This window comes from Streptomyces sp. NPDC005728 (assembly GCF_040630895.1).
GTDB lineage: Bacteria > Actinomycetota > Actinomycetes > Streptomycetales > Streptomycetaceae > Streptomyces.
This window is the reverse complement of the sequence record NZ_JBEXYL010000069.1, coordinates 1-47,705: the sequence shown is the minus strand read 5'-3', so window position 1 is coordinate 47,705 and position 47,705 is coordinate 1. Positions and strand designations below refer to the sequence as shown.

At 70.1% G+C, this 47,705-nt stretch carries 45 protein-coding genes and 4 pseudogenes; 27 read left to right on the top strand and 22 right to left on the bottom strand.

What is annotated here, in order from left to right; genetic code table 11:
• Positions 1-146: 146 nt before the first annotated feature.
• Together ABZ471_RS34220 and ABZ471_RS34215 are read right to left on the bottom strand one after the other, a co-directional pair.
• Positions 147-1,223, bottom strand: a complete 1,077-nt coding sequence (locus ABZ471_RS34220) for an enoyl-CoA hydratase/isomerase family protein (RefSeq protein ID WP_359071990.1) — start codon at positions 1,221-1,223, stop codon at positions 147-149.
• Between the two features lie 209 nt (positions 1,224-1,432).
• Positions 1,433-1,699 (bottom strand): hypothetical protein, encoded by a 267-nt coding sequence (locus ABZ471_RS34215; RefSeq protein ID WP_359071994.1) that lies wholly within the window; start codon positions 1,697-1,699, stop codon positions 1,433-1,435.
• A gap of 108 nt (positions 1,700-1,807) precedes the next feature.
• Between ABZ471_RS34215 and ABZ471_RS34210 the strand changes: the two genes are divergently transcribed.
• Positions 1,808-1,984 carry a hypothetical protein gene (locus tag ABZ471_RS34210; RefSeq protein WP_359071995.1) on the top strand — a complete coding sequence of 59 codons (177 nt, stop codon included), beginning with the start codon at positions 1,808-1,810 and terminating at the stop codon, positions 1,982-1,984.
• Positions 1,985-2,316: 332 nt separating this feature from the next.
• Positions 2,317-2,847: a GNAT family protein gene (locus ABZ471_RS34205; protein WP_359071989.1), complete on the top strand. Its 531-nt coding sequence runs from the start codon at positions 2,317-2,319 to the stop codon at positions 2,845-2,847.
• 362 nt (positions 2,848-3,209) lie between these two features.
• Here the strand turns inward: ABZ471_RS34205 and ABZ471_RS34200 are convergent, their stop codons facing one another.
• Entirely contained in the window at positions 3,210-3,455 is a 246-nt protein-coding gene (locus ABZ471_RS34200; protein WP_359071987.1) for a hypothetical protein, read from the bottom strand.
• A gap of 22 nt (positions 3,456-3,477) precedes the next feature.
• Between ABZ471_RS34200 and ABZ471_RS34195 the strand changes: the two genes are divergently transcribed.
• The 6 genes and pseudogenes from ABZ471_RS34195 (at position 3,478) to ABZ471_RS34170 (ending at position 8,795) form a co-directional block, all read left to right on the top strand.
• Complete coding sequence (locus ABZ471_RS34195; RefSeq protein ID WP_359071986.1) at positions 3,478-3,672, top strand: hypothetical protein; 195 nt, start codon at positions 3,478-3,480, stop codon at positions 3,670-3,672.
• Positions 3,673-3,676: 4 nt separating this feature from the next.
• Positions 3,677-5,212, top strand: a complete 1,536-nt coding sequence (locus ABZ471_RS34190) for a serine/threonine-protein kinase (protein WP_359071984.1) — start codon at positions 3,677-3,679, stop codon at positions 5,210-5,212.
• Between the two features lie 379 nt (positions 5,213-5,591).
• A pseudogene (locus tag ABZ471_RS34185) lies at positions 5,592-6,324 on the top strand (aldo/keto reductase).
• 377 nt (positions 6,325-6,701) lie between these two features.
• Positions 6,702-7,145, top strand: a complete 444-nt coding sequence (locus ABZ471_RS34180; protein WP_359071982.1) for a VOC family protein — start codon at positions 6,702-6,704, stop codon at positions 7,143-7,145.
• A 181-nt stretch (positions 7,146-7,326) separates the two neighbouring features.
• A complete protein-coding gene (locus ABZ471_RS34175) occupies positions 7,327-7,833 on the top strand; it encodes a carboxymuconolactone decarboxylase family protein (RefSeq protein ID WP_359071980.1) in 507 nt (168 codons plus the stop codon).
• A 221-nt stretch (positions 7,834-8,054) separates the two neighbouring features.
• A complete protein-coding gene (locus ABZ471_RS34170) occupies positions 8,055-8,795 on the top strand; it encodes an SDR family oxidoreductase (protein WP_359071977.1) in 741 nt (246 codons plus the stop codon).
• A 45-nt stretch (positions 8,796-8,840) separates the two neighbouring features.
• Here ABZ471_RS34170 and ABZ471_RS34165 read toward each other — a convergent pair whose 3' ends face one another.
• Positions 8,841-9,686, bottom strand: coding sequence for an MBL fold metallo-hydrolase (locus ABZ471_RS34165; RefSeq protein WP_359071975.1), 846 nt, complete (start codon positions 9,684-9,686; stop codon positions 8,841-8,843).
• 350 nt (positions 9,687-10,036) lie between these two features.
• Here ABZ471_RS34165 and ABZ471_RS34160 point away from each other — a divergent pair, with 350 nt between their 5' ends.
• Positions 10,037-10,927, top strand: coding sequence for a glycoside hydrolase family 19 protein (locus tag ABZ471_RS34160; protein ID WP_359071973.1), 891 nt, complete (start codon positions 10,037-10,039; stop codon positions 10,925-10,927).
• A gap of 220 nt (positions 10,928-11,147) precedes the next feature.
• Complete coding sequence (locus ABZ471_RS34155) at positions 11,148-11,672, top strand: hypothetical protein (protein WP_359071971.1); 525 nt, start codon at positions 11,148-11,150, stop codon at positions 11,670-11,672.
• Positions 11,673-11,726: 54 nt separating this feature from the next.
• On the opposite strand, the gene ABZ471_RS34150 is transcribed toward ABZ471_RS34155, so the two are convergent.
• Entirely contained in the window at positions 11,727-12,107 is a 381-nt protein-coding gene (locus ABZ471_RS34150; protein ID WP_359071969.1) for a helix-turn-helix domain-containing protein, read from the bottom strand.
• A gap of 141 nt (positions 12,108-12,248) precedes the next feature.
• Between ABZ471_RS34150 and ABZ471_RS34145 the strand changes: the two genes are divergently transcribed.
• On the top strand, positions 12,249-12,656 hold the full coding sequence (locus tag ABZ471_RS34145) for a RidA family protein (RefSeq protein WP_359071967.1): 408 nt from the start codon (positions 12,249-12,251) through the stop codon (positions 12,654-12,656).
• 87 nt (positions 12,657-12,743) lie between these two features.
• Here ABZ471_RS34145 and ABZ471_RS34140 read toward each other — a convergent pair whose 3' ends face one another.
• Positions 12,744-13,697 carry a LysR family transcriptional regulator gene (locus ABZ471_RS34140; protein WP_359071965.1) on the bottom strand — a complete coding sequence of 318 codons (954 nt, stop codon included), beginning with the start codon at positions 13,695-13,697 and terminating at the stop codon, positions 12,744-12,746.
• A gap of 104 nt (positions 13,698-13,801) precedes the next feature.
• On the opposite strand from ABZ471_RS34140, the gene ABZ471_RS34135 reads away from it, so the two are divergent.
• Positions 13,802-14,440: a LysE family translocator gene (locus ABZ471_RS34135; protein ID WP_359071964.1), complete on the top strand. Its 639-nt coding sequence runs from the start codon at positions 13,802-13,804 to the stop codon at positions 14,438-14,440.
• Positions 14,441-14,521: 81 nt separating this feature from the next.
• Here ABZ471_RS34135 and ABZ471_RS34130 read toward each other — a convergent pair whose 3' ends face one another.
• From ABZ471_RS34130 to ABZ471_RS34115, 4 genes are all read right to left on the bottom strand, one after another.
• The gene (locus tag ABZ471_RS34130; protein WP_359071963.1) at positions 14,522-15,106 is read right to left on the bottom strand and encodes a PadR family transcriptional regulator; all 585 of its coding nucleotides are present in this window, start codon (positions 15,104-15,106) and stop codon (positions 14,522-14,524) included.
• 73 nt (positions 15,107-15,179) lie between these two features.
• Positions 15,180-16,574, bottom strand: coding sequence for a DUF3533 domain-containing protein (locus ABZ471_RS34125; RefSeq protein WP_359071962.1), 1,395 nt, complete (start codon positions 16,572-16,574; stop codon positions 15,180-15,182).
• A gap of 172 nt (positions 16,575-16,746) precedes the next feature.
• Positions 16,747-20,904, bottom strand: coding sequence for a bifunctional nitrate reductase/sulfite reductase flavoprotein subunit alpha (locus tag ABZ471_RS34120; protein ID WP_359071961.1), 4,158 nt, complete (start codon positions 20,902-20,904; stop codon positions 16,747-16,749).
• A gap of 234 nt (positions 20,905-21,138) precedes the next feature.
• Positions 21,139-21,882 (bottom strand): metallophosphoesterase, encoded by a 744-nt coding sequence (locus ABZ471_RS34115; protein WP_359071960.1) that lies wholly within the window; start codon positions 21,880-21,882, stop codon positions 21,139-21,141.
• 165 nt (positions 21,883-22,047) lie between these two features.
• Here ABZ471_RS34115 and ABZ471_RS34110 point away from each other — a divergent pair, with 165 nt between their 5' ends.
• The 6 genes from ABZ471_RS34110 to ABZ471_RS34085 all read left to right on the top strand — a co-directional run bounded on the left by ABZ471_RS34110 (position 22,048) and on the right by ABZ471_RS34085 (position 27,678).
• On the top strand, positions 22,048-22,665 hold the full coding sequence (locus ABZ471_RS34110) for a CGNR zinc finger domain-containing protein (protein ID WP_359071958.1): 618 nt from the start codon (positions 22,048-22,050) through the stop codon (positions 22,663-22,665).
• Between the two features lie 224 nt (positions 22,666-22,889).
• Positions 22,890-23,834 carry an MBL fold metallo-hydrolase gene (locus tag ABZ471_RS34105; protein WP_359071957.1) on the top strand — a complete coding sequence of 315 codons (945 nt, stop codon included), beginning with the start codon at positions 22,890-22,892 and terminating at the stop codon, positions 23,832-23,834.
• 263 nt (positions 23,835-24,097) lie between these two features.
• Positions 24,098-24,397, top strand: coding sequence for a hypothetical protein (locus ABZ471_RS34100; RefSeq protein WP_359071955.1), 300 nt, complete (start codon positions 24,098-24,100; stop codon positions 24,395-24,397).
• 186 nt (positions 24,398-24,583) lie between these two features.
• On the top strand, positions 24,584-24,943 hold the full coding sequence (locus tag ABZ471_RS34095; protein ID WP_359071993.1) for an HAD-IA family hydrolase: 360 nt from the start codon (positions 24,584-24,586) through the stop codon (positions 24,941-24,943).
• A 251-nt stretch (positions 24,944-25,194) separates the two neighbouring features.
• The gene (locus tag ABZ471_RS34090; RefSeq protein ID WP_359071954.1) at positions 25,195-25,980 is read left to right on the top strand and encodes a GNAT family N-acetyltransferase; all 786 of its coding nucleotides are present in this window, start codon (positions 25,195-25,197) and stop codon (positions 25,978-25,980) included.
• 318 nt (positions 25,981-26,298) lie between these two features.
• Positions 26,299-27,678 (top strand): MFS transporter, encoded by a 1,380-nt coding sequence (locus tag ABZ471_RS34085; RefSeq protein WP_359071952.1) that lies wholly within the window; start codon positions 26,299-26,301, stop codon positions 27,676-27,678.
• 26 nt (positions 27,679-27,704) lie between these two features.
• Here ABZ471_RS34085 and ABZ471_RS34080 read toward each other — a convergent pair whose 3' ends face one another.
• Positions 27,705-28,973 (bottom strand): RNA-guided endonuclease TnpB family protein, encoded by a 1,269-nt coding sequence (locus ABZ471_RS34080; RefSeq protein WP_359071950.1) that lies wholly within the window; start codon positions 28,971-28,973, stop codon positions 27,705-27,707.
• Between the two features lie 27 nt (positions 28,974-29,000).
• Here ABZ471_RS34080 and tnpA point away from each other — a divergent pair.
• From tnpA to ABZ471_RS34065, 3 genes and pseudogenes are all read left to right on the top strand, one after another.
• Positions 29,001-29,422, top strand: a pseudogene (tnpA, locus tag ABZ471_RS34075) (IS200/IS605 family transposase).
• 109 nt (positions 29,423-29,531) lie between these two features.
• Positions 29,532-30,227 carry a response regulator transcription factor gene (locus tag ABZ471_RS34070; protein ID WP_359071949.1) on the top strand — a complete coding sequence of 232 codons (696 nt, stop codon included), beginning with the start codon at positions 29,532-29,534 and terminating at the stop codon, positions 30,225-30,227.
• Positions 30,224-31,591 (top strand): HAMP domain-containing sensor histidine kinase, encoded by a 1,368-nt coding sequence (locus tag ABZ471_RS34065; protein WP_359071947.1) that lies wholly within the window; start codon positions 30,224-30,226, stop codon positions 31,589-31,591. The genes ABZ471_RS34070 and ABZ471_RS34065 overlap by 4 nt, the downstream gene beginning before the upstream one ends.
• Before the next feature lie 4 nt (positions 31,592-31,595).
• On the opposite strand, the gene ABZ471_RS34060 is transcribed toward ABZ471_RS34065, so the two are convergent.
• Positions 31,596-32,567: a TAXI family TRAP transporter solute-binding subunit gene (locus tag ABZ471_RS34060; protein ID WP_359071946.1), complete on the bottom strand. Its 972-nt coding sequence runs from the start codon at positions 32,565-32,567 to the stop codon at positions 31,596-31,598.
• 121 nt (positions 32,568-32,688) lie between these two features.
• On the opposite strand from ABZ471_RS34060, the gene ABZ471_RS34055 reads away from it, so the two are divergent.
• Positions 32,689-33,459: an isoprenyl transferase gene (locus ABZ471_RS34055; protein WP_359071991.1), complete on the top strand. Its 771-nt coding sequence runs from the start codon at positions 32,689-32,691 to the stop codon at positions 33,457-33,459.
• Here the strand turns inward: ABZ471_RS34055 and ABZ471_RS34050 are convergent.
• Positions 33,447-33,722 (bottom strand): annotated as a pseudogene (locus ABZ471_RS34050) (hypothetical protein). The gene ABZ471_RS34055 and the pseudogene ABZ471_RS34050 sit on opposite strands and share 13 nt — an antisense overlap.
• A gap of 209 nt (positions 33,723-33,931) precedes the next feature.
• Complete coding sequence (locus ABZ471_RS34045) at positions 33,932-34,108, bottom strand: hypothetical protein (protein WP_359071945.1); 177 nt, start codon at positions 34,106-34,108, stop codon at positions 33,932-33,934.
• 163 nt (positions 34,109-34,271) lie between these two features.
• On the opposite strand from ABZ471_RS34045, the gene ABZ471_RS34040 reads away from it, so the two are divergent.
• Positions 34,272-34,424 (top strand): hypothetical protein, encoded by a 153-nt coding sequence (locus ABZ471_RS34040; RefSeq protein WP_359071944.1) that lies wholly within the window; start codon positions 34,272-34,274, stop codon positions 34,422-34,424.
• A gap of 56 nt (positions 34,425-34,480) precedes the next feature.
• Complete coding sequence (locus ABZ471_RS34035) at positions 34,481-35,776, top strand: phospholipase D-like domain-containing protein (RefSeq protein ID WP_359071942.1); 1,296 nt, start codon at positions 34,481-34,483, stop codon at positions 35,774-35,776.
• 24 nt (positions 35,777-35,800) lie between these two features.
• On the opposite strand, the pseudogene ABZ471_RS34030 reads toward ABZ471_RS34035, so the two are convergent.
• The 3 genes and pseudogenes from ABZ471_RS34030 to ABZ471_RS34020 form a co-directional block, all read right to left on the bottom strand.
• Positions 35,801-36,676, bottom strand: a pseudogene (locus ABZ471_RS34030) (alpha/beta fold hydrolase); the annotation flags it as partial.
• Complete coding sequence (locus ABZ471_RS34025) at positions 36,672-37,913, bottom strand: glucuronyl hydrolase (protein ID WP_359071940.1); 1,242 nt, start codon at positions 37,911-37,913, stop codon at positions 36,672-36,674. The pseudogene ABZ471_RS34030 and the gene ABZ471_RS34025, both read right to left, overlap by 5 nt.
• 132 nt (positions 37,914-38,045) lie before the next feature.
• Complete coding sequence (locus ABZ471_RS34020; RefSeq protein ID WP_359071938.1) at positions 38,046-38,990, bottom strand: hypothetical protein; 945 nt, start codon at positions 38,988-38,990, stop codon at positions 38,046-38,048.
• Between the two features lie 386 nt (positions 38,991-39,376).
• Between ABZ471_RS34020 and ABZ471_RS34015 the strand changes: the two genes are divergently transcribed.
• Positions 39,377-40,138: a polysaccharide deacetylase family protein gene (locus ABZ471_RS34015; RefSeq protein WP_359071937.1), complete on the top strand. Its 762-nt coding sequence runs from the start codon at positions 39,377-39,379 to the stop codon at positions 40,136-40,138.
• 26 nt (positions 40,139-40,164) lie between these two features.
• Here ABZ471_RS34015 and ABZ471_RS34010 read toward each other — a convergent pair whose 3' ends face one another.
• Positions 40,165-40,551, bottom strand: a complete 387-nt coding sequence (locus ABZ471_RS34010; RefSeq protein WP_359071936.1) for a hypothetical protein — start codon at positions 40,549-40,551, stop codon at positions 40,165-40,167.
• A 252-nt stretch (positions 40,552-40,803) separates the two neighbouring features.
• Between ABZ471_RS34010 and ABZ471_RS34005 the strand changes: the two genes are divergently transcribed.
• Positions 40,804-42,096: a ThuA domain-containing protein gene (locus tag ABZ471_RS34005; protein WP_359071934.1), complete on the top strand. Its 1,293-nt coding sequence runs from the start codon at positions 40,804-40,806 to the stop codon at positions 42,094-42,096.
• 65 nt (positions 42,097-42,161) lie between these two features.
• On the opposite strand, the gene ABZ471_RS34000 is transcribed toward ABZ471_RS34005, so the two are convergent.
• Positions 42,162-45,203: an FG-GAP-like repeat-containing protein gene (locus ABZ471_RS34000; RefSeq protein WP_359071933.1), complete on the bottom strand. Its 3,042-nt coding sequence runs from the start codon at positions 45,201-45,203 to the stop codon at positions 42,162-42,164.
• Between the two features lie 151 nt (positions 45,204-45,354).
• On the opposite strand from ABZ471_RS34000, the gene ABZ471_RS33995 reads away from it, so the two are divergent.
• Entirely contained in the window at positions 45,355-46,362 is a 1,008-nt protein-coding gene (locus tag ABZ471_RS33995) for a phosphotransferase (protein WP_359071931.1), read from the top strand.
• Between the two features lie 51 nt (positions 46,363-46,413).
• Here the strand turns inward: ABZ471_RS33995 and ABZ471_RS33990 are convergent, their stop codons facing one another.
• The 3 genes from ABZ471_RS33990 to ABZ471_RS33980 form a co-directional block, all read right to left on the bottom strand.
• On the bottom strand, positions 46,414-46,614 hold the full coding sequence (locus ABZ471_RS33990) for a hypothetical protein (protein ID WP_359071929.1): 201 nt from the start codon (positions 46,612-46,614) through the stop codon (positions 46,414-46,416).
• A 125-nt stretch (positions 46,615-46,739) separates the two neighbouring features.
• A complete protein-coding gene (locus ABZ471_RS33985; protein WP_359071928.1) occupies positions 46,740-47,336 on the bottom strand; it encodes a hypothetical protein in 597 nt (198 codons plus the stop codon).
• 31 nt (positions 47,337-47,367) lie between these two features.
• Positions 47,368-47,529, bottom strand: a complete 162-nt coding sequence (locus ABZ471_RS33980; protein ID WP_359071926.1) for a hypothetical protein — start codon at positions 47,527-47,529, stop codon at positions 47,368-47,370.
• Positions 47,530-47,705: the final 176 nt, after the last annotated feature.

The window sequence follows — 47,705 nt, the reverse complement described above, 5'->3', positions numbered from 1 at the left end:
CGGCTTCCGTCTCGCCGTCGTCGATACCGGACAGACCGTACCGCGTGACACGTGCACGGCCAAGACCACCCCCACCAGCCGTGATCTTCCTCTCGGACGGCGGGCAGCGTGGTGATGTCCGAGTCAGGTGGACGCGACGGTCCGCCTCAACCGGCCGCCCCCGCGCTGGAGTCGGGGCCGGCGAGCCCGAGTTCGCGGTCGCCGAGCGGGGTGAAGCAGCGTTCGACGTCGGCGTCGGTCACCTCGGCCAGGGTGGCCGGGGACCAGCTCGGGTTGCGGTCCTTGTCGATGATCTGCGCGCGGATGCCCTCCACCAGGTCGGGGGCGGAAAGGAAGGCGCAGGAGACGCGGTACTCCTGCTCCAGGACACGTTCCAGCGGACCGAGCCGACGGGCGCGGCGCAGGGCGGCCAGGGTGACCTTGAGGGCGGTGGGCGATCTGGTGACCAGGGTCTCCGCCGCTTCCTTGGCGGCCGGGTCGCCGTGGCGGAGCAGCCGGTCGAGGATCTCCTCGACCGCGTCGGCGGAGTAGCAGGCGTCGATCCACTTGCGCTGTGCGGCGAGTTGCCCCGAAGGCGCCGGCTGCACGTGCCGGGCGAGTGCCTCGGTCACGGGCAGGTCGGCGAGGTCGTCGGCGAAGTCCCGGAGCGAGTCGGACGGCATGTAGTGGTCGGCGAGTCCGCACAGCAGGGCGTCGCCGGCGCCGATCTTCGCGCCGGTCAGGGCAAGATGGGTGCCCAGCTCGCCCGGAGCGAGGGCGAGCAGGTAGGTGCCGCCGACGTCGGGTACGAAGCCGATACCGGTCTCCGGCATGGCGATCTGCGACCGCTCGGTGACGACCCGGACGCTGCCGTGCGCCGAAAGGCCGACACCACCGCCCATGACGATGCCGTCCATGAGGGCGACGTACGGCTTGGGACAGCGGGCGATACGGGCGTTGAGACGGTACTCGTCGCGCCAGAACGCGGCCGCGGCGGTGCCGTCGCCGTCGCGGGCGTCGTCGTGGACGGCACGGATGTCGCCGCCCGCACACAGGCCGCGCTCCCCCGCACCGGTGATGACCACGCTCTCCACGGCCGGATCGTGGGCCCAGGCGGTGAGTGCCTCGTCGATGCGCCGCACCATCACGTGGTTGAGGGCGTTGAGGGCCTTGGGGCGGTTGAGAGTGATGCGGGCCGCCCGTCCGGTGAGGTGGAACAGGACGGCTTCCTCGCTGCCGGTCATCCGAACGCCTCCGTCAGGCCGCGGGCCACGATGACCCACATGATCTCGTTGGTTGCTCGCAACTATATAGTTGGACGTCCTACTAAACCCAAGGGTCCATGCCCTGGACGCGACGCCTCCCCGCCGAGGACGGAAGGCGCGCCCACCTGGCGCAGGTCGGACATCTGCTGCCGGGACCGACCGTCCCCTGCAGGACCTCGAAGAGCCTGCTATGGCTTCGTGCCCCGCCCCGTCGACCAGCACCGGCGCCTGCCGGGTCTCGGCGAGCCGGGTGCGCAGCCGGGCGGCGTTCTGACCGGGAGGCAGCCCATAGGCGCGGCGGTACTCGCGGTTGAACTGGGTGGCGCTGACGTATCCGACCGCCTGGGTGACCTGAGCCGCCGTGGCGCCTCCTGCAGCCGCAGGTGCTTCTGGATCCTCAGCGGGCTCATCCCGGTGGTCGCCCTGAAGCGGCGGTGCAGCGTGGCCGGGCTCATACGGGCCACCTGGGCGATCTCGTCGATGCCGAGCGGTTCGACGGAGTGGTCGCAGATCCGGCGGGCCGCCTTGCGGCTCCGGGAGGCGGCGGAGTCGGCCGCCGACCAGTGGCGCAGCACGCCGCGGTGCGCTTGGTGCCGTCGGCGATGAAGCAGACCATCGGCTCGTGCTTCACGTCGATCGACCTCCCCCACCGCACGCTCGGCACCCAGGATCTGGAAGTCGGCGCCGTCGGCCTGGGAAGTGTTGCTGTGCGGGAGCGGCCTCACTTGACGAACGTGTGACCAGACGGCTCGGCCGCGCATGATGCCCTCAAGGTCGTCGGACGGGAACATCACCAGGTACAGCCCCGGTTCGACAGTACGAACGCTTGATCGCGCGTGAGCCTGATGGTGATCGCTTCATCGTCCACGATCTCAACCTAGCCGCCTCGACTGGTGGTGTCGCCGGCCCAAGCGTCAGCGGCGACCCACACGCTTTCCAACCGTGGTGGTGCAGTGTCGGGGTACGTGCGAGGACGTTCACTTGGGTGCATGGGCGGCCGGCCCCTGTCGTGCCCCAGGTGCGGACTGGTCTGGAACCACGGCACGATGGGCGGATGGAGCAACCTCTTGACGTGCCTGAACTGGCCGCTGGTGGTGGATTCACGCTTCGGCCGTGGCGCCTTTCGGACCTTCCCCTGGTCGATGAGGCGTCGGAAGACGACTACATCCCGTTGATCACGACGGTGCCGTCGCCCTATACCGAGCCGGCGGGCGTCGCGTTCATCGAGCGGCAGTGGAGCCGGGCGACCACAAGGGCTGGGTATACGTTCGTCATTGTGACCTCTGACGATCGCCCTGTCGGACAGGTGGGGTTGTGGCTGCGGGACCTGGAACAGGGCCGTGCCTCGCTGGGTTACTGGGTCGTCAAGTCGGCGCGTGGTCAGGGTGCGGCCGTGGCTGCCGTCGACGCAGTGGCCGGCTGGGCCTTGCGTGATTTGCGGATCCCGCGACTTGAACTGTGGGTGGAGCCGTGGAACACAGCCTCCGTGCGCACTGCCGAGCGTGCTGGCTTCCGACGGGAGGGGCTGCTGCGGGGGTGGCAGCAGGTGGGGGACGAACGCCGGGACATGTTCATGTATGCGCTGCTGAATGACGAGCTGTGACGTCGTTGGTCCTGCTGCCGGGCCAGTAGGACCAACGCACCGGCAGCATGGTCAACCGGCCCTGGCCGGGGCTTCGGCGTGATCCCGGGTGCGCCGGCGGGGCGAGTTCGTCGTCGGCCTGACGGGGGTCGGCGAACGCGGGGCGAGAGCGCGCAGGACCTGGTTGTGTGCGTCTTCGTCGGCTTTGGCGTGCAGTTCGGCTTCGAGGCGCCCGGCCAGGTACGCCTCGGCCGCGCGCTGTGCTCTCCCTGCGTCCAGTACAGGTCACCGAGGACGCGCCGGTGGCGGCCCTCTCACCCGAGGGTTCGTGCGGCGGCGAGCGTGGCCGGGAAGTCGCCGGCCGGGCGGGCGGCCTGCGCCAGTCAGCGGCGGGCGGCCTGCGCCAGGCGGCTCCCGCCGTCGACCACCTGCTGGTACCCGCGGCATGAGTCCTCGGTGCGTCCGATGTCGCGGAGCGCTTCGGCCCGGTAGTAGACCGGCTTCTCCTGCAGCTCGGCGCGCAGCAGGGCGGAGGCGATGACGGCGGTGAGCCGCTCGACGGTGCGGGCACGGTGTTCGCGCTGGCGGCGCCCCGGCTTGCTCAGGCCGCACCCCTTCCGCAGACACATGACGCCTCGTCAAACTAGCTTCATGACCGAGGCGTTGTCGATCACCCGCGCGCAGCCGATCCTGGGCGACCTCGCCCGCCAGGTCGCCGCCACCCGCGTGCCTGTCATCCTCACCGACCACGGACAGGCGATCGCCACCCTCATGCCGCTACCCCCGGGGCAACCGGTAGAGGACGGCGACGGCCCCGACGAGCACCTGCGCACGGAACGGAACTGACTGGATGCCCGGCACGCAACGGCTGATCGCGGGCCGCTACCGACTCCAACACCCCCTCGCCGACGGCGGCTTCGGCCGGGTCTGGCACGCCCACGACGAGCGCCTGGACGCCGACGTGGTCGTCAAGGAAGTCCTCCTTCCCCCCGCTGCCAACCGCGACGAGCACGCCAGACGCCTCAAGTACGCCGAGCGGGAGGCCCGCAACGCCGCCAAGCTGCGCCACCACCCCAACATCGTCCCCGTCTACGACGTTGCCATCGAGGACGACAGGCCCTGGATCGTGATGGAACTGATCGACGGCGGCTCCCTGGAGAACCGGCTCGACAAGGGCCCACTGGCGCCGAACGAGGCCGCCGAGCTGGCCGAGGCCCTGCTGAAGGCGCTGGAGGCAGCGCATCGGGCCGGCATCGTCCACCGCGACGTGAAGCCCGCGAACATCATGCTGTCCACTGACGGCCGGATCCTGCTGACCGACTTCGGCATTGCCTCCCATCAGGCCGATGCCCGCCTCACCGTGACCGGCGAGATCATCGGCACCTTGGAGTACCTCGCCCCCGAACGCCTGGGCGGCGCCGGCGTCACACCGGCGAGCGACCTGTTCGCCCTCGGCGTGACCCTGTTCCGTGCCGTCGAGGACGCCTCACCCTTCCTGCGCGACTCCCAGGCCGCCACCCTGGCCGCCCTCGCCATGGACGAGCCCCCGCCGCTCCAGCGCGCCGGGCAGTTCGCACCGCTGATCCTCGGCCTGCTGGCCAAGGACCCCGACGCCCGCCTCACCGTCGCCGACGCGCTCGTCCTTCTGCGCAACCGGCACCTGACGGCCACAACTGTCTCCCAGCCGCAACCGGCCGCCAACGATGGCCCGTTCGAAGCCGCCTGGACGGGCAAAGAGCCCCTGGACAGCTACACCGAGAAGGTCCCCACGCGCTCCTGGCAGTCATACGCGGGATGGGCAGTTGCCACGGCGGCGGTGACGGTCCCGCTCGTCGCTGTCGTGGCAGCACTGGGCCCCGGCTTCCACGCGGGCGACCAGACCGGAGGCTGGATCACTTTCCTGATCATTTGCGCGCTGACCCTCATCCTCCCTGTCTGTCTCGCTGTAGAGGCCCGCAGAACAAAGAAGTTTGCGCACGTGCCCGACGTGATTCCGGGGTGGGCCTTGCACGTCGGCCCGAACTACATCATGACCACCGGCGCCGCCGGACGCCGTGAGTTCACCTGGGACAGGATCAACTACGTCACCATCAGGGAGTTCCGATACCGGGGTCCCTACCAGTTCACCACGCTCTCCCTGGAGTTCACGCCTGCCTCCGCCTCTGCCCCGCCGGCGCCGGCGGGCTGGCCCTACCCGCAGCTGCCGGCCCGTCCCGCCTCCAGCAACCCGAGTCCGACCCCGGTCTGTGTCCTGGGCCCCATGGCGCATGAGCAGCGGACCGAATTGTCCGAGGCCCTCGCCCGATACGGCGGGTGGCGCTGGAAGCCCCTGAAACGTGCTGCGACGCTGATCAGCGGAGTCATTCGTCGTCGATCAGTACGGTGACAGCGGCCTGGAACCGGTGACGTATGCCGCGGGGCCCACGCAGCTACTCTCACGAACGACCCTTTGCCCGAGCAAGATCAAGAATGGGTGCCTGAAAATGTCCGTAGTGGTGGACGCTACGAGGAGGCTTCCGGATGGTGGATGGGACGGTGACCGAGCGTGGGGTGCTGACCGCGCCTGACGCAGTCGGGGATAGGGCGGTCCGGCAGGCCAAGGCGATTGGGCCGCTCGCCGGGAAGCCGTTGGCGGCCCTGCACGACCTATGAAGTCGTGGAGTCGACCGCCCCAGCCGTAAGTGTCCCCCGTTCCATGGCCTTGACGGCGAGCCTGCCTGCCCGATCCGCCTGGCCAGAGGACGGCCGCAGAACCACGAGGCACGATGGGCATGACCATGGCCTACGGCACCGCGGACGAGCGGGCCGGTATCGCCACCATCCACCGCGCCTACGAACTCGGTGTCACCCTCTTCGACACGGCCGAGATGTACGGCATGCGCACGGGCAGCAACGAGCAGCTCCTCGACCGGGCCGTGCGGAGCTTCCGCGAACGCTCGGCGAACAGATCACCGAAGGCAAGGTCCGCTGCTTCGGTCTGAGCGAGGCAGGCCCCGACGTCATCCGCCGCGCGCACGCCGTGCACCCGGTGTCCATGCTGCAGACCGAGTGCTCGGCGTTCGAGTGGGCCGTGGAGGCCGAGGCCCTGCCGGTGGTGCGTGTGCTGGGCATCGGCTTCGTGCCGTACTCGCCGCTCGGCCGCGGCTTCCTCACCGGTGCAGTGAAGCCCGCCGCCGACTGTCCCGCGGACGGCATGCACAGCTTCGACGACGCTGGCAGCCGGGGAACTACGAGAAGAACCTGGCCGCCGTCCGGGCGCTGACCGAACTGGCGCGGGCCAAGGGCGTCGCGGTCACGCAACTGGCCCCCGCCTGGTTGCTGGCCCGAGGCGACGGCATCGTGCCCGTATTCGGCACCCGCAGCCCCGGCCGCCTCTCGGAGAACGTCGCGACCGCGCAGGTCACCCTTGACGCCGGGGACCTCGCCCGGATCGAGGAGATCCTCCCCCACGGCGCAGCCGGCGCTCGTTACCCCGGCTCCAGGATGCCGACCGGGTAGCAGCCGAACCGTACGCCGAGCACACCGCACCATGTCGAAGGCAACACCTCTGCACGGTGCGGCAGTTCACACGGTCGGGAGCAGCCTCTCGACGGCGGCGGCCGCGTATTCGGGACGCGCGCCACGGTCGATCAGGATCCGCAGCGTTGCGGACTCATCCGGTGCGCAGCCCCCGAGGTCAGGGAAAGCTGAACCGGATGACGTTTCCCGGCATGGGTCCGTGCGCCCGGGGGAATCCCGCCGACGCGCCGAGGACCACCCGGGGCCCGGGCCCGGGTGTGGGACAGGGTGTCGACCGGGGCGCTCACGGGCGCGAGACGAGACGTCCGGGGCGGCCCCTGAGGACATGCCAATCCTGTGCGAGAGGAGCAACGGTCGTGGACTACAAGCTTGAGGTGCTGGTGATTCCGGTCGGTGACGTGGACCGGGCCAAGGCCTTCTACAAGGGGCTGGGCTGGCGCGAGGACGCCGACTTCGCCACCGGTGAGGAGTTCCGGGTGGTGCAGATGACGCCACCGGGCTCGCCGGCCGCGGTCATCTTCGGCAAGGGCATCACCTCGGCCGTACCCGGATCGGCCCAGGGCATGATGCTGGTCGTCGACGACATCGAGGCGGCGCGGGCCGACCTGGCCGGCCATGGCGTGCCGGTGAGCGGGGTGTTCCACGACGCCGGCGGGGTCTTCCACCATGCCGGAACGGAGGCACGGGTCGACGGCCCGGCCCCGGACCGCCAGAGCTACGGCTCGTTCCTCTCCTTCGAGGACCCGGACGGCAACGCCTGGTTCGTCCAGGAGGTCACCACCCGACTGCCCGGACGCTGACCGGGACCACACCGCACACCTCCCGGCCCGGCGCTCGGGGGCGGGCCGGGGGCTGGCTGAACGATCCGTCCGCCGGCGACGCACAGACCGTCCGCGTCCGCGGCACGCTCCGTCAGTCACCTTTCTCTGTCGCGATCCGTCAGGGCAGTGACAGCAACGTGAAAGCCCGAAGGAGATGGCGATGGAGACAGGTTCGATCACGGCGGAGGTCCCGATGGTTCCGCGGATGTCCGAGGACCCCGGGGAGCTCGTCCCCGAGCTGGCGGAGGTGTCGGCGGCGCTGTTCAAGGTCACCGGCAACGGTTCGGTACCGCGCTCCACGATCAGCCTGGTCCAGCTGCGTGCTGGTCAGATCGTCGGCAGCACCTACCTGACCGTTCTGCACACGGGCTTCCTGCGCAAGGCCGGGGAGTCGGAGGAGCGGATCACGTCGGTTGCGTCATGGCGGGACTCGCCGTACTTCACTGGTGCCGAGCGTGCCGCGCTGGCACTGGTGGAAGCCGTGCTTCAGTCGTCCGCAGACGGCGAGAGGGTCTCCAATGAGCTGTATGCGCAGGCAGCCGAGCACTACGAGGGCAAGGCGCTCGCCACGCTGATGTTCGTGATCGGCCAGGTCAACTTCTTCATCCCGGTAGCGCTCATCGCCAAGCCGGTACCCGGCCGGTCGTTCACCGATCCGTGGAAGTGAGGCCACCTGGGTAGGGCCCGGCCTGGAGTGAGGACGAAGGACAGGAGCCGACAGCGCGCCGGTCAGCCGCGACGTGGACCTTGCCTCGATCAACTCCCCTTCGCTCAACGCAAGGAACGCACCCGCAGTCTGACCCTTCGTCCCTGCTCAACCAAGTTGGAAAAGGATCACCTGGGGGTAGGGATCGGACGGCTTGGCGAGCCGTGGCAGGATCCGCAGGCATGAGCATCGAACAGGCGGATCGGCCCGTCGCCCTGGTCAGCGGGTCCACGTCGGGGATCGGGGAGGCCGTCGCGCGGAGGCTCGCGGCGGACGGGATGCGGGTGGTCGTGCACTCGCGGCGCAGTGCGGAGGCAGGGGAGGCGCTGGCGGCGGAGCTCGGCGGGGCGTACGTGCGGGCGGACCTGGCGGTGGAGGACGAGGCCCGGGGGCTGGTCGAGGCGGCGCTCGACCGGTACGGGCGGCTGGACGTGCTCGTGAACAACGCCGGCATCAGCTGGCCGATCCCGCACGACGACCTGGCCGCGGCGACACCGGCGGACTGGCGGCAGCTGCTGGAGGTCAACCTGATCGCGCCATGGGTGCTGTGCACGGCGGCACTTCCGGCGTTGCGTCAATCCCCTGCGGGCGGCAGCATCGTGAACGTCACCAGCCACGCCGGGGTGCGCCCCAAGGGTTCGTCGGTGCCGTACGCGGCGAGCAAGGCCGCGCTGAATCACGTGACCCGGCTGCTCGCCGCCGCGCTCGGACCCGAGGTGCGGGTCAACGCGGTGGCGCCGGGGCTGGTGGACACGCCGATGACGAAGGACTGGGCGCAGGCGCATGAGCTATGGCGGGACCGCGCGCCCATGCACCGTCCGGCCCAGCCCGCCGACGTGGCCGACCTGGTGGCGTCCGTGATCGCCAGCAGCTACCTCACCGGCGAGGTCATCGTCCTCGACGGCGGGCTGAATCTGACCTGAGAATCGGCACCGCTCCCGACCACGCACGCATCCGCCCCGGCACCCCTACGAGCCGTTCTCCAGCACGAAGCGCAGGTACCGTTCCGCGGAACGCCGAACCGCAGCCGCCCCGTCGGCGCTGACCACGCGCCCCCAGAACGCCCCGTAGATGCGCTCGAAGGCGAAAGGCTCGACCAGCGCAAGCGCGCGGCGGATGGTGCTCGGTCGCTCCGGAATGAAATTGGGGACGCTGTACATGAAGCTGACCCACCGCCGGTCCATCACCACCATGAAGATGTCCCCGCTGAACAGCGCGCCTCGCCCCTCCGGGTCGTCGGCCCAGTGCAGCACGGTGCCGCCGGCGAAGTGCGTGCCCGCGTTGATCAGTGTCATGCCAGGCGCGATCTCGTGGGTGTCGCCCGTCCAGTACTCGATCACCGGATCGGGCCGCCCGACCCACTCTCGGTCCGCTGCATGGACGTACACCGGAGCGTCGAAGGCCCGGCCCCACTCGGTCATCACGCCATAGAAGTGCGGATGGCTGACGGCGATCGCGCAGATCCCACCCAGATTCTCGATCTCGGCGGCGAGATCGTCATAGAGGTAGCCCACGCAGTCCCACAGCACGTTGCCGGACGGCGAGCGGATCAGCAGCGCACGCTGGCCCACGGCCACCGACGGCACCGCACCGACCCCGATCACACCGGGCCCCTCTGCGTCGGGCCGCCCGCGACGGCCACCGGCGCGCAACTCGGCCAGTGTGGTCCACTGTTGCCCCTCCCAACCGACGTACTGCCGCTCGTCCAGGCAGATCGGGCAATCAGCGCGCGGCGCTCCGTACTGCACACCGCAGGTACAGCAGATCGGAAGCTGCGTACCCGCGACCGTCGCGACCCGCTTCGAAGACGACACCAGAACCCGCCCCTCCATGAACCCGGCTGCTTGACCACGACATCAACAGCCCGCCGTACTCGGCTTCTTCCCGAGATTGATCACCGCGCCACTGCCGGTCTCGGCGGTTCGCCCACAAGGACGTTGGCGAGTGCACAGGGGACAACTCCAGCCGAATGGCCGCCCTTCTCTGCCATCGTTGTCAGATCCGACTGGTCTACACCCTTGACTGGTACAGACCAAAGCGGTTGAGTGTGGCTTCACGCCCCCCACCGCAGCCGCGCCGGATGCCGTGGCCGACCCGTCGGCACGTGCGTACATGACTCTGTCCTGCCTCCGGTGCAGCCTTGCGCCGCAAAGGAGTTGACCCTGTGTCAAAGCGTCGCATCTCCGCACTCTTGGCCGCGATCGTGGTCGGATCCGCCGCACCGGTGCTGCTGCCGGCCGCAGGCGCTTCCGCCGCTGCCTGTTCGAGCTATCCGAGCTGGACGGCCGGCAGGTCCTACGTCACGGGCGACATCGTCCGGTACACCGACGGCAAGGCCTACATAGCGGAACACGACAACCCGGGCTACGACCCCACCATCAGCACCTGGTTCTGGGAGCCCTACGCCTGTGACGGCGGCTCCACCGACCCCTCAGGCAGCTTCGTCGTGAGCGAAGCGCAGTTCAACCAGATGTTCCCGAACCGGAATTCCTTCTACACCTACAGTGGCCTCAAGGCCGCCCTGAGCGCCTACCCGGGCTTCGCCAACACCGGCAGCGACACCGTCAAGAAGCAGGAGGCCGCCGCCTTCCTCGCCAACGTCAACCACGAGACCGGCGGGCTGGTCTACGTGGTGGAACAGAACACCGCCAACTACCCGCACTACTGCGACTGGAGCCAGCCCTACGGCTGCCCTGCCGGTCAGTCCGCCTACTACGGCCGCGGTCCCATCCAGCTCAGCTGGAACTTCAACTACAAGGCTGCGGGCGACGCGCTCGGCATCGATCTGCTCAACAACCCCAACCTCGTCCAGAACGACGCCTCCGTCGCCTGGAAGACGGGGCTCTGGTACTGGAACACGCAGTCGGGACCCGGCACGATGACGCCCCACAACGCGATGGTCAACAGTGCCGGTTTCGGCCAGACCATCCGCAGCATCAACGGCTCCCTGGAGTGCGACGGCAAGAACCCCGCGCAGGTGCAGAGCCGCGTGGATGCCTACCAGCGGTTCGTGCAGATCCTCGGCACCTCGGCGGGCAGCAACCTCTACTGCTGACCACCACCCGCCGGACAGGCCTGACCGCCCCCGCGGACTCCACCGTCGCGGGGGCGATCCCGACCCACAACCTGCCGTCACCAGGCTGCGCGGCCACTCCTCTCACCGGGACCCCACCGCCTGAGCCGGCCCGGCGAAATTCGCAGGCAGTGCGCCCACCGCCCGTCCTATCGTGTACCGCTGCCGTCCACGCGGACGGCCCGACGGGAGAGGCGGCTGAGTGCCGGACGCGTACAAGGTCATGCTGGATGCCGAGTTGAGCAAGTCGTTCGACGTGTGGTCCGGCTATCTGGACGCCCGGACGGGCGAGGACCCCCAGGTCCGTGCCCGACTGCGCTCCACGCTGGAATCGGCCCGCGCAGCCGCCGCCGAGGGCGATCCCGCCACCGCACGCGCCCTGGTGGCGGACATGTACGACGACGCCCGGGAAGCCGGTCTTCCCTGGGCTCCCTCACCACCCCGTCCCTGCGAGGCGGACCGCCAGGTGCGCGACTACGCCAAGGACGCACTGCCGAAGGTGATCCCGCTGGACCTGCGGGACAGCCTCGACCAGATCGGAATCTTCCTGCGGGTCACGAACCGCCGCCTCCGGTCCGCCCCCGGCCTCGACGCGGCCACCCGCCAGGACGTCCTCTACATCACCGCCCGCGCCGGGATGGCCCTCGACCTCGCCCACCCGGCAGCAGCGCGACGCGAGCTGGAGCGTCTCGAGGCGATCGCGCGACGCTGCGGCGTGGAGCCCTGAGAGCCGAGTCGTAGTGGCCCGGCCCGTCGCACACAGGCGTGAGTGCTCCACCCGTCAGCTGTCGAATCGGCGCCGGGACGACTCGATGTGACCGAGGTACTGACGGGTCCAGTTGCACATGCCATCGATGGTCACGCGCAGGGCCCGGCCGGGTTCGGTGAGGGTGTACTCGACCCGCGGCGGCACGGTGGGGTGCACCGTCCGCTCGACCAGCCCGTTGCGCTCCAGCATGCGCAGGTTCTGGGTGAGCATCTTGTGGCTGATGCCCGCGACCTCGTTGCGCAATTCGGTGAAGCGCAAGGTGCCTTCACCCACTGCCTCAATGATCAGGAGCGCCCATTTGTTGGCGACGTCCGAGAAGATCTCCCGCGCCAGAGAGTCCGCGCGCGTCAGGTCCGCGTCCTCGGCCGAGCCGCTGAACTGCTTGGTCACCATGAGGTTCCCCAGTCACTCAATAGTGCGTTCTTCCACGTCAGCAGCCACTCTCCTATGGTTCCTGAGTAACCACAAGAAACCACTGGCGGATTGGTTCGATGGAAGAGAGCCCGCGGGCTCTCCTGACAAGGAGGCGGCAGCATGGCCATCACCCTGCTGAACCCCGAAGGGCTCCCGGAGATCGACGCCTACCGGCAGGTGTCGATCGCGTCCGGATCGAAACTGGTCTTCATCGCCGGGCAGGTCGCCTGGGATGCCGAGGGGATCACGGTCGGCGCAGGTGACCTCGCCGCTCAGGTCGAGCAGTGCTACCTCGACATCGGCACCGCCCTGGCCGCGGCCGGTGGCTCCTTCGCCGACGTGGCGAAACTGACCGTCTACGTAGTCGACTGGACTCCCGACAAGATGCCCCAGCTCTTCGAGGGGATCACCCGGGCGGCAGAGAAACTGGGGTTCACTCCGGTACCGCCGGCCACTCTGCTGGGCGTTTCGGCACTGGACGTACCCGATCATCTGGTCGAGGTCGAAGCCACCGCGATCCTCGACTGAACAGACCTTCTCCGCCCGGAGGTTGTCCGTCATCAACAGGCGCATCGCTGCCTTGCAGGCGCACCGCCGCTCGGTCGCACTGCCGGATCAGTCCGCGTCAGGCGTCCCGGCACGGGTCTCGCGCCAGGTCGCGGTCCGTTCCTGTGCGACGTCACGCAGCAGCCCGAGGAACACCTCCACCAGCGGGGTGAGGGTCGTGTCGGCCCGCGTCAACGCGTGGATCTCGCGGTGGAGGCGCGGTCGGGCCAGCTCGCGGTGGGTGGTGCCCGGGGCGCCGGTGAGTGCGAGGCGCGAGACCAGAGCGACGCCGCTGCCCGCGCCGACGAAGGCCTGGGCGACGTCGTAGGACTCCGTCTCGAAGCGGACCCTGGGCGTGAAACCCGCAGCACCCGCGGCCCGGTCGAGTTGTTCGCGAGCCGCGTGGCCCGCCACGATCGCGACCCACGACTCGCCGCGCAGCTGCTCCAGGCGCACCGGGGCGCGGGGCGATCCGGCGGCCAGCGGATGGTCGTCGGGAAGGACGACGACCATGGGGTCGCGCAGCAGCCGGTGCCCGGCGACCTGCGGGGGCAGGGTGAGCGAATCGCTCCAGGAGGCGATGACCGCCATGTCGAGCCGGCCGGCGAGGATCTCGTCCAGCCCTCGCTCGGACAGCATGTCGACCACGGAGACGTCGGCGTCCGGATGACGGTGGCGCAGTGCGATCAGGGCCGGTGGGACCAGGTGCAGTGCGGCGGCCTGGAACGCGCCGATCCGCAGGCGCAGGGACAGGTGGCCCAACAGCACGGACATCTCCGCCGCGGCCTTCTCCGCCGCCTCCTCGACGGTCCTTCCGTGCGCGGCGAGCAGAGCACCGGCCTCGGTGAGCGTCGCACCGCGCGGCCCGCGCACCACGAGGGGCACCTGCCACTCGCGTTCGGCCCGGGTCACCTGTTGTGTCACGGCCGCCGGGGTGAGGTGCAACGTGTGGGCCGCGGCTGTCAGCGATCCGAGTTCCTCGATCAGGGCGAGCAGCCGCAACTGTCCGGGGTCAACGAGCATGCAGCCAGCTTAACGCTGCATCGAAGTCACTTAACTTCTCTTAAGAGTGCTGGTCGGCGAGCCTGAACGGGTCCGCCGAACCGACACTCCCGGAAGGCCGTCCCGTGCCCAGCCATCTGCCCGCGTTCCTCGTCACCACATGGCTGCTGGCCATGCTCCCGGGTGCCGGTCAGGCCGTCATGATTCGCCAGGTGCTGACGGGCGGTCTGCGTACGGCGCGGGGCACGATCGCCGGCAACGCGACCGGCCTGCTGCTCTGGTCCTTGACGGCGGCTGCCGGCCTGTCCGCCGTCCTGCTGGCGAGTCCGCGGGCTTACGCGGCCCTCCGCATCGCGGGCGGCGTGGTGTTGGTGGCGCTCGGCGTAAGGACACTGCTGGCCGCGTGCTCGCCCACCTCAGGCTCCGAAAACACCGAGTCCCCGACCGGCGGAGAAGCGAGCCGCACCGGCTTCCGGGGCGGCTACGCCATGGGGCTCGGCACCTGCCTCGGCAATCCCAAGGCGGGCGTGTTCGCCGTGTCGATCCTGCCGCAGTTCGTCACAGGGACAGGGCCCGTCTTCCTCTCCAGCACCGCCCTGGGCGCGCTGTGGGCGCTGGTCACCGCCTGCTGGTACGTCCTCTTCTCCTGGCTGATCCAAAGGGGGCGGGCGCTGGTGACCAGGCCGGCGGTCAACCGGGGGCTGGGAGTGGTCACCGGCGTCGTCCTGCTCGCTCTCGGCGTGGCCGTGGCGGCAGGTGCCTGAGGCGGCCGGCGGAAGGGCACCCGCACCGGCTTTCCGCTGATCAGAGGGACGGGCCCACAGCAGAGGCAGGACGCCGGAGCCTCAGGATCCGTCGACCCGGGCGGCAAGGGCCGCCGTGCGCTGGTCGAGCCTCTTCACCGCGACCTCGCCCCACCGGAGGTTCTCCTGCTCCAGCGCCAGGCCACGCAGCAAGGTGAGGTAGGGGCCGATGCGTTCGGCCGTGCTGAAGTACTCGTCCTCCGTGCGGCCGGCCAGCAGGCGTTCCCGCTTGCGCTCGAAACGGACCAATTTCGCGGCGGCCAGTTCCATGCGCTGGGCGATCGCCCGCCGTACGGCCTGGAGGTCGCCGACATCGACGCACTGGACCTTGACCAGCAGTTCGTCTCTGATCGCGGTCGGTTTGGCGGGCGGTTCGGTCGTATAGGTGTGCACGGCGGCGTACCCGGCATCGGTGAGCGTGTAGAGCCGCTTGTTCGGCCTGCGCTCCTGCTGGACGATGCGAGCGGCAACGAGACCCTCGCTCTCCATGCGCTCCAGCTCGCGGTAGATCTGCTGCGGGGTGGCCATCCAGAAGTTGGCGACCGAGGACTCGAACCCCTTCGCGAGGTCGTATCCGGACGCCTCACCCTCCAAGAGCGCGGCCATCACCGCATTGCGCAGAGCCATGAGCCTCAATTTAGCACCGGATGGAAATATTCAACTAGTTGACTATCCCTGCTATTTCCATCCGGTGCGCCCCTCAGGCAGGAACGGCGGCTCTCTCCGGCTCACGGTCCTCGTGCGGGATGCGGTGCAGACCCTTTCGGTCGTAGAAGCGGGTCATACCGAATCCGAAGAGGCAGGCGACCAGGAGGCCGACGCCGATCATGACCCAGCCGCGTGTCAGGCCCGCGTCGCCCTGGGCGTCGTAGTAGAGGATCGAGCGGACGCCGCCGGTGATCTGCCGCAGCGGCTCGAACTCCGCGAGGAACCGGTAGAAGCCGGGCAGGGCCTGGACCGGGGTCGTGGCCCCCGCCGTCGGTACCGCCATCGCGATGTAGAACAGCGTGACGAGCAGCATGCCGGGCGTGCCGAACACCGCGAGCAGGGCCAGCGCCCCGATCCCGCAGACCGCGATGGCCGCCACGGAATAGAGCCACAGCAGCGGCAGGTGGGAGGCATCCATCCCCATGATGCCGATGGCTCCCGCCATGACGAGACTGGCCATGACGACCGACAGGCCGATCACGAGGGTGCTGCTCATGGCAAGCGTCTGCACGCGCGTCGCTCGCACCAGCGGGTTGTGCTTGCGCAGCGGCCCGATGTCGCTGTGGGTGTAGCCGAGGGCGTGATCCACCTGGCCGCTGATGACGTTGGCGGAGAGCATGCCGCACACGACCAGGACGAGGGCGTAGTAGAACGCCGTCAGCCCCATGCCCGAGTGGGAGTCGAGCGGATGACCGTCCTCAATCTGTACGGCGGCAGGGTCGGCCAGCAGGAGGCGCGCCGCGGCGGGCAGCGGAGTCTGCGAGGCAGCGGCCCTGTACTGCACACCCTTGCCCTTGGTTTCCTTCGCACCCTTGCCCTTGGTGGCTTTCGCAGCCTTGGCGGCCTTCGCCTGGGCAGCCTCGACCTGGGCCGTGAGTTTCTTGCCCACGGAGACGGACGCACTGTGGGCGGCCGTCGTCGTGACCTGCCGGGCCAGGCCGGAACCCAGGCTTCCTGCGGACTGATTGGTCAGCACCTTGAGCGCGGGGCGGACCGGTGTCCCGCTCGACGAGGTGGTGAGCGCAGTCACCGACGTACTGAAGTCAGCGGGGACGACGAGCGCGCCGTACAGCTTGCCCTTCCCCATTTCCTTCTTCAGTTCGTTCTCCCCCATCACCTTCCACTCGATCTTGTCGCCGCTCGCCTTCGACTTCTCGATCGACTCGGTGATCTGCGACCCGAGGTTGACGTGTTCGCCGCCCACGGTCGCCCCCTTGTCGGCATTGACCAGGCCGACGGGCAGATGGCGCATGTGACCGGCCGGATCGATGTTGGCACCGATGTAGAACACGGCGAACAGCATCGCGAGCAGGCCCACGATGACGCCGTTGGATATCCACAAAGGCTTGGAACGCAGCACCCGGAAGGGGCGTGCGACAGGGGTCATGACTTACTCCGGTCCTTGACAAGACGCCGTGTCGGCCGCGACGGGGCCGAGGCTGGCTCACAGACGTTCATAGAAAACGAATGCCCTATGTGCATTGTTGACTATATCAGTGAGTGACTACATCGGCGGGTGGCAGGGGCCCCGGGGCCGGGCGTCGAGGGTCTGAGACGGGTCAGTAGACGTCGCGTACGTAGCGTTTGTCGGCGGCGAGTTGCTTGACGTAGGCCGCAGCGTCCGTCTCGCTCAGGCCGCCGTGGACGGTGGCGACGTCCTTGAGAGCCTGGTCGACGTCCTTGGCCATGCGGGAGGCGTCACCGCAGACGTAGAAGTGGGCGCCGTCCTGGAGCCACGACCACAGCAGGGGGCCGTGCTCGCGCATCCGGTCCTGGACGTAGACCTTGGCCCGCTGGTCGCGGGAGAAGGCGGTGTCCACGCGGGTGAGGGTGCCCTCGGCGCGGAAGGCGGCCAGCTCGTCCTCGTAGTAGAAGTCGGTGGCCCGGTGCTGTTCGCCGAAGAACAGCCAGTTGGGGGCCCGGTGGCCTCGGGCCCGGCGCTCCTCCAGGAAGCCGATGAAGGGCGCGATCCCAGTGCCCGGGCCGACCATGACCATCGGGGTGGAGGGGTCGGCGGGCGACCGGAAGTGTGCGGAGCGCTGAAGGTGGACCGGGACCCCGACCCCGGGTTCGGCGTCGGCGAGGAACGGGGAGCAGACGCCGTGGCGGGCGCGGCCGTGCAGGTTCTCGTAGCGCACGACGGAGACCGTCAGCGAGACCAGGTGCGGGTCGGTGAGCGGGCTGGAGGAGATGGAGTAGAGGCGTGGCTGCAGACGGCCCAGGGTGTCGGCCCATTCCTGTGCGTCGGCCCGTACGCCGAACTCGGTGACCACGTCGACGGCCTGGCGGCCCCAGGACCACTTGGCCAGCTCGTCCTTGTTGTCCGGGCGCAGGAGTTTCCGGAGCCGGCGCGGGTCACGGGCCCGGTCGGCGACGAAGCGCAGCAGGGCGGAGGAGATACGCGTGATGTCGAGGTGACGCAGCAGGGCGTCGTCCAAGGCGATCTCACCGCTGCCGTCGACGGTCACCGCGGTGCCGGCGTCCAGACCGGTGACGGCCAGCCATTCCGCCACGAGACCTGAGGAGTTGAGCGGCCGCACTCCGAGGGCGTCGCCCGCCTCGTAGCCGAGGGGCTGCTCGCTGTCGCGGGTGTCGAGGGTGAAGCGGCGGACCTCCTTGCCCGCTCCGGGCAGGCTCAGCAGCCGGTTGCCAGTGAGGCGGGCGGTGACCGGGGCGGGGCGCCTGCTGCGCGGGGCCGGGCGGGCGGCGTCCACCGGAGCCACAGGGGACGGTCCCGGAACAGCGGGGGACGGTCCCGGAACAGCGGGGGACGGTCCCGGAACAGCTTGGAGGGCGGTGAGCACCTGGGTGAGCCAGGAGTGGGCCGCTGTCTCGTAGTCCGGCTCGCAGTCGGTGCGCGGTGCCAGCCGCACCGCTCCCAGTTCGTCCATGCGCTGGTCGAGGCGGCGGCCGTGCCCGCAGAAGTCGTCGTACGAGGAGTCGCCGAAGGCCAGAACGGCGTAGCGGCGTCCCTCCAGGCGCAGGGCCTCGGTCGTGGCCAGGTCGTCCCAGAAGCGTGCACCGTTGTCGGGCGCTTCGCCGTCGCCGAAGGTACTGGTGATCAGCAGCAGGTCGGCATCGGTGGGTAGGGCAGCGGGGTCGGCCTCGTCCATCGCGACGAGGGACGCGACATGCCCGTCCGTGGTGAGCTGCTCGGCGGTGGCGGCGGCGAACTCCTCGGCGTTGCCGGTCTGCGAGGCCCACAGGATCACGACCTGCCGGCCCGGGGTCGCCTCCGTCGCGGGCATCCCGGGGGCCGAACCGGCCCGGGAGTACATCCCGGCGAGCGTGCCGTTCACCCACAGGGCGTGCTCGGGGCTGAAGGGCGCGTCCGGCGGCAGCACGGGGACTCCGGGGACTCCCGAGGGAATCCCGGCGAGGAAGCCGACCAGGTACTGCCGTTCGCGTTCGGTGAGCACTGGCGGTGGCGTGGATTCCAGACCGAAGACCGCGACGGGCAGGACGGTCGGCTGTGTGACGGCAGGTTGTATGACGGCCGGCTGCGCGACTGGCGGCATGGCGGCCGTCGCGCCGGCGGCCGGGACCTTGACGATCACCGGAGCGGGGACCTTGGTCAGGGAGACGGCACACACCTTGAACTCGGGCTGGAAGGACAGCGGGTCCACGGCGTCGTTGGTGACCGCGTTGACGCTGAGGTACTCGCCGAACAGGTCGTTCCAGTGGAACGGCGCGAAACAGTTCCCCGGACGCACCCGGTCGGTGACGACGGCGGGGAGCACCGCCCGCCCGCGGCGGGAGGCGACCTCCACCGAGTCCCCGTCGGCGATCTGCAGACCTGCGGCGTCCTGGGGGTGGATCTCCACGAAGGGGCCCGGGTCGAGCTTGTTCAGCTTGGGCACCTTCGCGGTCTTGGTGAGGGTGTGCCACTGGTGCTGGAGGCGGCCGGTGTTCAGGACGTACGGGTAGTCGTCGTCCGGCATCTCGGCGGCGGGGATGTGCGGACGGGCGTGGAAGACGGCGCGACCGCTCGGGGTGGGGAACGTGAGCGAGCCGTCGTCGTTCACGTAGCGGATCGGGTTGCGGTCGGGTCCGTCCTCGGCCGCCGCCGGCCACTGCACGGGGGTGACGCGGAGCCGGTCGTACGACACTCCGCGCAGGTCGTAGCCGGTCCGGGGGTTCCAGCTGCGCTTGATCTCCTCGAAGATCTGCTCGGCGCTGTCGTACGAGAAGCCCTTCTCGTACCCCATGGCGCGGGCGACGGCCGCGATGAGGCGCCAGTCCGCCGTCGCCTCGCCGGGCGGGTCGGCGGCCGGCTGGGCGAGGGTGAGGTTGCGCTCGCTGTTGATGAGTACGCCCTCGGTCTCCGCCCACATCGCGCCCGGCAGGACGACGTCGGCGTACGCGTTGGTCTCGGTGTCGGCGTAGACGTCCTGCGTGACGATGAACTCGGCGGCCTCGAGCCCTTCGATGACCGTCTTGCGGTTGGCGACGGAGGCGACCGGGTTGGTGCAGATGATCCAGCACGCCTTGATCTCACCGTCGGCCATCTTCTGGAACATCTCGATGGTGCCCTTGCCGACGCCGTCCGCCCGGATCGTGCCCGGTTCCAGCTCCCACAGCTCCTCGACGAAGGCGCGGTCGGCGTCGACGAGTACGGAGCGCTGCCCGGGCAGACCGGGGCCCATGTACCCCATCTCGCGCCCGCCCATGGCGTTGGGCTGGCCGGTGAGCGAGAGCGGGCCACTGCCCGGGCGGCAGATCCTGCCCGTCGCGAGGTGCAGGTTGACCAGCGCGTTGGTGTTCCAGGTGCCGTGCGTGGACTGGTTGAGACCCATGGTCCAGCAGCTGGTCCACTCCCCCGCCTCGCCGATCAGCCGGGCCGCCTCGCGGATGTCGGCCTCGGGTATGCCCGTGATCTCCGCGACGGCTGCGGGCGGATAGTCGGCCAGCAGTTCCGGCATCGCCTCCCAGCCCTCGGTGTACGCGGCGATGAACTCGGGGTCGGTGTGACCGTTCTCGTGGAGGAGGTGGAGGAGGCCGTTCAGCAGAGCGAGGTCCGTGCCGGGCTTGATCTGCAGGAACAGGTCCGCTTTCGCGGCGGTCGCGCTGCGCCGTGGATCGACGACGATCAGCTTGGCGCCCGCCTTCACCCGGTCCATCATGCGCAGGAAGAGAATCGGGTGACAGTCCGCCATGTTCGAGCCGATGACGAAGAAGACGTCCGCCCGGTCGAGGTCCTGGTAGGAGCCGGGCGGCCCGTCCGCTCCCAGCGACAGCTTGTAGCCGGTGCCCGCGCTCGCCATGCACAGCCGTGAGTTCGACTCGATCTGGTTGGTCCGCAGGAAGCCCTTGGCCAGCTTGTTCGCCAGGTACTGCGCCTCCAGGCTCAGCTGCCCGGAGACGTAGAGCGCGACGGCGTCCGGGCCGTGCTCGTCCACGATGGCGCGCAGTCGGCGGGCTGTCGTGGCGACCGCCGTGTCCACAGCGGCCGGTTCCGGTCCCTCCCCCCGTGCGGGCCGGACGAGGGCCGTGGCCAGCCGGCCAGGAGCGGCGAGCATGTCCGCGGTGGTCGCGCCCTTCGTGCACAACCGGCCGAAGTTCGCGGGGTGCGCCTTGTCACCGGACGCCTTCAGCACCACACGGCGGCCGTCCGGCCCGTGACCGATGTCGAGGACCATGCCACAGCCCACACCGCAGTACGAGCACACCGTACGCACCTTCGCACCGCTGTCGGCCCGCGGGACCAACGCTCCCACCGACGCCCCCTTCTCCTTCGCCTGCTACGACCCTCCGTGACCGTACGAACGGATCATTACGCGGGCGTCTCCATGGCCGATCATCAGGGGTTACGCCCCTCGCACAGGGACGGGTCCGCCGGTGTGAGCGAGCGCGGTCGTCCCGGGTGACCCCGCCTGTCCAGCGGGCCGGCTCGCAGGTGAGCTGCTTGATCCGGCGCGAACGGGCGACGACGTCGCCGAGTCGAGCGGGGATCAGAGGACGACGCGGTAGTGGGTGGTCAGGCGCCGGTCGTCGCCCAGGACGTGGAAGGCGAGGCCGGGCGGCTGGTCGCGGTCCGCCGGATGGTCGCCTTCCCAGGGCATGCGCAGGGTCCAGGTGACGGCCGGTCCGACGATCAGGGGACGGGAGGCGAAGGTCGAGGCGGCTGCGGTGTGGGCGTGTCCGGTCAGGACGGCGACAACCTGCGGGTGTACGTCCAGCAGCGCGGCCAGCTGTTCGGGCTGTTTGAGCATTCCGGAGTCGGGCAGCGGGTGGTGAAGCGGGACCGGCGGCTGGTGGAAGGCGATCAGTGCCGGGGTGTCCTGCTGCAGTCCGGCGAGCTGGGTGTCGATCCAGTCGAGCGTCCGGGCGTCGAGGCGCCCCTCGTCGCGGCCGGGGATGGTGGAGTCGCACATCAGGATGGCGACCCCGGCTATGTGGTGGATCCGGTTGATGGGGCCATGGTCGGGTGCCTCGTCGAGCAGGGCCTTGCGATAGACCGGACGCACGTCGTGGTTGCCGGGGCAGGTGAGTACCGGGAAGGAAGCCGTCAGGATGCGGGCCGCTTCTTCGTACTCGGCTTCCTCGCCGTGATCGGCGATGTCCCCGGTGACCAGAACGGCATCCACCGGGTGGGGCAGGGACCGTAGGTAGTCCATGACGCGGCCGGCGCGTCGGGTGGCCCTTTCGCTGCCGTCGAGGTGCAGGTCGCTGATCTGGGCCAGCAGAACCGTCATTCTCAGTCCCCTCCCACGGCGGCTCCGGCCGCCGGTGCGCTCCGGGGCGTGGTGCGTCACCGCACCCCGGCTTCTAACGGAAGTTTTCATTTTACCGTTAGAGACCCTAGGCTGTCCGTGGGAATGTGATCAAGTGGTCGGCGACAGGGAGGGAAGGGGACGCCGATGGAGCGCTGGCTGGCGCTGGAACTGGCGAGCACGATCCGCCACGACGGAGACGGCGGCGTCACCGACGACCTCGCCACGACACTCGCAACGACCCGCTGGATCCACACGCAGGCCGACCTGCTGGCGGGCCATCTCTCGGCAGGAGAAATCGCAGCCGACGAGAACCTCAGGATCGAGATCATCGAACTACGGCGGGCAGTCCGGGCGCTGTTCGCCCGGGCGGTCGGTCCCGCTCCCGCCAGCTCGGCGGACGCCCATCGACTGATGCCGGCTGCCCAGGCACTGACCGGCCTCAACACGGCTGCCGCTCGTGAAACGGTCGTCCCGCAGATGGACTGGCCACCGGAAGGCGCCCCCACGGCCCGTCTGCTGTCGGCGGAGAACGATCCGAAGGTGCGACTCGTGGCGGCCCTGGCCCGTGCCGCCATCGACTTCCTCAGCGGCCCGCAGCGCGAGCAGTTGCGCGCCTGTACCGCGCCCCGCTGCGTGCGCTACTTCGTCAAGAGCCACGGGCGGCAGGAATGGTGCAAGCCGTCATGCGGAAACCGTGCCCGAGCAGCTCGCCACTACCGGCGTCAGCGCACGGCGACCGATGACGGTTCTCCTCAGCCCTGACCGCCCTCCTCGACCTGCTGGACGACGCCGGCCCGCATCCGGCCCTGGCTTCTGGTGGCGGGAGTGCGCGCGCATCGCCGGCTCGTGGGCTACCGTCCGGCCGGTCATCACTGCAATGATCCCGATGGCGTTCGACGAGCCCGCCGGGCGCGGCAGCGCCGTGGACTTTTGAGCGATCCCCCGTCACTTCGAGAGATCCGCCGTCGTCACGACAGGAGTGCGCAGTGAGCAGTGTCCACCATGACGTCACCCTCCTTCCTCCGCCCCGGGTGGAGGAGGTCAGCGAGGGCGTCTTCGCCTACATACAGCCCGACGGCAGCTGGTGGATCAACAACACCGGCTTCCTCGTGGGGCGGCGCGGGGTGATCAGTGTGGACGCGTGCTCGACGGTGCGGCGGACGCAGGCGTATCTCGACGCCATCGCCACCGTCACGCCCCAGCCGGTACGGACGCTGATCAACACCCATCACCACGGTGACCACACCTTCGGGAATCACCTCTTCGGTGGCGCCACCATCGTCGGACACGAGGCCACCCGGTCGAGCATCATCCAGTGGGGCGGGCCGGGAGCGGCGGCGGCGTTCTGGACCGAGGTCGAGTGGGGCGACGTCACGCTCGAACCGCCGTTCCTCACCTACACCGACGGAGTCACCGTATGGGCCGACGACCTGCGCGCCGACGTGCGCCACGTCGGTACGGCCGCCCACACGACGAACGACTCCATCGTCTGGCTGCCCGATCGTCAGGTCCTCTTCAGCGGTGACCTGCTGTTCAACGGCGGTACCCCCTTTCTCCTCCAGGGATCCGTAGCCGGTGCCATCCAGGTCCTCGAGGACGTGATCAAGCCTTTGGGGGCGACGACCATCGTTCCCGGGCACGGCGCCGTAGCCGGCCCCGAACTCATCGACGACGTGCTCGGATACCTGCGGTTCGTCCAGGCCACCGCCCGAGCGGGCAGCGATGCCGGTCTCACGCCTCTGGAGACCGCCCGCGAAACGGACCTGGGCGCATATGCCGAGCTGCTCGACTCCGAACGCATCGTCGGCAACCTCCACCGGGCCTACGCGGAACTGGAGGGCGGCCCACTCGGCCGGGGCATCGACGCCGCGGCCGCCCTCGGCGACATGGTCACCTACAACGGCGGCCGACCGCTCACCTGCCTCGCCTGAACCAAGCCCGGACGGATCGGACGTCAGCGCACCCTGCTCACTGACGCGGCAACTCCGGCGCGGGCAGCGCCTCTCCAGGCGGATCCCCGAGACCGAGCGGCTCAACGGTGCACGGCACTTCGAGCCGGAGAAGCCGATCGCCTACTGCGTGAACACTGCGCGCAGCCGCATGGTCGACACCGATACGCCGTCGACGAGCGGGGACGGCCCGTGCGGGCCGCGATCGTGGCGATGGGCACGCACGCCGCACCGGTCCTGGAGGAGTGGCCGGGCACTCCGCTCCGGGCCTGCGGTCTGGAATCGTCGGGCACATTCCCCTTCGCGGGGTCTCCGACACGGACGCCAGCACCTCGTTCACCGACATACAGCGGCGCCACCACTCGCCGGAACTGCTCGACCATGACGGCCTCGGCGCGCTCACCGGACTCACCGCCGGCACGCCTGCCGTCACAGACACCCATGACGTCTTCGCCGCCGCGCTCGGAATCGGTGGCACGCCGCCCGCGCGGGTACGGGTGCCAGCCGCGATCTCCACGGTGTACGGCAGCAGTCGGGCGAGTTGACCGGCAGGCCGAGATATCCGGCCAGTTGCGCACCGCCTTCCGGCTGCCCTAAGTCGTCGCCCTCCAGCAAGGCCGGGACCTCTCCTCCGCACGGCACCGCCGCGCGATGCGGGGATGGTGGGAGCGAGTTGACTTCCTGCGCGGCCCGGAGGAGGCGGCCTACCGCGAACTCACCGCCCCTGACGCCTGGGTCCCTATCCGGACACCGAACCCGTACTGCGCGCCCTGCGCGAACGCGGCCTGCGCGTCGCCATCGTCAGCGACTGCGCCTGGGACCTGCGCACCCACCTCGCCCGCCACGGGCTGGACGCCTTGATCGACACCTGTGTCATCTCCTATGAGCAGGGCCGCGAGAAGCCCGACCCCCAGCTGTTCCCGAAAGCCTGCGCCGACCTCGGCACCGACCCCCGCGCCACCCTCATGGTCGGCGACAACCCGGTCCGCAACGGCGCCGCCGCCTGCGGCCTGCGCACCTTCATCCGGCCGGCGGAAACACGCACGGGTGAGCGCGGCCCGGCGGACGTGCTGCGGATGGTGTCCGGTTGACGGCGGCCCCGGCGCGGCCGCAAAACCGATTGCCGCGCCCATGCGGCGTGTGACAGAGTTCCTGGAGTTGATCTCCACACACCTCTGCACGACGAAGGACTGAAGCCTTTGATCACGGCGTCCCCCAGCGGCCGCCGTCGGCACTGAAGCAGTCTGCCCCTTCGGCAGCGAGCACCGTGCCCTCGCGTCTCCTCACGGCGGCCCCACGTTCATCCCCCTTTTTCCCGGCTGTTGCCGGTCCCGCAGCTCTCGTGCCTGCCATCCGACGTGAGGTCATCATCATCGTGCACACCGACGTCCAGAGTTTCGCCGTCGCCAACCTGCTGCGCCGTCCGGCGCCGGTCGAAGTCGGCGGCTTCGTCGTGGGGATCGATCCCACGACGACCAGCCCGTACGTCAACTACGCAACCCCGGTCCCCGGCGCCGAGCCGACCGACCGGGACGTCAGCTCCCTGATCGCGGCATTCCGCGAGCGCGGCCTCAAGCCTCGGCTGGAGTTCGCCCCCGATGCCGCGCCCGCCGTGGAACCGGCCCTGAGCCGGGCGGGGTTCACGACGGAGGCGGTCCATGAGTACATGGTCTGCACCCCCGCCACCCTGGCACTCCCGGCGGCCGTGACGTTCCGCGTGGAGGTCCCGGACAGCGACGAGGACTACACGGCGATCGACACCGCCTTGTCCGAGGCGTTCGGCGGTGAGTTCCCGCCCTCTCCGGAGGGTGCGGCCCGGATGCGGCGCACCCAGCAGAACGGCGGAGCCGTCCGGTTCGTCCGCGGTGCGGAAGGCGACTGCGCCGGTGCGGCGCTCTGCTCGGCGCCTGCCGCGGGGACGGCAGAAGTGGCGGGCGTGGGCACCCGGCCCGCATACCGCGGCCGGGGCATCGCGGCCGCGATCACGGCCGCCCTCGCCGAGACCACCTTCGCCGCCGGGGCATCGTCCGTCTGGCTCGAGTACGGCGGCGAGGGATCACGCCGCGTGTACGAGCGGGTCGGCTTCCGGCCGCGAGGTACTCGCCTGTACCTGACGCTCGAAGGGTGACGCGCACCCGACGGGGGCCGAGCCGTGCTCAGCCCCCGCCGGGCAGCGGGTTCTCCTCGCCGAACAGGGGGCCGGTGTTCCGCCGCGGCCGACTCGGTCGCAGGGGCGGCACCGTGACGGTGGCGCGGGGCCGATCGCCCTCGACTGCCGGCGCCCCGATTCCCGCCTCGTCGAGCGGTGGCTTTCTTAGCGGGATGTTAGATCTGGGCGAGCGGTCTTGTCCGGGTGCGGCGGGCGGCCCCATGCTCGGGCGCACTCAGGTTCCGGGGGCACTCACCCGCTCCCCGATCCCACCGGATTTCCCCACCTGGAGCCGCCATGTCCACCTCTGCCGCCGTGCCCGGAAAGCCGCCAGCGGTCTCTTCCGGCAGTCGCCGTCTCGCCCTTGTCGGCGGGTCCCTGGGCAACCTCGTCGAGTGGTACGACTGGTTCGTCTACGCGAGTTTCGCCATCTATTTCGCCGACTCGTTCTTCCCCGGCGACAACCCGACCACCAAACTGCTGAACACGGCCGGCATCTTCGCGGTCGGGTTCCTGATGCGCCCGGTCGGCGGATGGATCCTCGGGCGGGCCGCGGACCGGCACGGACGCAAGAGCGCGCTCACCCTGACCGTCACGATGATGTCGGTGGCCGCTCTGCTCATCGCCCTCGCGCCCACCTACGGCCAGGTCGGCTACTTCGGCGCCCTGGTGCTGCTCCTGGCCCGGCTGCTGCAGGGTCTGAGCATCGGCGGCGAGTACGCGGCCAGCGCCACGTACCTGACCGAGGCGTCCGCCCGCAACCGGCGGGGGCTCGGCTCCTCGTTCCAGTACGTGTCGATGACGTGCGGGCAGCTTCTGGGTCTCGGCATCCTGATCACGCTGCAGCACACCCTGACCACGGACCAGTTGGAGAGCTGGGGCTGGCGGATCCCGTTCGCGCTCGGTGCGGTGTTCGCCCTGGTGGTGTTCTGGCTGCGGCGCCGGCTGACGGAGACGGAGGCGTTCACCGAGGAGTCCGGAGCGGACGACCGTGAGGACAGCGCGCGCGGCACGATCAAGGCACTGTGGCAGCACCGCCGCGAGGCCGGTCTCGTCATGGCGCTCACCCTGGGCGGGACCGTGGCCTACTACACGTACACCACGTACCTCACCAAGTACCTGATCGGCAGCGCCGGCATGGCCAAGTCCACGGCCACCCTGGTGAGTTTCACCGCGCTGACCGTCTTCGCGCTGCTCCAGCCCTTCGCCGGGCTGCTCTCCGACCGGATCGGCCGCCGGCCGCTGCTGATCACGTTCGCGGTCGGCTGCACGGTGGGCACGTACCCCATCATGACCGCCCTCGGCTCGGCGTCCTCCTACTGGTCCGCGCTGGGGCTGTCGCTGCTGGCCCTCGTCATCGTCACCGGCTACACCTCGATCAACGCGGCCGTGAAGGCGGAACTGTTCCCCACCCGGGTCCGCGCCCTCGGTGTGGCCCTGCCGTACGCCGTCGCCAACGCGCTGTTCGGCGGCACCGCGGAGTACGTGGCCCTGTGGTTCAAGGACAGCGGTCACGAGAAGATGTTCTTCTGGTACGTGTCGGGGTGCGCGCTCGTCTCCCTGGTCACCTACGTGCTGATGCCGGACACCCGCAACGCGGCGCTCAGCCGCGCCGAGGCGGAGGAGGCAGGCTCCGCTGCGGGAGCCGCGGACGCCTCGGCCGAAGCCGTCCGGTGACGCGGTGGTGACCCGGGCCGTGCCGCTTACTTGACGTGCTCCCTGGCCCAAGGTCCAGGGATTCCGGCCTGGGTCGTCTGACCCTTCTGGGGGCTTCCTGCTTCGACGCGCTGTGCCGGGACTCTCGTCCTGGTCTTACCGACGCTCCACGAGGCGTTTAGCGTCTCCGCCCGCCCGGCGGCGACGATACGGCGTCCTTCGAAGAGGACGTTGCGGGCTGCGTTGTGGTCGCGGTCGTGCACGGTGCCGCACTCGCCGCACGTCCACTCCCGGACGTGCAGGGGCTTGGGGCCGTCGCGGAATCCGCAGGCCGAGCAGACCTGCGAGGAGGGGAAGGCCCGGTCCACCTTGGTGAAGGTGCGGCCGTGCCTGACCGCCTTGTACTCCAGCATGCCGACGAACGCGGACCATCCCGCGTCGTGCACGGATTTGGCGAGTCGGGTGCGCCCCAGACCGGACACCGCGAGGTCTTCCACAAACACCGCTTGGTTGTCGCGAATGATCTGTGTGTATGCCTTGTGGTGCCAGTCCCGGCGCCGGTCCGCCACCTTGGCGTGCTGACGTGCGACCTTGATGCGGGCCTTGGCCCGGTTCTTCGATCCCTTGGCCTTGCGGGACAGCTCCCGCTGAAGGCGTTTGAGCTTCTTCTCGGCCCGGCGCAGGAAGCGCGGGCTGTCGATCTTGCTGCCGTCGGACAGGACCGCGAAGGCGGACAAGCCGAGGTCGATACCGGACTCCGCCTCCACCTCGGGGAGGGTGTCCGGCTCGGCGTCCACGACGAAGCTGAGGAAGTACCGCCCGGAGCTGTCTTTGGTGACGGTCAGGGACGTGGGCGCGGCCGGTAGCCGGCGGGACCACTTGACCTTGAGGTTGCCGACCTTGGCCATATAAACCGTGTCGTTGTCCTGGAGGGAGAAGGCGTTGGTGTTGAGGCGGATCGACTGCCGGGTGTCTTTCTTCGATTTGTAGCGGGGCGGGCCGACCTTGCGGCCCTGCCGCTTACCCTTGACCGAGTCGAAAAAGTTTTTGTAGGCGGTGTCGAGGTCCCGCAGGGACTGTTGCAGGACGACCGCCGACACGTCGGCGAGCCAGGCCCGTTCCTCGGTGAGTTTGGCCTGAGTGATGCGAAGCCGCGACAGCGCCGCCGACTTCACGTACGGCAGCCCTGCCGCGTGCGCTTCCTTGCGGTCGCGCAGGCAGTCGTTCCACACCACGCGGGCACACCCGAACGCACTCGCCAGCGCACGACGCTGGATGCCATCCGGGTAAGCCCGGTAGTTGTAACGGAGCTGCACAACCAAGATCTTACTGCGATTGGTCTCATGGATAGAGAGAACGACTACAGGCGTGGCAGACAGACACGTCGTTTCGGTGATGCATGTGCATTTGCTCTTCGTGACGAAGTACCGGCGCGGGATGTTTAACGACGAGATGCTGACAGACTGCGAAGAGATCATGCGCAAAGGTGTGCGAGGACTTCGAGGCGGAGCTGATGGAGTTCAACGGCGAACGCGATCACGTCCACCTCCTGATCAACTACTCGCCCAAGGTCACCGTCTCCAAGCTGGTCAACAGCCTCAAGGGCGTCTCCGCCCGCCGGATACGTCAGGAGTTCACTGGCCGGATCAACCGCGCCATCATGCACGGGCACCTGTGGCCGCCCTCGTATTTCTCCGCATCGTGCGGCGGAGCACCGTTGGCGATCGTCCGCCCATACATCGAGCAGCAAAAACGTCCGCTCTAAGGTACAGGTCAGAGCAGTCCTGAGATGCATTCCCCCCGTGAACACCTGAGGTTTTCTGCAAGAGTCCCGGTAGGCTGCCGCCCATCTCACCACGGCACGAGGACTTTTCATGCACGCGCTGCTCGTCGAGGACGACGACCGAATGGCCCAGGCCCTGACCACGGCTCTCGCCCAGCGCGGGCACACCGTGCGCCGGGCCGGCCGGGCCCTGGACGCCCTGCGCCACGTCCACGCGGCCGAGTTCGTGCTGCTGGACCTCGGCCTGCCGGACCTGGACGGGCTGGAGCTGCTGCGGCGGCTGCGCACGGTGTGCGACGCACCGCTGATCGTCGTGACGGCCCGCTGCGAGGAGCGCGACATCGTGCAGGGGCTGCGGGCCGGAGCCGACGACTACGTGGTCAAGCCGTTCCGGATGAACGAGCTGATGGCCCGGATCGACACCGTGCGCCGCCGTACCGGGGCAGCGGCACCGCGCGGCACGGACGGCGGCGGTCAGACCGTGCGCACCGGCGATGTGGAGATCGACATCGCGGGGCGTACGGTCACGGTGGCCGGTGCGGACGTACGGCTCACCCGGCGCGAGTTCGACGTCCTCGCCTTCCTCGCGGCCCGGCCGGACGAGGTGCACTCCCGCGAGGAGATCCTGGACCGCATCTGGGGCGACGCCTTCCTCGCCGCGTCCCGGTCCCTGGACGTGCACGTGGCGGGCATCCGCGCGAAGACGGGCCGCGCGGAACTGGTGCGTACGGTACGGGGCTTCGGGTATCAGCTCGGAACCGACAGCCGGGACGGCCGCCGCCGATGAGGCGCAGGCTGCTGGCTGTGCTGATGGTGCTGATGGGGGCCGCGACCCTGCTGTTGTCGGTGCCGCTGGCCGGCTCGTACGCGAGCGGGCGGACGGAGCATCTGCTGCTCCAGCGGCGCGCCGACTCCGTGCGGTTCGCCGATCTCGCCGACCGGGTGCGGACCACCGCGGACCGCACCGAGCTGTCCACCGAGATCCGCCGGTACGCCGAGTTGTACGGCGCCTCGGTGACCGTGGTGGACTCCGCGGGGCGGAACCTGGCGCAGGCGGGAGCGGGCATTCCCACCCCGTCCGCGGACGACGTGCTGGGCCGGGCGCTGACCGGGCGGTCCACCGAGCGGCTGCCGACCGTCCGGCCCTGGGGCCCTGACCGGGTGGTGCTGGCCGAACCGGTCGGCCGGGACGAGCGGGTCAGCGGGGCCGTCCTGCTGGCCGTTCCCACCACCGCGGCCCGGCGGGACGTGACCGTGCGCTGGGTGCTCATCGCCTGCGCGGCGCTCACCGCCTTCGCGGCCGCGGCCCTGGTCGCAGCCGGCATCACCCGCTGGCTGATGCGCCCGGTCCGTGATCTCGACCGGGCCGTCGCCGGACTGGCCTCCGGCAGCCTGGAGACGCGGGCCGTTTCCGACACCGGTCCGCCCGAACTGCGCAGTCTGCGGCTGCACTTCAACGGCATGGCCGAGGCGGTCGCCGACTCGCTCGGCCGACAGCGCGCGTTCGTCGCCGACGCCTCGCACCAGCTGCGCAACCCGCTGGCCACCCTGGTGCTGCAGTTGGAGAACGTCGAGCCGCATCTCGCGCCCGGACCCGGCCGGAAGGAGCACGCGCGGGCCCTGGACGAGGCCGAGCGTCTGGAGGAACTGCTCGACGGCCTGCTCGCGTTGGCGCGCGTGGAGTCGGGGACGGCGGAGCGGACCGAGCAGGACGTGTCGTGTGCGGTGCGTGCGCGGGTGACCGCCTGGGAGCCGGTGTTCGAGGCCTCCGGGCTGACGCTGAGCGCCGCTGCCGTGGCGGAGGGGCTGCGGGCACGGGCCGTGCCGGACGCCGTCGGTCGGATCCTCGACGCCGTCCTCGACAACGCGGTCAAGTTCGTCCCGTCCGGCGGCCGCGTCGCCGTGGCGGCCGCGCTCGCGGACGATGCGGTCGTGGTGCAGGTCAGCGACGACGGCCCGGGCGTGCCGGACGATCAGCTCTCGATGCTCACACGGCGTTTCGCCCGGGCACCCGAGCACCAGAACGTGCCGGGCAGCGGCCTGGGCCTGGCCATCGCCGACGAGATCGCCCGGCTCAGCGGGGGCCGGCTCGGCACGGCCGGCAACGATCCGCACGGCCTGGTCGTGGAACTGCGGCTGCCGTCCGGCTGACAGGTCAGCCGTAGACCGACCGGTAGTAGGCCACGGCGCCCGGGTGCAGGGGTACGTCACCCGTGGCGACGGCGAACCTGGGTTCCAGGCGGGCGCCCGCCGTGACCTCCCTGAGCAGCACGCGCCACCGGTCGAACACCACCCGCAGCACGTCGCGTACCGCCTGCTGCGGTACTCGGGAGCGGGCCAGCAGATAGTTGCCCACGCCGATCGTGCCGACCGGCTCGGTGAGCCCGTACACGCCGGCCGGGAGGGTGACCGCCGTGTAGACGGGGCCGTACGTGGCGCGCAGGGCGGCGGCCTGTTCCTCCAACGGCAGGAAGCGCAACGGCATGCGGCGGGCCAGCGCCGACAGGGCGGGGGTCGGCACTCCCCCGGCCCAGATCAGTGCGTCCACCGATCCCGTGCGCAGGGCCTCCAGCGAGTCGGCGAGCCCCAGCTGCCGCTGCCGTACCGACCGCTTCCCGGTCAGCCCCGCCACCCGCAGCAGCCGCCCCGCCAGCACCTGCCCGCCGGAGCCGGTCGCGCCCGTGGCGACCCACCGTCCCGCGAGATCCGGTACGGCCCGTACGGGCCCGTGCGCCGGTACGACCAGGTGTGTGTAGTTGACGTAGACGCGGGCGAGGGCTGTCACGGCGGCCGGGTGGGCGAACGGCGCCCGCCCCCGGACGGCGTCCTCGGCGGCGTCCGCCATGGCCAGGCCCAGATCCACCGAACCGCTCCCCAGTCTGCGCAGGTTGTCCACGCTCGCCGAGGTGCTGAGCGCGGTGATGTGCAGCCGGGGTACGGCTTGTGCGGCCTCAGTGGCCAGCGCCTCGCCGAAGGCGTTGTACGGCCCGCCGGGCGCTCCGGTGGCCAGCCGGAGCCGCCGTCCTGGTCCGTCGTCATCCGAACAGCCGGTGAGGGCCAGTGCCGGGGCGCCGAGGACCGCGGCCCGCAGCAGCAGGCCTCGGCGGCTCATCGGTCGACCGGTCACGTCCGCAGCGTAGCGGCCCGGCGTTCACCGGGTGCTTCACTCCCGCGTGGCTCGTGCGCAGCGCATGGCACTATCCTTGCGCCCTCAAACAGCGGGTAGGAGAAGGGATATCGGCGTGGCAATGAAGGCCTTGCGTTCGGCGTTGGAAGCGATCTACGTACGGCGCCTGAACCGCAAGCTGGAGGGCCTGCCCCGGCCGCGGCACGTGGCGATCATGCTGGACGGGAACCGGCGCTGGGCCCGGGGGGCGGGACATCAGGACGTCCGCGAGGGCTATCGCGTCGGCGGTGCCAAGGTCACGGACTTCCTGCACTGGTGCAGTGAGGCCGGCATCAAGCACGTCACGCTGTGGATGCTGTCCGACGACAACCTCCACCGGCCGGCTGACGAACTCGGCCCCCTGCTCGACATAATCGAGGAGACCGTCCGGCGCATCTGCGCTCCGGAGGAGCCGTGGGAGATCGAGATCATCGGCGCCCTCGACCTGCTGCCCGGGAACACCGCCCGCGTCCTCAAGGAGGCCGCCGCCCTGACGGACGGCCGCGGCGGACTCAAGGTCGACGTCGCCGTCGGCTACGGCGGCCGCCGGGAGATCGTGGACGCCGTCAGGGCCGCCTTCGACAAGCACATCGGCGCCGGCGGCGACCCGACGGAGCTGGCTGCGGAGTTCGATCTGGAGCACATCACCGACAACCTGTACTCGCCGGGCGGACACGACACGGACTTCATCATCCGTACCTCCGGCGAACAGCGGCTGTCCGGGTTCCTGTTGTGGCAGTCCGCCTACGCCGAGGTGCACTTCGTCGACGTCCTGTGGCCCGCGTTCCGCCAGATCGACCTGCTGCGGGCCCTGCGCTCGTACGCCGCCCGGGAGCGCCGCTACGGCCGCTGAAGGGCCCGGTAGAGGTCGCGCAGCAGTGCGATCTCGGCTCCGTGGTGCAGGAGTTCCTGGTTGACCCACCAGACGATGTCGAGGAACGGTTCCTGCGGGTCGCCGGGCGAGGGTCGTGAGCGGCCAGGCGTTCGGGTGGGGGCGGTGTCCCTTCCTCACGGGCCGCTGCCCGCCAGGATGGCGGCGCGCTCCCCCGGCCCGTCCTCGCGCCGCCGCACCGACCAGCAGCCCGGCGCCGGTTCCCACCGGTACTCCGCGTCCATCAGCGGATCGGCCGGACGGCCCAGCAGACGCTCGTGGGCGAAGTCGAACTGCTCGAGCAGCGGGAGCAGGCAGTGCGCTGTCGTCACGGCTCGCTGTCGGACCGAGAGCGTCTCCCTGATGGACAGTCAGTCCTTATCCACCCGGGAAGGCACTCCCACCGCCGCTCTGCCCAGGGCGGTGGCCGCGGGGCGCTGCTGTGCTGGGCGGATCACCGAACGGCGATCACGTTCGTGGCCTTCTCGCCGATGACATCGAAGAGGACCCGCTGGCCCTCGCGGGTGGTCTGTGTCTCCATGCCGGAGAACGGGCGTCGTTCCCCGTCCTCGTCGGCGATGACGCCCACACCGTCCACCTTGTTGTACACGGCGATCGTTCCGAGAGGCATCGTCTTTCCTCCGTGGGTCGGTCCTGAAGCTAATGATCTCCGCCGGTGAGCAGAGCATCACCCGCCGTGTCCGATGAAGGAAGGGCGCATCGGCGCGTCGGCCATGGTTTGACCGGATGTCACTGACCCTGCACCGCACGGCAGACGGCGACATCCCGCGCGCGTGACGCACCTTGCCCTCGAGAATCCGGACACCGCCGGGGCGGCGTGGGAGTTCGGCGAAACGGTAGATGATCTCCTTGTCGCCGAGGAAGCTGGCCGGCCAGCTCGCCCGGACCTGCAGGAGGTCGGTCTGCCGGACGTGCACGACGTGTGATCCGTCGCGTCCGGCGTCCCGCCCAGGTCGGACACTCCGTCCTGGGCGGGCAGGAGGTGCGACATCCCGCTGAGGATCCCGGCCGGAGGGACCAGGAGGGCCACCGCTCGCCGGGGACAGTCCGGCATGCGCCGGGCCGTGCGGCCCAGCAGGGATGTCGCATCCGCGCATCCGAGGCCGCCGCCGCCGTGGCCGAGGGCCCGGTCTTCAACAAGCCGACCGGCACCGTGGCCGAGCAGCAGGCGATCCGCAACCAGCTGCTGACTTACGTCAACACGGCCGCGCCGGGGTCGGACATCAAGGTGGCGATGTACCACCTGTGGGACGAGGAGGTCGCCCAGGCCCTCGCCGACGCGCACACGGCCCGCGGGGTCGACGTCCAGGTGATGCTGGACAACACGAGCTCGACCTCGGCCACGGACACCTCGTACGGCATCCTCACGAACGCCCTGGGCACCGACCGGTCGCAGGCGTCCTTCGTCGGCACCTACCCGGCGAAGCAGTCCTGCCTGGGGGACCCCGACGTCCTGTCCAGCAACGGTTTGAACCACAACAAGTCCTGGCTGTTCTCCCAGGTCGACGGCGCCTCCGACCTCGTGGTGCAGAGCTCCTCGAACATGTCCCCCTCGACGTACAGCCGCATGTGGAACAACGCGTTCGTGCTGCCGTTCAACGTGCCGATGTACACGGCGTACGCGAACTACTTCGGCAAGCTGAAGGCGATGGACTGGCAGAACTGGTCCTACAGCACGACCACGTCGAGCCCGTTCAAGGTGTACTTCTTCCCCTACCCGGGTTCGGGCAACACCCAGGACAGCATCTGGAACGTCCTCGACAACGTGACCTGCCAGTACACTTCGGGCGGCGTCAGCAAGCAGACCAAGGTCCGGGTCGCCGTGCTCAAGCTCACCCGGCAGGGGGTCGCCGACAAACTGACGGCTCTTCAGAAGGCCGGCTGCTCCGTCGACGTCGTGTACGCCGAGACGGACAGCGCCGCGAGCACCGGTACGCCGGGCACCTGGGAGGCGCTGCACGCTGCCGGCGGTCCCGCCGTGCGCTGCTACAACTGGGACGAGGACAGCGACCCCGGCACCACCAACTCGGTCATCCACTCCAAGTACCTGCTGATCGACGGCATGTACGACGGAGCGGTCAACAAGGTGCTGTGGACCGGCAGCCACAACTACTCCGGCCCCTCGCTCCGGGAGAACGACGAGGCACTGCTCAAGGTGGACAACTCGGCGTACCACGACGCCTATGTCGCCAACTTCAACGCGGTGAAGGCCGCCGCGGTCCCGGGCACGGCCGACACCACCGACGCCTGCAAGGGGGTCACCAAGACGGCGGACTGAGCACCCTGCGTTGCTGGGGCCCGTTCACTTGCGGTACTTGTCCGTCGCCGCAGCCAGTGCCTCCGCCACCCCGGGCGCCCCCGCGTCGTGCCCGGCGTCGTGCACGGTGGCCAACTCTGACCCCGGCCAGGCCTGGTGGAGGCGCCAGACGATGCCGAGGAGGTTGCCGAAGTCGAGGGTCCCCTGGACTAGGGTGCCGGGGATGCCGGCGAGGAGGTGGGCGTCGCGCAGGACCACGCCCTCGTCGTTGCCGTCGCCCAGAAAGTGGCCGTTTCCCCAGTAGTGGGTGACGGTACGGGCGAAGCCCATGCGGAAGGCGGGGTCCTCGTAGCGGGCGACCGAGCGCGGGGGTGCGGGGATGGCGGCCGTCTCCCAGTCGGTCCAGGCCCGCGCCGCCCGCTCCCGCACCGCGGGATCGGGGGACTCCAGGAGCCGGTTGCAGGCCGCGGGGAGGTTCCCGTCCCGCTCGGCGGGCGGCAGTTCGGCCAGGAACCGCTCGAAGGCCTCCGGGAAGATCCGGCCCAGTCCTCTGGTGAGCAGCTCCACCTCGGCGTCGGAACCGGTCGCGACTCCCGTCAGGAGGAGTTCGGTTACCGCTCCCGGATGGGTCTGCGCATACCGCAGGGCGAGTACCGATCCCCACGACACGCCCCACACCAGCCGGCGTTCGATACCGAGGTGCTCCCGCAGCAGCTCCAGGTCGGCCATCAGGTGTGCGGTCGTGTTGCCGCTCATGTCGGTGTCGTAGCGGCTCGCGTGCGGTGTGGAGCGGCTGCTGCCGCGCTGGTCGAGCAGGACGATCCGGTAGGCGGCCGGGTCGAACAGGCACCGGGGGTAGGGGCTGCACCCGGAGCCCGGACCGCCGTGCAGCACCGCAGCGGGCTTGCCCTCGGGGTTACCGCCTGGTCCTTGTCATTGCGCCGGACAGGTCGATCGCGCGGTCCACGTCCTGCGGCCGGAGCACGCGCAGGATGCCTTCGAGGAGGTAGTAGTCGGCGTACGGGAGGGAGATCTCGATGCCGTCCTCGGCCGGGCGGTTGCGCGTGCAGCGGGCGACGACGGCGTCGGCGCGTGCCGAGTTCCCGGTCAGGCAGGTCGTCGCCAGTGCGGTCAGCAGTCGTAGCGCGGCTTGCCGGTACTCGGGGCGGCCGGTCGCCGCGGACAGGTCCAGCAGGCCGCAGGCCATGATCGCGCCGGCGGAGGCGTCCTTCACGTCGTACGGCTGCTGGGGCGCCCGGTAGTCCCACACGGGGACGTGATCGGGAGTCAGCGCGCCGAGCGCGTAGTCGGCGAGCCTGCGTGCGGTCGTCAGGAACCCCTCGTCGCCGGTGCGACGGTGGATCGTGGTGAACCCGTAGACGCCCCAGGCCTGTCCGCGTGCCCAGCACGACGTGGGGCTGTAGCCCTGCACGGTGTTGGGGCCGATCGGGGCGCCGGTGGCAGGGTCGAAGTCGTACACGTGGGGCGTCGAGCCGTCGGGGCGCGGGAACACCCGCTGGGCGGTCTTCGCGTGTTCCGTGGCGATGTCGAGGTACTTCCCGTCGCCGGTCTGTTCGGTCGCGAAGGCCAGCAGGTCGAGGTTCATCATCGTGTCCATGATGACGCGGCCCGCGTTGTTCGGATCGTTCAGCGCGCCCCAGGCCCGGATGAAGCGGCCGTGGGGGTTGTAGCGCCGGCTCAGCGAGTCGGCCGCCCGCACGGCACCGGCCCGCCAGGTGTCGTCGCCCGTCAGGCGCCAGGCGGTGACCCAGGAGGGGTAGAAGAGGAAGCCCAGGTCGTGGGTGCCGGTGTCGTTCTGGCGGGGAGCCAGCTTCTTCGCGGATTCGAGCGCCAGGGTGCAGAAGGTGTCGTCGCCGCTGTGCAGCCAGGCCATCCAGAGCGTGCCGGGCCAGAACCCGCCGACCCAGTCGCCGTTCTGCGAGTACACCCACTTCTCGGCCTTCGTGCCGACCGGGAAGGCCGTCACTCCCGGGGCGACGGTGCGGAGTTTCCCGATCGCGTAGTCGGCGGCTGCGCGGAGCGTGCGGACGACGGCCGCGGGGGTCTGCTCGGCCGCCTGGGCCGTCGTCATCGGCGCCGCGTACAGCGCGGCGGCCGAGGCCGCCGTGGTCAGCACGGTACGTCGGGAGAGCTCCATCGGCCCGCATCCTCCAAGTCGACAGCGAAGCAGGGAAGTTGATGGAGCCTTGCACAGCCCGCTCCGCCATGTACACCCACGTGTGCATAGTTCATGTACATGAACATGGTGGGAGCGGGCTGTCGGAGTGCCTCAGCCGCAGGTGCCGGCCGGGCGGGTGCGGGTGACCACGTCGCTGACGCCGGTGGTCGCGTCGAGCCAGATCACCTGGGTGCCGGCGGCCGCGGCGGCCGCGAGCTGTTCGCCCCGGTTGCAGGAGACCCGGCTCCTGCGCGGGCCGTCACCTTTGTGCTCCGGCGCGAACTGCCAGAGCTTGGAGAGCGACGCGTTGTTCAGCTCGGCGAGCGGCGTGCGGGCGACCATCGTCACCGCCTGCCCGGAGACGGTCAGGTCGGAGATGTTCAGCGCCGTGCCGAAGGTCTGGACGCTGCTGTACCGGAGGACCGGGTAGCCGGCCTGCGCGTCGATGTACACCTCGCGCAGCACCGGTTCGCCGTGTGCCGGGTCCTGGCCCCGCACGGTGACGTGCCGGGTGAGCACGCCGGTGCCGGTGGGCAGCACGACCAGGCCGTGGGAGGTGCCGGTGAGCGAGGAAGCGTCCTCCTCGCCCGCGCTCGGCCCCCGGGCGCCGAGGTCGTTGCGTACGGCGTCCACGGCGCGCTCGACGGCGAGCGCGTCGTCGACCTCGGCGGTGGTGCCGGTCCGCAGTCCGGTGAAGTACTTGCCGGAGGTGCCGGTGACGATCCGTCTGCCGTCCTTCTTGTCCATGCGAACGACGTACTCACCGCCCAGGACGGGAACTCCGTGGTACGTCTGCCGCAGCCGGACGGTCTCCCTGCCGCCGGAGGTGTCGGTCCCGGCGGGTTTCAGGTCGCGGTCCGGGTCTGCGATGCGGTAGCGGTCCTTCTTCGTGGCGAGGTACGCATGCGCGGCGCCGGCGGGGCTCGTCGCGGCCGGGGCCGGTTCGCGGATGCCGTCCACCAGGGCGGGTGCGGCCGTTCCCTGTCGCGCGATCAGCTCGCCCGGGTCCGGTGGTGCCGTACCCGCGGCCGCCGCGTCGGCGGGGACGGCAGACACGACGAGTGCGGCGGCGCCCAGAAGCGCCGCCGCACCGGATAAGCCGCTTCTTCGTGCTCGCGGTGATGCCGTCGACTCCTTCGAGCGCGTTCTCGAAAGGCGCAGGTGTCCAACCCCCCACAGGAATCTGCCGTGTTCCGGCGGCGGGCCGCCGCCGGGCAGGGGTCATCGAAGTCGTGATGCGGTGGCGCATCAACAGGGCAGCAGAGGGGACGAGAGGTGAATTCCGGCCCAGGGGAGCAAGGGGTTCAGGGCGCGGCTCTCGTTCCCTGTCGCAGAAGCACCGCAGAATTGTCCGTGATCGGTAACAGACGGATCCCCCGGCCGCCGCGGCCCGTCCTGACAGGTGCACGGGGACCACCAACAGGTCGAGGAGCGGGGCGGACATGGCACGGCATGGCGGGCGGGGATGGTACGGCCGGGTGGTCGCGGCAGCGGTCGGAGTGACGGCGGTGGCTGCCGCCACCTCGGTGTGGACCGCGCAGGCCGGCCAGTCCGGCGGGCACCAGGCGGCGGCGCGCCCTGCCGCCCCGAAGGCGACGCCCGTGGCCGCCACCATCGTCCATGCCTCCGACGGCGGCGACCGCGCGGTCAACATCACCATCGACGACGGCCCGGACCCCCTCTGGACGCCGCAGGTGCTTCAGGTGCTGCGGGACAACGGCGTGAAGGCGACGTTCTGCATGGTCGGCACCCAGGCGCAGGCCCACCCGGACATGGTCAAGCGGGTGGTGGCGGCCGGTCACCGGCTGTGCGACCACACGGTGTCGCACGACACCACGATGGACAAGAAGTCCGAGGCCTACCAGTCGCAGCAGATCCTGGACGCCGAACGCCAGATCACGAAGGCGTCCGGGGGCGTACGGCCGATGTACTACCGGGCTCCGGGCGGCGCGTTCACCCCGTACAGCCGGCACCTCGCGGCCTCGCACGGGATGCGGCCGCTGGGCTGGAACGTCGACTCCAAGGACTTCGAGCGGCCCGGCACGGCCGCGATCATCGCCACCGTCAAGAGCGAGCTGCACAACGGCCCGACCCTGCTCTTCCACGACGCCGGCGGCGACCGCTCCCAGACCGTGGCCGCTCTGCGCACGCTGCTGCCCTGGCTGAAGCAGCAGGGCTACTCCTTCGGCTTCCCCGTGCGCTGAACCGAACGTCGCGTGCGAGGAGTTCCCTAGAAGTGGACCTCCTCGCAGGCCCGCCCCCGTGACTCCAGGCGGCCGTCGACGTGCTCCCAGCCCTCGGCGCAGATCACCGACCGGTTCGGCAGGTCACGGCCCACCGGCACGGTGAACTTCTGGTGGTAGCCCCAGAACCCCGTGGCGCTGTTCTGGTCGATGCCGCCGCCCCAGATGTGGAAGTGCCCGGTGAAGTCGCCGTTCCAGGCGGTCGAGGCCGAGATCTGCTCGACACGGAGCCCCGACCCTTCGACGCTGATGCAGGTCCGGCCGTTGCAGCCGGCTGCCCCCGCCTCGGCCGAAGGCGTTCCGGTCAGCACGAGCGCCACCACGCTCACCAGACCCAGCCCCGCCCGCAGCATCCAGCCTGACGTCACGCTCACGAGATATGTCTCCGTTCGGCATTGATCACCAACGAGACGACCTTGGCATCCCGGGTCCGCAGGGTCCGCGTCTCCAGCCCGGATTACATCCGAATGGCGGAATCCGCGGCGGTCGCACGGTTCAAGGAGTGGATGCTCCAACGGGTCCGGTTCCATGGACACTTCACCTCTTGACGCTCTTGGTTCAGACCTTTACGTTGCTCCGGGCATCGGTGTTCCGTCCTGCACCCCCACACCCCACAGGAGCGACACATGCACCGTGTCAGAGCTTCGTCATTCTCGGTCCCCTCCCTGTGCCTGCGGCTGTTCCTGCTACTGGCCGTGCTCCTGGGCACGGCCGCCGTACCGGCGCGCGCCGCGGCGGCCCCCTTCAGGGTGCTGGCCCTGTACAACGGCACCTGGGACGCGGCGCACATCAGCTTCGTCAAAGAAGCGAACGAGTGGTTCCCGCGGCAGGCCGCGGCCAACGGGTTCACCTACACCGCCAGCAACAACTGGGACCTGCTCGCGAACGGCGGAGTGAACGCCTACCAGGTGGTCCTCTTCCTCGACGACCTGCCGCAGACGGCGGCCCAGCGCACCGGCTTCGAGCAGTACATGCGCTCGGGCGGCGCCTGGATGGGCTTCCACGTCTCGGCGTTCACGACGAACGCCACAAGCTGGTCCTGGTACCACAACCAGTTCCTGGGGTCAGGAAACTTCAAGTCCAACACCTGGGGGCCGACCACGGCCGTGCTGCGCGTGGAGGACCGTACCCATCCCGCGGCGAAGAACCTGCCGGCCACGTTCACCTCGTCGGTCAGCGAGTGGTACAGCTGGTCCAACGACCTGCGCCAGAACCCCGACATCAGGATCCTGGCCTCCATAGACCCCAGCAGCTTCCCGCTCGGTACCGACCCCAACCAGACCTGGTACAGCGGCTATTACCCGATCCTGTGGACAAACACCAGGTACAGGATGCTGTACGCGAACTTCGGCCACAACGCGATGGACTACTCCACCAACACGCCGCTGTCCTCGACCTTCGCCAGCGAGACACAGAACCGGTTCGTCCTCGACGGCCTCAAGTGGCTGGGCGGGGCGACGGACACCCAGCCGCCCTCGGGCCCGGTCTCGGAGACGGCCTGGTACACGCTGCGCAACGCCGGCAACAGCACCTGCGTGGACGCCCGGGGCGCGGGCACTGCCAACGGCACGGTGGTCCAGCAGTACGCCTGCAACGGCACCGCCGCCCAGCAGTACCAGTTCCGGTCCACCGACAGCGGGTACCTGCGCATCACCGGACGCGGCAACCCCCAGCAGGTCGTCGACGTCACCGACCGCTCCACCGCCGAGGGCGCCCCGCTCCAGCTGTGGTCCTACTCCGGCGGCCAGAACCAGCAGTGGCGCGCGGTCCAGCAGACCGACGGCGGCTATCGCCTCGTGGCCCGGCACAGCGGAAAGTGCCTCAGCGCCTCGTCCACGGCCGCCGACAGCGTGCAGCTCACGCAGCGAACCTGCGACGACTCCCCCGCGCAGAGCTTCCGCCTCACCGAGCAGCCCTGACCGGACGGTCCACGAGGCCGGGTCCGGCGCCCAGAGGCGCCGGACCCGTCGTGTCCCGGAGCGGGCTAGAACAGGCCCTTGTAACCGCCCCAGCCCGAGCCGATCTTCGTGCGAGAACCGAAGGAACCCTTGCCGTCGCCGTTGGTGCGCCACAGCGTGCCGGAGGTGTCGCGGGCGACGAGGTCCGCCTTGCCGTCCCCGGTGAGGTCGCCGACGCCCACGACGGCGTTGTAGGAGGCGCCCCAGTTGTCGAACACCTTCACCCGGGCCTTGAAGGTGCCGGACGCGGTGCCGTTGTAGCGCCACAGGTCGTTGGACTTGTCCTGGACGAGCAGATCGCCGTGGCCGTCGCCGTTCAGGTCACCGGCGCCGATGACCTTCTTGTAGCCGGACCAGTCGGCGTACAGCTTCACCCGCGCCGACAGCTTTCCGGAGCTGGTGGCCTTGTACAGGTACACCGCGCCGGACCTGGTGTCGCGTGCGACGAGGTCCGCGCGCCCGTCTCCGGTGACGTCGCCCGGTGAGGTGAGGACGTCGTACTGGTCGAAGCCCGTGCCCAGCGTGGTGGAGGCGGTGGACGGTGTCACGGCCTTGCCACAAGCGGGCCGGTAGGCGCGCAGCGTGCCGTTGGCGGACCGCACCAGGACGTCGTTGCAGCGGTCGCCGTTCAGGTCGCCGAAGGGCACGGCCTTGGCGGAGGTCGCCCAGCCCGATCCGGACACCTTTCCGGAGAATCCGCCCCGGCCGTCGCCCTGCTGGATGGTCAGCGCTCCGGAGGAGTTGAGGGTGAGCAGGTCGCCGACGCCGTCGGAGCCCGCGTAGTCGCGCCGCACGGCCGCGGCGCCGGTCACGTGCACGGTGCCCGAGACGGACAGCGTGGCGCCGTTGCCGTCGGCCGGGACGGCGGTGAGCGTCCAGGTGTAGCCGCCGTTGGGCACCAGCGCCCCGTTCTTGCCCTTGCCGTCCCACGACACGTGCACGGCGCTGCGGGCGGGAGCGCCCTGCCAGGTGCGCTGGACCGCTCCGGTGGTGTCGCTCTTGAGGGTCAGCTGCCAGGAGGCGGCCGGCTTGGACAGCCACCAGCGGCCGTTCCACCGCGCCGCACCGCCGGCGGACGCGAACGACGCGGGAGTGGTGGAGTCGGGCACGGTCAGCCTGGACGCCAGCCAGGTGTAGCTGTAGGCGCCGACGACATGGACGGCACTGTCCGCGTCCACGTAGGCCACCTTGTTGGAGCGGCGGTCGAGGGTCCACGTGACCCCGCGGGTGTCGGCCGCCGTCGTGGACGCCACGCCGGTGATCTCCCCGAGGGAGTCGGTGACGTCGTTGAGGACCTCCGTCAGCCGGATCGACTTCCTGGCCGGGTCGTAGTAGCCGTAGAAGCCGTCGCCGAGGAGCACGTCCCCGACCGGGGCGTAGTACGTCTTGTCCATGTAGGCGAGGTTCTTGATCCCGGCCTTCTTCAGAGCGGTGCAACTCCAGTACAGGAGCGTGCCGTTGGTGCGCAGGTCGTCCGGGGTGCAGCCGCCGCCGGTGTCGACGGTCCGGACGGTCCTGCCCGTGCGGAGGCTGGTGGCGACCACCTGGCCCGCGGTGGCGGACGGCGTCCACAGGGTGCCGTAGTCGAGCACGGCCGCCTGGGCCCGCTGTTCGCGGACGACCTTGCCGGCGGTGATGTCCACGACGTACTGCGTGCCTTTCCCGCCGTCTGCCGCGTACAGCACGTACTGCGGGGACACGTCGAGGATGCGGCCGTCGGCGCCCGGCAGCGCGATGGCGCCGTTCGGATGGTCGGCCGTGGTCAGGACGTCCTTGCCGGTGGCCGGGTCGGTGCCGAGCTGGGCGAGGCCTTCGTCACCGCCGTCGGCGAAGCGGCCCGCGCCGGTGCTGCCCGAGGTGGCGGCCGGGGTCAGCGGAGTCCCGCCGGCCGGGGTCAGGGCGGTGCCGACGTCCTGGCTGTGGAGTGTGCGTGTGCCCTGCAGGGAGTTGAGGAAGCGCACGGTGCCGCGGTCGAGGCCGAGCGCGCCGACCTCGCCGTCGTGGTGGACGGGAGAGATCGTCTGCCAGGGTGTGACGGAGACGCCGCCGTTGCCGTCCCCGGCGACGAAGTAGAGGGTGCGCGGGCTGTCGACGGTGGCCCGGCCGATCACGGCCACCGACTCGCCGGTCTGCCAGGCCTGTTCGACGTCGGCGAGGACCGGGGCCGCGTCCGCGCCGAGCGACATGTTGTGCAGCGCCCCACCCGAACCCTCGTACCACAGCAGGTTGTTGCCGATGACGAACGAGGTGACGTCGCTGTCCGGGGACGAGGTCGGCACGGCCCTGACGCCGGGGCTGCCGCCGGCGCTGCCGCGCGCCCGGATCCGGATCCCGGCCCCGTCCTCCCGGGTGTACCACGACACCCAGGCGTCGGTGAGCCGGAAGCTGCTCGCCGGGCCGGTCACCTGCAGAGGCGTGACGGTGCCGTAGATGCCGTTGACGATGCCGTAGGCGGCTCGGCCGTCCATCCGGTAGCGGACGACGAACTCCGAGCCGTCGCGCGCGAGGATCTCCGGGTCGGCCTCCGCGGAGGCGCCCTGCGGCAGTTGCACCTGGACGTCGGTGCCGTCGAACCTGGCGACCCGGTACTCGTAGGTGCCGTCGGCGTGTTCGCGCGAGCCCAGCACCCAGCCGCTGCTCACCTGCGGGTGCCGGTAGCCGCTCGGCAGCGCCGTGGAACGCGAGGCGCCGTTGTCCAGGTTGAGTTCGGTGAGGGTGGTGCCGCCGTCGGCGGCCGGGGTGGAGTAGTAGATCCTGTCACTGTCGTCGTACGTGAAGAAGATGGACTGCGCCGGTACGTCGTCGAGCGCCGGTACCACCTTCCGGCTGCCGCTCCAGATGTAGCCGTCGGTGCCTTCCTGCTGGTACAGCACACCGAGGCGGCCGCTCGTGACCACCGTGATCCGGCGGTCGGTATCGGCATCGGGCGCGGGAATCACAACTCCCGTGGTGACGGCGTACGCGGGAGCGAGCGATGCGAGTGCCAGGCCGGCCGTGACAGCGAGCGTGGTGGCGATGGCGGCCGCTGCGCTCCCCAGGCGCGCGGGCCGCTGGTGCCTTTCAGGCACGGTTCCCCCTCTGTATTCGGCTGTGTCTGTCCGGAGGACGTCGCTGCGCCTACTCGGACAGGTGTTCGTGAGCTTACAGGCGGCCCCTGGGCCGAGTTGGGCCTCCGGAAAACCGCTGGCCGGCCGCGGTTCGGGATGGTGCAATGACGCGATGCGCGATCATGCCTCACTGTCACCGACCGTGGACCGGGGCCGGTATCCGGACGCGGTGACTCCCTGGGAACAGGAGTCCTGGCGCAGCGAGGCCCTCGACTGGGTCGCCGACGGACTCGCCGCCCACGGGCTGCGGACCACCGGGCGGCTGGAGGTACGGCTGCGGCCGTGGTCCGTCCTGGTGCGGGTGTCCGTGGCAGGGCAGGAGGCCGTCTGGTTCAAGGCCAATCCGCCGGCCAGCCGTTTCGAGGGCGCGCTGACTGCCGCGTTGGCCGGGTGGGTGCCGGAGCACGTGCTGGAGCCGCTCGCGGTCGACGCCGATCGTGGCTGGTCGCTGCTGCCGGACGGAGGCGCACTCTTCCGGACCGTGCTCGAGCGGGAGGCCGTGGCTCCCGGCGCGTGGGAGGGTCTGCTCCGTCAGTACGCGAGCATGCAGCACGCCCTGGTCCCGCACGCACGGGCGATCGAACGGCTGGGTGTCCCGAGCGCCCGGACGCCGGAACTGCCGGAGGTGTTCGACGAGCTGCTCGCGGAGAACGCGGCAGTACGGCCGGACGAGCGCGCACGGCTCGGCGCGCTGCGGCCCCGGCTCGTGGACTGGTGCACCGAACTCGCGGCCCTCGGCATAGCCGACTCCCTCGACCACACGGATCTGCACGACGGCCAGCTGTTCAACCCGGAGCCGGGCCGCTACACCTTCTTCGACTGGGGCGACGCCGCCGTCTCCCACCCGTTCTGCAGCCTGCAGGTCACGGCCCGAAGGGCCTGCGACCGGTACGGGCCGGACGTACTGCCGCGGCTGCGCGACGCCTACCTGGAGCCGTGGACCGGAGCCGGCCGCACGACGGCGGAACTGCGGCGCGCGGTGAGCCTCGCGTGGCGCCTGAGCGCCCTGGGACGTGCCCGCGCCTGGGGCCGCCTGTTTCCGACCGCGCCCGGCGTCTCCCCCCTGGCCACGCAGAGCGCCCGGTCGCTGCGGGAACTCTTCGAGGATCCGCCGTTCTGACCACCACTGCCGCTCTGGCCGACGCCGGGGGTCACCGGCGTCGGCGAACCCTCACGGAGCGGCCGTCGGGGCCTGGTGTCCGGTGGCACGGAGCAGGTCCCTGCGGGCGTTGTTGTAGATCCGCAGGAGATGCTTGGCCACGGCGCAGGGCGCGGCGTCGGCATGGCACTGACGGCACGTCTGCACGTGCTGCTCGTAGGTGAAGCGCGCGTTGTCGAACGCGTCGTTGACCGCATCGTTGTGAGAAGACATGGATATCTCCGGGCCGGGCGCGTCGCAGGACGGCGCCGAGTTGACTGGCTGGTACAACCGGAGCAAGGTGATCATGTTACTTGCGGTACTGGGAAACCGGCCGTGCTCGCCGCCGAGCGGCGCGCTCAGTGGCCTCCCGAAGGCTGGTCGCAGCCCGTGTGGTCGGGGTAGCCGCCGAAGGCGTCCGCCTTGGTCGCGGCCTCGCTCATCTCGCCTTCCACGCACACCGGGTAGTCGTCGACCTCGATGAGGAAGCCGACGCCCTTCGAGCCGTTCTGGTACGTCTGCACCTGGCCGCCGGCGTACCCGAGGCCCGCGAGCACCTTGCGGACGCTCTCGGGCTGGAACTCCCCGCGCCTGCGCAACGGTGCGAGCGCCTCCTGCACGCGTCCGATGGCCGCGAGGCCCTGACAGCGGGCCTTGCCGTGCAGGGGGAAAGGCACCATGAAGCCGTGGTTCTCGGCGTAGTGGTCGGTCGGCGGCGCGGTGGGGCTCGGGGTGGCCGTGGACTGCGACGGCGTGGGGGTGGGAGTGGGGCTCTCGCCGGGGCACGCGTAGTCGGCGATCCTGCTCGGCGTGGCCACGGCGGTCCTCGGGGGCCCACCCGCATCGGCGTCGCCTCCGGCCTTCTGCGTCCCGCACCCGGCGGCGAGTACGGCCAGCACCACCACGGGAGCCATCGCGAGCCTGGCCCCCGTTCCCGTCGTCCTGATCATTGTCATGCACCGATCCTGGCCGTCGGCCGGGCCGCCGTCATGAGTGTGCGTACTCATGATTTCGGGCCCGGTCCGTCAGTTCCCGCATCGTCTCCGGTGCGGCTGGATCGAGGGCCGAGCCCGGCACCAGGTTCTCCGGAGCGATGCTCAAGGGGATGGCCTCGGCGCGGTCGAACCCGGCCGCGAGCAGGAGGCTCACCGCTCGCTCGTACTGCTGGAGGGCGCACGCCGTTGCAGGCGCTGACGAGGCGTCTCCTCGTCAGCGGCGCATCAGCCCCCTGTCAGCGGCTCCTGCCACTGTTGTGCATGTGAACGGCACGGGAAACCGGAGGCCGGGAACAGGGAGAGGTGCCCGGAGTGGTTGATCGGGGACCA

Coding starts and splice junctions, on each gene's coding strand:
- ABZ471_RS34220 (WP_359071990.1), bottom strand. CDS start 1,223: ATGACCGGCAGCGAGGAAGCCGTCCTGTTCCACCTCACCGGACGGGCG.
- ABZ471_RS34215 (WP_359071994.1), bottom strand. CDS start 1,699: ATGAGCCCGGCCACGCTGCACCGCCGCTTCAGGGCGACCACCGGGATG.
- ABZ471_RS34200 (WP_359071987.1), bottom strand. CDS start 3,455: ATGTGTCTGCGGAAGGGGTGCGGCCTGAGCAAGCCGGGGCGCCGCCAG.
- ABZ471_RS34195 (WP_359071986.1), top strand. CDS start 3,478: ATGACCGAGGCGTTGTCGATCACCCGCGCGCAGCCGATCCTGGGCGAC.
- ABZ471_RS34190 (WP_359071984.1), top strand. CDS start 3,677: ATGCCCGGCACGCAACGGCTGATCGCGGGCCGCTACCGACTCCAACAC.
- ABZ471_RS34175 (WP_359071980.1), top strand. CDS start 7,327: ATGGAGACAGGTTCGATCACGGCGGAGGTCCCGATGGTTCCGCGGATG.
- ABZ471_RS34170 (WP_359071977.1), top strand. CDS start 8,055: ATGAGCATCGAACAGGCGGATCGGCCCGTCGCCCTGGTCAGCGGGTCC.
- ABZ471_RS34150 (WP_359071969.1), bottom strand. CDS start 12,107: ATGGTGACCAAGCAGTTCAGCGGCTCGGCCGAGGACGCGGACCTGACG.
- ABZ471_RS34145 (WP_359071967.1), top strand. CDS start 12,249: ATGGCCATCACCCTGCTGAACCCCGAAGGGCTCCCGGAGATCGACGCC.
- ABZ471_RS34140 (WP_359071965.1), bottom strand. CDS start 13,697: ATGCTCGTTGACCCCGGACAGTTGCGGCTGCTCGCCCTGATCGAGGAA.
- ABZ471_RS34130 (WP_359071963.1), bottom strand. CDS start 15,106: ATGGCTCTGCGCAATGCGGTGATGGCCGCGCTCTTGGAGGGTGAGGCG.
- ABZ471_RS34125 (WP_359071962.1), bottom strand. CDS start 16,574: ATGACCCCTGTCGCACGCCCCTTCCGGGTGCTGCGTTCCAAGCCTTTG.
- ABZ471_RS34115 (WP_359071960.1), bottom strand. CDS start 21,882: ATGACGGTTCTGCTGGCCCAGATCAGCGACCTGCACCTCGACGGCAGC.
- ABZ471_RS34110 (WP_359071958.1), top strand. CDS start 22,048: ATGGAGCGCTGGCTGGCGCTGGAACTGGCGAGCACGATCCGCCACGAC.
- ABZ471_RS34085 (WP_359071952.1), top strand. CDS start 26,299: ATGTCCACCTCTGCCGCCGTGCCCGGAAAGCCGCCAGCGGTCTCTTCC.
- ABZ471_RS34070 (WP_359071949.1), top strand. CDS start 29,532: ATGCACGCGCTGCTCGTCGAGGACGACGACCGAATGGCCCAGGCCCTG.
- ABZ471_RS34065 (WP_359071947.1), top strand. CDS start 30,224: ATGAGGCGCAGGCTGCTGGCTGTGCTGATGGTGCTGATGGGGGCCGCG.
- ABZ471_RS34055 (WP_359071991.1), top strand. CDS start 32,689: ATGAAGGCCTTGCGTTCGGCGTTGGAAGCGATCTACGTACGGCGCCTG.
- ABZ471_RS34045 (WP_359071945.1), bottom strand. CDS start 34,108: ATGCCTCTCGGAACGATCGCCGTGTACAACAAGGTGGACGGTGTGGGC.
- ABZ471_RS34025 (WP_359071940.1), bottom strand. CDS start 37,913: ATGGAGCTCTCCCGACGTACCGTGCTGACCACGGCGGCCTCGGCCGCC.
- ABZ471_RS34015 (WP_359071937.1), top strand. CDS start 39,377: ATGGCACGGCATGGCGGGCGGGGATGGTACGGCCGGGTGGTCGCGGCA.
- ABZ471_RS34005 (WP_359071934.1), top strand. CDS start 40,804: ATGCACCGTGTCAGAGCTTCGTCATTCTCGGTCCCCTCCCTGTGCCTG.
- ABZ471_RS33995 (WP_359071931.1), top strand. CDS start 45,355: ATGCGCGATCATGCCTCACTGTCACCGACCGTGGACCGGGGCCGGTAT.
- ABZ471_RS33990 (WP_359071929.1), bottom strand. CDS start 46,614: ATGTCTTCTCACAACGATGCGGTCAACGACGCGTTCGACAACGCGCGC.
- ABZ471_RS33985 (WP_359071928.1), bottom strand. CDS start 47,336: ATGACAATGATCAGGACGACGGGAACGGGGGCCAGGCTCGCGATGGCT.